The 55,615-nt window shown below is 72.9% G+C and carries 52 protein-coding genes (1 of these 52 cut by a window edge); 22 read left to right on the top strand and 30 right to left on the bottom strand.

Annotated elements, in window-relative coordinates; all coding sequences use genetic code 11:
* Window positions 1–127 precede the first annotated feature (127 nt).
* From ACZ6AA_RS30860 to ACZ6AA_RS30880, 5 genes are all read right to left on the bottom strand, one after another.
* On the bottom strand, window positions 128–1,147 hold the full coding sequence (locus tag ACZ6AA_RS30860; protein WP_468448766.1) for a TerC family protein: 1,020 nt from the start codon (window positions 1,145–1,147) through the stop codon (window positions 128–130).
* Between the two features lie 327 nt (window positions 1,148–1,474).
* Window positions 1,475–3,475, bottom strand: coding sequence for a TerD family protein (locus ACZ6AA_RS30865; RefSeq protein WP_471461428.1), 2,001 nt, complete (start codon window positions 3,473–3,475; stop codon window positions 1,475–1,477).
* A 71-nt stretch (window positions 3,476–3,546) separates the two neighbouring features.
* Window positions 3,547–4,125, bottom strand: coding sequence for a TerD family protein (locus tag ACZ6AA_RS30870; protein ID WP_030358780.1), 579 nt, complete (start codon window positions 4,123–4,125; stop codon window positions 3,547–3,549).
* Between the two features lie 125 nt (window positions 4,126–4,250).
* Window positions 4,251–6,419 carry an excinuclease ABC subunit UvrB gene (uvrB, locus tag ACZ6AA_RS30875; protein ID WP_471461430.1) on the bottom strand — a complete coding sequence of 723 codons (2,169 nt, stop codon included), beginning with the start codon at window positions 6,417–6,419 and terminating at the stop codon, window positions 4,251–4,253.
* A 41-nt stretch (window positions 6,420–6,460) separates the two neighbouring features.
* The gene (locus ACZ6AA_RS30880; RefSeq protein WP_468448772.1) at window positions 6,461–7,351 is read right to left on the bottom strand and encodes an MHYT domain-containing protein; all 891 of its coding nucleotides are present in this window, start codon (window positions 7,349–7,351) and stop codon (window positions 6,461–6,463) included.
* Window positions 7,352–7,624: 273 nt separating this feature from the next.
* Here ACZ6AA_RS30880 and ACZ6AA_RS30885 point away from each other — a divergent pair, with 273 nt between their 5' ends.
* From ACZ6AA_RS30885 to ACZ6AA_RS30895, 3 genes are all read left to right on the top strand, one after another.
* Window positions 7,625–8,524, top strand: a complete 900-nt coding sequence (locus ACZ6AA_RS30885) for a glycerophosphodiester phosphodiesterase (protein ID WP_471461883.1) — start codon at window positions 7,625–7,627, stop codon at window positions 8,522–8,524.
* 144 nt (window positions 8,525–8,668) lie between these two features.
* The gene (locus tag ACZ6AA_RS30890; protein WP_468450102.1) at window positions 8,669–9,250 is read left to right on the top strand and encodes a methylated-DNA--[protein]-cysteine S-methyltransferase; all 582 of its coding nucleotides are present in this window, start codon (window positions 8,669–8,671) and stop codon (window positions 9,248–9,250) included.
* A gap of 285 nt (window positions 9,251–9,535) precedes the next feature.
* Window positions 9,536–10,834, top strand: a complete 1,299-nt coding sequence (locus ACZ6AA_RS30895; RefSeq protein ID WP_468448776.1) for an MFS transporter — start codon at window positions 9,536–9,538, stop codon at window positions 10,832–10,834.
* 75 nt (window positions 10,835–10,909) lie between these two features.
* On the opposite strand, the gene ACZ6AA_RS30900 is transcribed toward ACZ6AA_RS30895, so the two are convergent.
* A complete protein-coding gene (locus tag ACZ6AA_RS30900) occupies window positions 10,910–11,278 on the bottom strand; it encodes a cupin domain-containing protein (RefSeq protein WP_468448778.1) in 369 nt (122 codons plus the stop codon).
* A 79-nt stretch (window positions 11,279–11,357) separates the two neighbouring features.
* Here ACZ6AA_RS30900 and ACZ6AA_RS30905 point away from each other — a divergent pair, with 79 nt between their 5' ends.
* Both ACZ6AA_RS30905 and ACZ6AA_RS30910 read left to right on the top strand, forming a co-directional pair.
* Window positions 11,358–12,269 (top strand): pseudouridine-5'-phosphate glycosidase, encoded by a 912-nt coding sequence (locus ACZ6AA_RS30905; RefSeq protein ID WP_468448780.1) that lies wholly within the window; start codon window positions 11,358–11,360, stop codon window positions 12,267–12,269.
* Between the two features lie 164 nt (window positions 12,270–12,433).
* Window positions 12,434–13,558, top strand: coding sequence for a carbohydrate kinase family protein (locus ACZ6AA_RS30910; RefSeq protein ID WP_471461886.1), 1,125 nt, complete (start codon window positions 12,434–12,436; stop codon window positions 13,556–13,558).
* Window positions 13,559–13,694: 136 nt separating this feature from the next.
* Here ACZ6AA_RS30910 and ACZ6AA_RS30915 read toward each other — a convergent pair whose 3' ends face one another.
* Entirely contained in the window at window positions 13,695–14,489 is a 795-nt protein-coding gene (locus ACZ6AA_RS30915) for a methyltransferase domain-containing protein (protein ID WP_468448782.1), read from the bottom strand.
* A 110-nt stretch (window positions 14,490–14,599) separates the two neighbouring features.
* Between ACZ6AA_RS30915 and ACZ6AA_RS30920 the strand changes: the two genes are divergently transcribed.
* On the top strand, window positions 14,600–15,754 hold the full coding sequence (locus tag ACZ6AA_RS30920; RefSeq protein ID WP_468448784.1) for a magnesium and cobalt transport protein CorA: 1,155 nt from the start codon (window positions 14,600–14,602) through the stop codon (window positions 15,752–15,754).
* 4 nt (window positions 15,755–15,758) lie between these two features.
* On the opposite strand, the gene ACZ6AA_RS30925 is transcribed toward ACZ6AA_RS30920, so the two are convergent.
* Together ACZ6AA_RS30925 and ACZ6AA_RS30930 are read right to left on the bottom strand one after the other, a co-directional pair.
* Window positions 15,759–16,178, bottom strand: coding sequence for a CBS domain-containing protein (locus ACZ6AA_RS30925; RefSeq protein ID WP_468448785.1), 420 nt, complete (start codon window positions 16,176–16,178; stop codon window positions 15,759–15,761).
* Window positions 16,179–16,305: 127 nt separating this feature from the next.
* Complete coding sequence (locus ACZ6AA_RS30930) at window positions 16,306–16,938, bottom strand: nucleoside/nucleotide kinase family protein (protein WP_471461445.1); 633 nt, start codon at window positions 16,936–16,938, stop codon at window positions 16,306–16,308.
* Window positions 16,939–16,981: 43 nt separating this feature from the next.
* On the opposite strand from ACZ6AA_RS30930, the gene ACZ6AA_RS30935 reads away from it, so the two are divergent.
* From ACZ6AA_RS30935 to ACZ6AA_RS30945, 3 genes are all read left to right on the top strand, one after another.
* Complete coding sequence (locus tag ACZ6AA_RS30935; protein ID WP_471461449.1) at window positions 16,982–17,701, top strand: DUF2293 domain-containing protein; 720 nt, start codon at window positions 16,982–16,984, stop codon at window positions 17,699–17,701.
* A gap of 338 nt (window positions 17,702–18,039) precedes the next feature.
* Complete coding sequence (locus ACZ6AA_RS30940; protein ID WP_468448791.1) at window positions 18,040–18,519, top strand: anthrone oxygenase family protein; 480 nt, start codon at window positions 18,040–18,042, stop codon at window positions 18,517–18,519.
* Between the two features lie 110 nt (window positions 18,520–18,629).
* Window positions 18,630–20,120 (top strand): glutamate synthase subunit beta, encoded by a 1,491-nt coding sequence (locus tag ACZ6AA_RS30945; protein WP_471461453.1) that lies wholly within the window; start codon window positions 18,630–18,632, stop codon window positions 20,118–20,120.
* Window positions 20,121–20,175: 55 nt separating this feature from the next.
* Here the strand turns inward: ACZ6AA_RS30945 and ACZ6AA_RS30950 are convergent, their stop codons facing one another.
* The 3 genes from ACZ6AA_RS30950 to ACZ6AA_RS30960 all read right to left on the bottom strand — a co-directional run bounded on the left by ACZ6AA_RS30950 (window position 20,176) and on the right by ACZ6AA_RS30960 (window position 22,340).
* Complete coding sequence (locus tag ACZ6AA_RS30950) at window positions 20,176–21,003, bottom strand: SAM-dependent methyltransferase (protein ID WP_471461456.1); 828 nt, start codon at window positions 21,001–21,003, stop codon at window positions 20,176–20,178.
* Between the two features lie 164 nt (window positions 21,004–21,167).
* On the bottom strand, window positions 21,168–21,383 hold the full coding sequence (locus ACZ6AA_RS30955) for a DUF397 domain-containing protein (protein ID WP_190117043.1): 216 nt from the start codon (window positions 21,381–21,383) through the stop codon (window positions 21,168–21,170).
* A 96-nt stretch (window positions 21,384–21,479) separates the two neighbouring features.
* Complete coding sequence (locus ACZ6AA_RS30960; protein ID WP_030358762.1) at window positions 21,480–22,340, bottom strand: helix-turn-helix domain-containing protein; 861 nt, start codon at window positions 22,338–22,340, stop codon at window positions 21,480–21,482.
* Window positions 22,341–22,556: 216 nt separating this feature from the next.
* On the opposite strand from ACZ6AA_RS30960, the gene ACZ6AA_RS30965 reads away from it, so the two are divergent.
* Window positions 22,557–23,126: an ATP-binding protein gene (locus tag ACZ6AA_RS30965; protein WP_471461461.1), complete on the top strand. Its 570-nt coding sequence runs from the start codon at window positions 22,557–22,559 to the stop codon at window positions 23,124–23,126.
* A gap of 48 nt (window positions 23,127–23,174) precedes the next feature.
* On the top strand, window positions 23,175–23,630 hold the full coding sequence (locus ACZ6AA_RS30970) for a hypothetical protein (RefSeq protein ID WP_468448799.1): 456 nt from the start codon (window positions 23,175–23,177) through the stop codon (window positions 23,628–23,630).
* A 75-nt stretch (window positions 23,631–23,705) separates the two neighbouring features.
* On the opposite strand, the gene ACZ6AA_RS30975 is transcribed toward ACZ6AA_RS30970, so the two are convergent.
* The 4 genes from ACZ6AA_RS30975 to ACZ6AA_RS30990 form a co-directional block, all read right to left on the bottom strand.
* Window positions 23,706–23,894 (bottom strand): hypothetical protein, encoded by a 189-nt coding sequence (locus ACZ6AA_RS30975; protein WP_468448801.1) that lies wholly within the window; start codon window positions 23,892–23,894, stop codon window positions 23,706–23,708.
* Between the two features lie 161 nt (window positions 23,895–24,055).
* Window positions 24,056–24,775: a DUF899 domain-containing protein gene (locus ACZ6AA_RS30980; protein ID WP_471461470.1), complete on the bottom strand. Its 720-nt coding sequence runs from the start codon at window positions 24,773–24,775 to the stop codon at window positions 24,056–24,058.
* A gap of 208 nt (window positions 24,776–24,983) precedes the next feature.
* On the bottom strand, window positions 24,984–26,174 hold the full coding sequence (locus ACZ6AA_RS30985; RefSeq protein ID WP_471461473.1) for a cytochrome P450 family protein: 1,191 nt from the start codon (window positions 26,172–26,174) through the stop codon (window positions 24,984–24,986).
* A 134-nt stretch (window positions 26,175–26,308) separates the two neighbouring features.
* A complete protein-coding gene (locus ACZ6AA_RS30990) occupies window positions 26,309–27,670 on the bottom strand; it encodes an amidohydrolase (RefSeq protein WP_471461474.1) in 1,362 nt (453 codons plus the stop codon).
* Between the two features lie 179 nt (window positions 27,671–27,849).
* On the opposite strand from ACZ6AA_RS30990, the gene ACZ6AA_RS30995 reads away from it, so the two are divergent.
* Complete coding sequence (locus ACZ6AA_RS30995) at window positions 27,850–28,815, top strand: endonuclease/exonuclease/phosphatase family protein (protein ID WP_468448809.1); 966 nt, start codon at window positions 27,850–27,852, stop codon at window positions 28,813–28,815.
* Between the two features lie 90 nt (window positions 28,816–28,905).
* On the opposite strand, the gene ACZ6AA_RS31000 is transcribed toward ACZ6AA_RS30995, so the two are convergent.
* Window positions 28,906–29,958, bottom strand: coding sequence for a phosphatidylinositol-specific phospholipase C domain-containing protein (locus tag ACZ6AA_RS31000; RefSeq protein ID WP_468448811.1), 1,053 nt, complete (start codon window positions 29,956–29,958; stop codon window positions 28,906–28,908).
* A gap of 328 nt (window positions 29,959–30,286) precedes the next feature.
* On the opposite strand from ACZ6AA_RS31000, the gene ACZ6AA_RS31005 reads away from it, so the two are divergent.
* Window positions 30,287–30,760, top strand: coding sequence for a DUF3574 domain-containing protein (locus tag ACZ6AA_RS31005; RefSeq protein ID WP_468448813.1), 474 nt, complete (start codon window positions 30,287–30,289; stop codon window positions 30,758–30,760).
* A 133-nt stretch (window positions 30,761–30,893) separates the two neighbouring features.
* Here the strand turns inward: ACZ6AA_RS31005 and ACZ6AA_RS31010 are convergent, their stop codons facing one another.
* From ACZ6AA_RS31010 to ACZ6AA_RS31020, 3 genes are all read right to left on the bottom strand, one after another.
* Complete coding sequence (locus ACZ6AA_RS31010) at window positions 30,894–31,328, bottom strand: hypothetical protein (protein ID WP_468448815.1); 435 nt, start codon at window positions 31,326–31,328, stop codon at window positions 30,894–30,896.
* Between the two features lie 67 nt (window positions 31,329–31,395).
* Complete coding sequence (locus ACZ6AA_RS31015) at window positions 31,396–33,759, bottom strand: SWIM zinc finger family protein (protein ID WP_471461482.1); 2,364 nt, start codon at window positions 33,757–33,759, stop codon at window positions 31,396–31,398.
* Window positions 33,756–36,917, bottom strand: a complete 3,162-nt coding sequence (locus ACZ6AA_RS31020) for a DEAD/DEAH box helicase (protein WP_471461484.1) — start codon at window positions 36,915–36,917, stop codon at window positions 33,756–33,758. The genes ACZ6AA_RS31015 and ACZ6AA_RS31020 overlap by 4 nt, the downstream gene beginning before the upstream one ends.
* Window positions 36,918–37,189: 272 nt before the next feature.
* Between ACZ6AA_RS31020 and ACZ6AA_RS31025 the strand changes: the two genes are divergently transcribed.
* The 5 genes from ACZ6AA_RS31025 (at window position 37,190) to ACZ6AA_RS31045 (ending at window position 41,592) form a co-directional block, all read left to right on the top strand.
* Window positions 37,190–38,146 carry a metallophosphoesterase family protein gene (locus tag ACZ6AA_RS31025; RefSeq protein ID WP_468448821.1) on the top strand — a complete coding sequence of 319 codons (957 nt, stop codon included), beginning with the start codon at window positions 37,190–37,192 and terminating at the stop codon, window positions 38,144–38,146.
* A gap of 21 nt (window positions 38,147–38,167) precedes the next feature.
* Entirely contained in the window at window positions 38,168–39,577 is a 1,410-nt protein-coding gene (locus ACZ6AA_RS31030; RefSeq protein WP_468448823.1) for an MFS transporter, read from the top strand.
* Window positions 39,574–40,581 (top strand): TolB family protein, encoded by a 1,008-nt coding sequence (locus ACZ6AA_RS31035; protein ID WP_468448825.1) that lies wholly within the window; start codon window positions 39,574–39,576, stop codon window positions 40,579–40,581. The genes ACZ6AA_RS31030 and ACZ6AA_RS31035 overlap by 4 nt, the downstream gene beginning before the upstream one ends.
* Before the next feature lie 82 nt (window positions 40,582–40,663).
* Window positions 40,664–41,107, top strand: coding sequence for a RidA family protein (locus ACZ6AA_RS31040; protein ID WP_468448827.1), 444 nt, complete (start codon window positions 40,664–40,666; stop codon window positions 41,105–41,107).
* Window positions 41,104–41,592 (top strand): GNAT family N-acetyltransferase, encoded by a 489-nt coding sequence (locus ACZ6AA_RS31045; RefSeq protein ID WP_468448829.1) that lies wholly within the window; start codon window positions 41,104–41,106, stop codon window positions 41,590–41,592. Before ACZ6AA_RS31040 ends, ACZ6AA_RS31045 begins: the two co-directional genes overlap by 4 nt.
* Here the strand turns inward: ACZ6AA_RS31045 and ACZ6AA_RS31050 are convergent.
* The 4 genes from ACZ6AA_RS31050 to ACZ6AA_RS31065 form a co-directional block, all read right to left on the bottom strand.
* The gene (locus tag ACZ6AA_RS31050; RefSeq protein WP_468483004.1) at window positions 41,574–42,662 is read right to left on the bottom strand and encodes a glycoside hydrolase family 6 protein; all 1,089 of its coding nucleotides are present in this window, start codon (window positions 42,660–42,662) and stop codon (window positions 41,574–41,576) included. The two genes, ACZ6AA_RS31045 and ACZ6AA_RS31050, sit on opposite strands and share 19 nt — an antisense overlap.
* A gap of 151 nt (window positions 42,663–42,813) precedes the next feature.
* Complete coding sequence (gene pip, locus ACZ6AA_RS31055) at window positions 42,814–43,770, bottom strand: prolyl aminopeptidase (protein WP_468448833.1); 957 nt, start codon at window positions 43,768–43,770, stop codon at window positions 42,814–42,816.
* A gap of 19 nt (window positions 43,771–43,789) precedes the next feature.
* Window positions 43,790–45,319: a YfcC family protein gene (locus tag ACZ6AA_RS31060; RefSeq protein WP_471461497.1), complete on the bottom strand. Its 1,530-nt coding sequence runs from the start codon at window positions 45,317–45,319 to the stop codon at window positions 43,790–43,792.
* Window positions 45,316–46,698, bottom strand: a complete 1,383-nt coding sequence (locus ACZ6AA_RS31065; protein WP_468448836.1) for a M20/M25/M40 family metallo-hydrolase — start codon at window positions 46,696–46,698, stop codon at window positions 45,316–45,318. Before ACZ6AA_RS31065 ends, ACZ6AA_RS31060 begins: the two co-directional genes overlap by 4 nt.
* A 143-nt stretch (window positions 46,699–46,841) precedes the next feature.
* On the opposite strand from ACZ6AA_RS31065, the gene ACZ6AA_RS31070 reads away from it, so the two are divergent.
* Window positions 46,842–47,309, top strand: coding sequence for an RNA-binding S4 domain-containing protein (locus ACZ6AA_RS31070; protein WP_468448838.1), 468 nt, complete (start codon window positions 46,842–46,844; stop codon window positions 47,307–47,309).
* Window positions 47,310–47,548: 239 nt separating this feature from the next.
* Here ACZ6AA_RS31070 and ACZ6AA_RS31075 read toward each other — a convergent pair whose 3' ends face one another.
* Window positions 47,549–48,577 (bottom strand): acyltransferase domain-containing protein, encoded by a 1,029-nt coding sequence (locus ACZ6AA_RS31075; RefSeq protein ID WP_471461502.1) that lies wholly within the window; start codon window positions 48,575–48,577, stop codon window positions 47,549–47,551.
* A 77-nt stretch (window positions 48,578–48,654) separates the two neighbouring features.
* Between ACZ6AA_RS31075 and ACZ6AA_RS31080 the strand changes: the two genes are divergently transcribed.
* Complete coding sequence (locus ACZ6AA_RS31080) at window positions 48,655–48,912, top strand: DUF6343 family protein (protein WP_468483000.1); 258 nt, start codon at window positions 48,655–48,657, stop codon at window positions 48,910–48,912.
* Window positions 48,913–49,036: 124 nt separating this feature from the next.
* Here the strand turns inward: ACZ6AA_RS31080 and ACZ6AA_RS31085 are convergent, their stop codons facing one another.
* The 4 genes from ACZ6AA_RS31085 to ACZ6AA_RS31100 all read right to left on the bottom strand — a co-directional run bounded on the left by ACZ6AA_RS31085 (window position 49,037) and on the right by ACZ6AA_RS31100 (window position 51,599).
* Window positions 49,037–49,432, bottom strand: coding sequence for a tetratricopeptide repeat protein (locus tag ACZ6AA_RS31085; protein ID WP_468448844.1), 396 nt, complete (start codon window positions 49,430–49,432; stop codon window positions 49,037–49,039).
* Window positions 49,433–49,529: 97 nt separating this feature from the next.
* On the bottom strand, window positions 49,530–49,910 hold the full coding sequence (locus ACZ6AA_RS31090; protein ID WP_468448846.1) for a DUF3592 domain-containing protein: 381 nt from the start codon (window positions 49,908–49,910) through the stop codon (window positions 49,530–49,532).
* A gap of 39 nt (window positions 49,911–49,949) precedes the next feature.
* Window positions 49,950–50,552, bottom strand: coding sequence for a dephospho-CoA kinase (gene coaE, locus ACZ6AA_RS31095; RefSeq protein WP_468448848.1), 603 nt, complete (start codon window positions 50,550–50,552; stop codon window positions 49,950–49,952).
* Between the two features lie 108 nt (window positions 50,553–50,660).
* On the bottom strand, window positions 50,661–51,599 hold the full coding sequence (locus ACZ6AA_RS31100) for a PAC2 family protein (RefSeq protein ID WP_190116725.1): 939 nt from the start codon (window positions 51,597–51,599) through the stop codon (window positions 50,661–50,663).
* Between the two features lie 250 nt (window positions 51,600–51,849).
* Between ACZ6AA_RS31100 and ACZ6AA_RS31105 the strand changes: the two genes are divergently transcribed.
* Entirely contained in the window at window positions 51,850–52,824 is a 975-nt protein-coding gene (locus ACZ6AA_RS31105; RefSeq protein ID WP_468482998.1) for a right-handed parallel beta-helix repeat-containing protein, read from the top strand.
* Between the two features lie 190 nt (window positions 52,825–53,014).
* Here the strand turns inward: ACZ6AA_RS31105 and rpsA are convergent, their stop codons facing one another.
* On the bottom strand, window positions 53,015–54,520 hold the full coding sequence (rpsA, locus tag ACZ6AA_RS31110; RefSeq protein ID WP_030362924.1) for a 30S ribosomal protein S1: 1,506 nt from the start codon (window positions 54,518–54,520) through the stop codon (window positions 53,015–53,017).
* 390 nt (window positions 54,521–54,910) lie between these two features.
* Here rpsA and ACZ6AA_RS31115 point away from each other — a divergent pair, with 390 nt between their 5' ends.
* Window positions 54,911–55,615 carry the 5' portion of a class I SAM-dependent methyltransferase gene (locus tag ACZ6AA_RS31115; RefSeq protein WP_468448853.1) on the top strand. Its footprint extends 138 nt past the window's final position, so 705 of the gene's 843 nt are visible here — the first part of the coding sequence; it begins with the start codon at window positions 54,911–54,913; its stop codon lies off the right edge, out of view.

A 55,615-nucleotide genomic window follows, 5' to 3' on the forward strand; every position in this document is an offset into this window, starting at 1 on the left:
CCCTCTTCTCCCCCCCCCCCCCCCCCACCCCTCCCCCCCCCCCCCCCCCCCCCCCCCCCCCCCCCCCCCCCCCCCCCCCCCCCCCCCCCCCCCCGCTCCGGGGTGGTTCTTCACACAGCCGGCACCGTCACGCTTCGATGCTGTCCTTCTGGGCGTCGTCCTTGCCGGACTCGTCGCCGCTGCCGGCCTCGGCCGCCTCGCGCTCCGCCTGCTTCTTGGAGGCCATGAGGCTGGTGATCGTCGTGATGATCAGGACGCCGCAGATGACGCCGAGCGAGACCGGGATGGAGATCTCGGGGACGTGTACGCCGTTCTCGTGCAGGGCGTGCAGGACCAGCTTCACGCCGATGAAGCCGAGGATCACCGACAGGCCGTAGCTGAGGTGGACCAGCTTCCTGAGCAGTCCGCCGATGAGGAAGTACAGCTGCCGCAGGCCCATGAGGGCGAAGGCGTTGGCGGTGAAGACGATGTACGGGTCCTGGGTCAGGCCGAAGATCGCCGGGATGGAGTCCATGGCGAACAGGACGTCGGTGGTACCGATGGCGAGCATGACGACCATGAGAGGCGTCATGATCTTCTTGCCGTTCTTCCGGATGAAGAGCTTCGTGCCCTCGTACCGGTCGGAGACGCCGAACTTCTTCTCGATGGACTTCAGGAGGCGGTTCTCCTCCCAGTCCTCTTCCTCCTCGTCGGCACGCGCCTCCTGGATGAGCTTCCAGGCGGTGTAGATCAGGAACGCGCCGAAGATGTAGAAGACCCACGAGAAGTTGGCGATGACCGCGGCGCCGGCGGCGATGAAGATCGCTCGCAGGACCAGGGCGATCAGCACACCGAACAGCAGCACGCGCTGCTGGAGGTGGGAGGGCACCGAGAACTTCGCCATGATCAGGATGAAGACGAAGAGGTTGTCGACGGAGAGCGACTTCTCGGTGATGAAGCCCGCGAAGAACTCGCCGGACGCCTGGCTCTCGCCCGCGAGCAGCAGGCCGACGCCGAAGAGCGCCGCCAGGACGATCCAGACGATGGTCCAGATTCCGGCTTCCTTGATCGACACGTCATGGGGCTTGCGCCCGATGAAGAAGTCGACTGCGATCAGGGCACACAGACCGAGAACGGTCGTCACCCACACGGTCATAGAAACGTCCACTGCGCCTCCGGCGTCGTACGGCTACTGATCAGCGTCGTCGCTGCCGGAGGTCTCTTCCACCCGGGCGCTGTGCGTGCGCCCCGGTCCGACGCCCCGGGACCGATGGCGGTCCGTATTGACGGGCACGTCGCGTCTGGGAGTACTCCCCTCCGCACTGAGAAGAGTACGCGAAAGACCAAGGTTAGGTAAAGGGACCGGCAAACGAGCACCAAATGCCCAGCTCACAAGGGTGCGTGGGCGCTTGACAGTCTCTAGGTCGACTTGGCGGCGCCGGTACGCGAGGGGCGGGTGGGGCACATGTCGACTTGCCGATGCGGAGTCGGCGGCTCAGCGGCTTCCGGTGCGGCGGGCCGCGCCCACACGGTCCAGGACGTGGCTGAGGACCTGGCTGCCGGGCGGGGCGAGCGAGGGCTCGTACGTCCACGCGTGGCCCACCCACGGGTCCGCGAGGTGGTCCTCCGGCACCGGCGTGAGACGCAGCAGGGCCCGCCACAGCGGGTCGAGGAGCGGGCCGTACTCCGCGGCGTCCTCGCGGTCGGCGACCATCATCAGGTGCACGCCGACGGCGGGGCCCTCGTCCGCGAGATAGCGCAGCCGGGTCACCGCGCGGTCGTCGAAGCCGTGCGGGAAGTCGTTGACGATCAGCAGGTGCTCGCCGGTGTCCAGGTCCTGCGGCAGCGCGTCGGCCATGCCGCCGCGGACCGCCATCTGCACGAGGTCCACGCGCTGGGTGAGCCGGGTGAGCACGGCGGCGGCGCCCGCGGCACCGGTCGCGGGCGGCTCGTCCAGGACCCCGGCGCCCACCAGCGGGGCGAACGCGCTCGCACCGCTGCCGGCGGCGTCGATGACGTGCACGGTGAACGCGCCGGGCGGATACGAGGCGAGCAGCCGCGCGGCGTGCGCGACGGCGCTGTCCAGGGCGAGGCGGCGCAGCTGGTCGGCGTCCACGAGGGAGTCCGTGCCGGAGCGGCCGCTGTCGATCCACAGGCCGCGCTCCAGGGGCAGCCGGACGAGCATGGGGATGCGCAGGTCGGGGCGCTCGGGGAGGCTGAGGCCGCCCAGGCGCAGGGCCATGGGGATCTCCATGGGCGCGCGATAGCCCTGCCAGACCGGGCTCGACCAGTCGGCGAACGCCGGGGGCAGGGCGGGCTCGACGACCTCCGCCTCGGCGGCGAGCTGGGCCAGGTCCCGGTCGAGGGCGGCCCTGGCCTGGTCGACGAGGTCGCCGTGGCGGGCGCGGGCGGCCTCGCGCGCGGCGTCACCGGTGCCGCCGATGCGGCTGCGCGGGTCGGAGAGGACCTTGTCCAGCTCCTGCTCCATACGGGAGTCGGCGAAGTCCACCGCGCTGCGGTACGCCGACGCGGAGCGGGCCAGGTCCTCGAACATGCCCCACACCTGGTTGTACAGCCGCTCCTCCATGGACCAGCCGGTGGCGTCGCCCGCGACGGGGCGGGCGGGCTGCCCGGGTGCGGCGGGCGGAGCGGTGGGCGGGGGCGGCGGGGGCGCGCTGGTCTGGCGGCGCGGGTGGGTGTAGTTCACGGGGCCGCCGTCGCCGGGCTGCGCGGGCGGGGTGGCGTCCCCGGACGCGGGCGGGACGGGCTGCGGGGGCTGGCCGCCCTCGCCGGGTGCGGGCGAGGGGGTGACGGGCTGCGGAGCGGTGTCGGGGCCCGGCTCGGGCGCCGACGGCTGTCGGCCGGGGCTCGTGTGGCCCTGGGCGGCGGCGCGCACGCGGGTCTCGTCCGCGGGGCGGGGCGGGGGTGCGGCCACCGAGCGGGCGAGGCCGCGGGCCACGGCGTCGTTGATGGCGGTCGCCAGCTCCTGGGCCTCGGGCAGGCCCTGGTCGGCGAGCATGGCGGCGAGGCCGCCCGCGTAGCCCTGGCCGACGGCGCGGACCTTCCAGACATCCTGCTTGCGATACAGCTCCAGGGCGACGACGGCGGACTCGGCGGACAGGTCCGTGATCGTGTAGCTGGCGATCTCGGTGCCGTCGAGTGCGGTGACGGCCACGAAGGGCGCGGCGACGGCGCCGAAGGAGACCGGGCCCGCGACGCCGACGGGCAGCGCGAGCAGCACGTTGACCTGGTGCGCGCCGTCCGGCAGCGCGCCCAGGTCGACGGCGAGGCGGTGGTCGGCGGCCGCCTGCCGGGACACTTCGAGTCCGGGCAGGGTGGGGGCGCCGGGGTGGGCGACCCAGGAGGTGTCGCGCACCTTGCGGTGGTCGTCGCACAGGGTGGCGCCGGCGACGATCGGCTTGCCGGCCGACACCCGGATCTCGAGGCGGGTGCCGGGAACCGGATGGTTCTGCCCCCTGACCAGCTCGGCGGTCATCGCTTTCGTTCCCCCTTGGTGTCGGCCCCCTCACCGGGCCTGCGTGCGGACTGCCGTCTGGACGGTGGTGCTCAGAGGTGCGGCAGGATCGACGGCATCAGGTCCTGGAAGGTGCGGCCGTTGGCGGGGTTGCCGAGGGCCGTCATCTGCCAGCCGGAGCCCGCGCGGTTGACCTTGGCCATGATCTGGGCGGTGTACTGGCCGCCGCCGTCGAGGGTGTAACGGGCCAGCTCCTGGCCGTTGGTCTCGTCGACCAGGCGGCAGAACGCGTTCTGCACCTCCTGGAAGGTCTGACCGGTGAAGGAGTTGACCGTGAAGACGATCTGGTCGATGTGGACCGGGACGCGCTGCAGGTCGACGAGGATGGCCTCGTCGTCGCCGCCCTGGCCGACGCCGCCCACCAGGTTGTCGCCGGTGTGCCGCACGGAGCCGTCGTCGCTGACGAGGTGCCGGAAGAACACCACGTCGACGGGCTGCTTGTCAGCGAACAGGACGGCCGACGCGTCGAGGTCGATCTCCCGCGTGCGCGTGCCGAACAGGCCGCGCCGCGGGGCCGCCTGCCAGCCAAGTCCCATGCGCACCGACGTCAGAGCGCCCCCGTCGTCCTTCTGCAGGCTGATGGCCTGGCCCTTGGTCATGTTGACCGTCACGCGCTGTCCCCTTCTCGAACTGCCCTGGGCAACCGCCCGTTGCGGCGGTTGCCCATCACCCTATGCAGCCCTGTCCACCGCGCCGCACCCTGCCGGGCACTTTGTGTCGGTGTTGCAACACTGCGCTACGCCTGGCCTGCCTCCTTCATCTGCCGCAGTTCCTTCTTCATCTCCGACACCTCGTCGCGCAGTCGTGCGGCGATCTCGAACTGCAGGTCCGCGGCGGCGGCGCGCATCCGCGCGGTCATCTCCTCGATCTGCTCGGTGAGTTCGGCGGCGGGCCGGTCCGTGGGCACCGTCTGCCCGGTCTTGCCCTTGGCGGCCTTCCCCGTCGTCCCCGCCTTGGCGCCCTTGGCGGCTGCCGCGCCGCCCGCCGTGCCGAGCGACGGCACCGGGGCCTTGGCGTTCTTGCCGTCCTTCGCCTTGCGGTAGTCGGTGCCGAGGAGTTGCTCCGTGTCGACCTCTTCGCGCGCGATGGACGAGACGATGTCGTTGATCTTCTTGCGGAGGGGCTGCGGGTCGATGCCCTTCTCCTTGTTGTACGCGATCTGCTTCTCCCGGCGGCGGTTGGTCTCCTCGATGGCCTTCTCCATCGCCGGGGTGATCTTGTCGGCGTACATATGGACCTGCCCCGAGACGTTGCGCGCCGCGCGGCCGATCGTCTGGATCAGGGACGTGCCGGAGCGCAGGAAGCCCTCCTTGTCGGCGTCGAGGATCGCCACCAGGGAGACCTCGGGCAGGTCGAGGCCCTCCCGGAGGAGGTTGATGCCGACCAGGACGTCGTACTCACCGGCGCGCAGCTCGCGCAGGAGCTCGACGCGGCGCAGGGTGTCGACGTCGCTGTGCAGATAGCGGACCTGGATGCCCAGTTCGAGGAAGTAGTCCGTGAGGTCCTCGGCCATCTTCTTGGTGAGCGTGGTGACCAGGACGCGCTCGTCCTTCTCGGTGCGCTTGCGGATCTCGTGCACCAGGTCGTCGATCTGGCCCTCGGTGGGCTTGACGACGACTTCGGGGTCGACGAGGCCGGTGGGGCGGATGATCTGCTCCACGGCGCCGTCGGAGCGGGAGAGTTCGTACGCCCCCGGGGTCGCCGACAGGTAGACGGTCTGGCCGATGCGCTGCTGGAACTCCTCCCACTTCAGCGGGCGGTTGTCGAGCGCGGACGGCAGTCGGAAGCCGTGGTCCACGAGGGTGCGCTTGCGGGAGGCGTCGCCCTCGTACATCGCGCCGATCTGCGGGACCGTGACGTGCGACTCGTCGAGGACGAGCAGGAAGTCGTCGGGGAAGTAGTCGAGGAGGGTGTGCGGCGGGGTGCCGGGGCCGCGGTCGTCGAAGTGCATCGAGTAGTTCTCGACGCCGGAGCAGGAGCCGATCTGGCGGAGCATCTCCAGGTCGTACGTCGTGCGCATGCGCAGCCGCTGGGCCTCCAGCATCTTGCCCTGCTTCTCCAGCTCCGCGAGGCGCTCGGCGAGCTCCTTCTCGATGCCGTTGATCGCCTTCTCCATGCGCTCGGGGCCCGCTACGTAGTGGGACGCCGGGAAGACGTACAGGTGGTCGTCGTCGCTGATGACCTCGCCGGTCAGCGGGTGCAGCGTGGAGAGCGCCTCGATCTCGTCGCCGAACATCTCGATGCGCACGGCCAGTTCCTCGTACACCGGGAAGATCTCGATGGTGTCGCCGCGGACCCGGAAGGTGCCGCGGGTGAAGGCGAGGTCGTTGCGGGTGTACTGGATGTCGACGAAGCGGCGCAGGAGCTGGTCGCGGTCGATCTCGTCGCCGACCTTGAGCGGGACCATCCGGTCCACGTACTCCTGCGGGGTGCCGAGGCCGTAGATGCAGGAGACGGAGGCGACCACGATAACGTCGCGGCGGGTGAGCAGCGAGTTCGTCGCGGAGTGGCGCAGGCGCTCGACCTCCTCGTTGATCGAGGAGTCCTTCTCGATGTACGTGTCCGACTGGGGGACGTACGCCTCGGGCTGGTAGTAGTCGTAGTACGAGACGAAGTACTCGACGGCGTTGTTCGGCAGCAGCTCGCGGAACTCGTTGGCCAGCTGGGCGGCCAGGGTCTTGTTCGGCGCCATCACGAGGGTGGGGCGCTGGAGCTTCTCGATCATCCACGCGGTGGTGGCCGACTTGCCGGTGCCGGTGGCGCCGAGCAGGACGACGTCCTTCTCGCCCGCGCGGATGCGCTTCTCCAGGTCGGCGATGGCCGTCGGCTGGTCGCCACTGGGCTGGTACGGGCTGACGACCTCGAAAGGTGCCACCGTGCGTTCGATCTTCGATACGGGCCGCATGGAACCCACCGTACGACCCCCCACTGACAACGCCCCCGCGCTCACCACTTCTGCGGTGTCCGCGCCCCCGTTCTGCGGCGGGTCCTGCGGCCGGGCCGGGCCGCGGGCCGGCGGCTGACGTGCCCGGCCTGGCGGTCGCCGGAGCGGGGCACGGGGTAGGAGGCGGAGCGCGGGCGGGCCGCCGCGGCCTTCAGGTCGGCCTTGCCCAGCATCATCAGCGGGTCGAACATCACGATGACGCCCGCGAGCAGCAGGAAGGCGAGCGGGCCGACCATGAGGGGGGCGAGGATCTCGGGGGACGAGTCGCCGGGCGGGGCGGTGGAGTGGCCGTGCAGATGGACGGTGACGGCGGCCATCCCGGTGTAGTGCATGCCGCTGACGGCGAGGCCCATGACGAGGCTGGCGCCGAGGCTCCACAGGAAGCCCCTGATCTGGCCCGCGGCCCACAGGGCGGCGATGGCGGCGACGACGGCGATCACCACGGAGGCGGCGACGGTCAGGGTGTTGTACTGGAGCCTGCCGCCGAGCCGCATTCCGGCCATCCCCAGGTAGTGCATCGAGGCGATGCCGAGCCCCGTGATGGTGCCGCCGGTGAAGAGCGCCGCTCCGCTGGCGCCGCGGTAGCCCACGATGAAGATCCCGACGCCGACCATGACGATGGCGACGGCCAGGCTCGCGAAGGTCGTCGCCCGGTCGTAGTGGATCGGGGTCCCTTCGACGCTGAAGCCCATCATCGCGATGAAGTGCATGGTCCAGATGCCGGACCCGATGGCGGCCGAGCCGAGCGCGAGCCAGCCGGGCCGCCAGGAGTGCGCGACCAGGAGTGACCGCGTGGTGCAGCGCAGGCCGAGCGCGCCGCCCAGGCAGGCCATCAGATAGGCGACCACCGGCGTGACGAATCCGTAGCTGAAGCCGTCGACCGTGCCCTCCATGAGCGGTAGCCCTTCCGCCTGTCGTACCTGGATGTCCCGGAACGCCCCGTCTGCTCTCGGCCGACAGCCAGGTGACGGGCCGTCGGCTGAGGTGAGAGTAGGGCTCAGCCGTGAACGCACGACCGATTTTCCGGCAAAGACACACGGGTTCCGCGCCTGGGGTCCCCACTTGGGAGACCGGTGTTCAACGTGTGGTCATCCTGTACCTGTCTGTAGTTGGCCGTGGACTGTCATTCTCAATCGAACCGTGAGCTCATGACGCGAGGAGAACCCGTGCACGCACGCGCCGCAGCCGCCACGACCGCCGCTCTCCTGGGAACAGGAGCACTCGTCCTCCCCTCCACCGCCGGCGCCGAGGCCCCCGCCGACACCACCGTCGCCGCCTCCGCCGCACACAGGACCCCCACAGTCGTGGCCCATCGCGGAGCCTCCGCGTACGTCCCCGAGAACACGCTCGCCGCGATCGACAAGGCCGCCCGGATGGGCTTCCGCTGGGTCGAGAACGACGTCCAGCGCACCAAGGACGGCGTCCTCGTGATCGTCCACGACGACACCCTGAAGCGGACGACCAACGTCGAGCAGGTCTTCCCCCACCGCTCCCCCTGGAAGGTGAAGGACTTCACCGCGGCGGAGATCGCCAAGCTGGACGCGGGCAGCTGGTTCGGGGCGCAGTACAAGGGCGCGCGCGTGCCGACGCTCACGCAGTACATGAACCGCGTCTCGCGCAACCACCAGAGCCTCGTCCTGGAGATCAAGAAGCCCGAGCTGTACCCCGGCATCGAGCGGGACACCCTGCGGGTGCTGCGCAAGACCGGCTGGCTGGACCGCGACCACGTCAAGAACAAGCTGGTCGTCCAGAGCTTCAGCGCGGACAGCGTCAAGAAGGTGCACGCCCGGCGGCCCGACATCAAGACCGGCTTCCTGGGCACGCCCGCGACCGCCGACCTCCCTGCGTACGCGAAGTTCGCGGACCAGATCAACTCGACGCACACGTCCATCTCCGCCGGGTACGTCTCCGCGATCCACCGGCTCAAGGGCGCGCACGGCAAGCGCCTGGAGATCTTCACCTGGACCGTGGACGAGAGCGCCGCGGCGCGGCGGGCGGCGGCCTTCGGTGTGAACGGCATCATCACCAACAAGCCGGACGTGGTGCGCAGAGCGATCAACGACTGACCGGACAGCCGGACGGCCGGACGCGCAGCCGACGGCACGGCCATGGCTCGACCGACGGCAGGTCTCCCGCCTGCCGAGCGCCGCGGGACGACTCGTCCCGCGGCGTTGTCAGTGCCCGGACGTACCGTGGTTTCCATGAACGCCATGGGGCACAACGAGCAGGACCGGGACGAGCGTCGGGAGCCGGACGCGCGGTCCGGCGCCGTGTGGGCCGTCGTCGCCAGCGACATCGGCCCGCTGCTGCTGGCCGCGACCGACGCGGGCCTGGTCACGGTCGTCTTCCACGCCACGGACGACGTGCGCGACAAGGCCCTGGAGCGTCTCGGCTCCCGCCTGGGCGCCGAGCCGGTCGAGGATCCCGCCTCACCGCTGCTCGCCGAGCCCATACGCCAGCTGCGGGCGTACTTCGCCGGGCAGCGGCGCGACTTCGAGCTGCCGCTGGACTGGTCGCTGATCTCCGGCTTCAACCGCCAGGTGCTGCGCGAGCTCGCGGCGGGCGTGCCGTTCGGAACGGTCGTGGGCTACGGAGACCTGGCCCGCCGCGTCGGCCAGCCCGGCGCGGCCCAGGCCGTGGGCATGGCGATGGGCGCCAATCCCCTGCCGGTCGTGGTGCCCTGCCACCGGGTGGTGGAGAGGGACGGCGGCATCGGCGGGTTCGGCGGCGGCCTGGAGACGAAGCGGCGGTTGCTCGCGCTGGAGGGGGTGCTTCCCGAGCCGCTGTTCTGAGCGGGCGGCGTGGATCTGTGGCGGCGTGCGCGGGCGGGGGCGTCCGTGGGCGGCGGCCTCGTGCGCCGCGCCCTCGTCACCGGCTTCGTTCCGCACGGCATGCAACCGGCTTCGTTCCGTACTGCATGTACATGAACAGCACCTGTCCTGACACACTTCCGACGTGGTCATATCCCCCTCGCCCTCGTCGTCCCCCGCGTCTTCGCCTTCGTCGTCCCGGGCAGCCGCCGCGGACCTCGTAGCCGCTGCGCCCGCCCGGTGTCCCCGTAGCCCGCGATGTCCCCGATGAGCACGACCGGGGACGCGACCCTCGCACCCGTCGCCGTCGAGGAACTGCCCGCGCTGCGACGGCGGATCACGGCGGTCCTGGTCGCGAGCCAGATCCTGGGCGGGCTCGGTGTGGCCACCGGGATCGCGCTGGCCGCCGTGCTCGCGAAGGAGGTCAGCGGCACGGAGTCGCTGTCCGGGCTCGCGCCCACCGCGACCGTCGCCGGGACCGCGCTGCTGTCGGTGCCGCTGGCGGCGCTGATGACCGCGCGGGGCCGCCGCCCCGGTCTCGTCCTCGCGTATCTCATCGGCGCGTTGGGCGCGGGAGTGGTGGTCGTGGCCGCGGCCCTCGGCAACTTCCCGCTGCTCCTGGTGGGCATGGCCGGGTTCGGCGCGGCGTCGTCGGCCAACCTGCAGGCGCGATTCGCGGCGGCCGACCTGGCCGAGCCGGGGGCCAGGGCGCGCGCCATCTCCAACGTCGTATGGGCCACGACGATCGGCGCGGTCCTCGGACCCAACATCGCGGCACCCGCGGGCCGCAGCGTCTCCGGGCTCGGCATTCCGAAGGAGGCGGGGCCCTTCGTCTGGGCGGCCGGGATCTTCCTGATCTCGGCGGTCGTGGTGGCGCTGCTGCTGCGCCCCGACCCACTGCTCACCGCCCGCGCCCTGGAACCCGGCGGTGACCAGACCGCGGCGGGCCGATCGCTGCGGGCCGGGTTCGCCGCCGTGGCCGCGTCCCAGCAGGCGCGGCTCGCGCTGGTGACGGTCGCCATCGCGCACACCGCCATGGTGTCGATCATGTCGATGACGCCGGTCGACCTCGGCCACCACGGGGCGAGCATCGATCTGATCGGCCTGGTCATCAGCGGGCACATCGCGGGCATGTACGCGTTCTCGCCGGTGATGGGGCGGCTCGCGGACCGGATCGGGCGGCTCGCCGTCATCGCCCTGTCGGTGAGCCTGCTCGCCTGCGCGGCGCTGCTCGCGGGGACGGCCGGGAGCAACCACGGGCAGACGGCGGCGGGCCTGTTCGTGCTCGGCCTCGGCTGGTCGGCGGGGCTCGTGGCGGGGTCCGCGCTGCTCACCGACTCCGTGCCGCAGGCCGCCCGCGCCGCCGCCCAGGGCCTCTCGGACCTGACCATGAACACGGCGGCGGGCGTCGGCGGCGCGGTGGCGGGCCTGGTGGTCGCGCGGGCGAGCTACGGCTGGCTCAACCTGATCGCGGCGCTCCTGCTGCTGCCGCTCGCGGCGTTCGCCCTGTTCACGCGCGGGCCCGGCCGTACGGACACCGGGGCTGACGCCGTACCGGAGGACTGACGCCGGGTCGCCGCCGTACCACAGGGCTGACCCGGCGCACCGGACGAACCGGACGTCCGGCGTCGCGGCGGGCGTTCAGCCGCCGAGGGTGATGTGGTACGCCTTGCGCAGCGTCTCGTGCACGGTCCACGTCGTACGGTCGCCCTCGCGCAGCACGGCCGCGTCGCCGGGGCCGACCTCCAGGACGTCGCCGCCCTCCACCTCGATGGTGGCGCGGCCGCTGACGACCACGAAGAGCTCGTTGGCCTCGGTGTCGGTCACCACGCCCGGGGTGATCTGCCAGATGCCGCGCAGCTGCTTGCCGTCGGCGGACTCCCAAAGGACCTTGCCGGTGACGACGGGCTCTCCGGAGACGATCTGCTGCGGGTCGAGCGGCTCCTCCTCCAGCTCGGCGTCCGGAATGTGCACGGCAAAAGAGGGCGCGTTCTGATCATTCGTGGTCATGGCCGGTCACCTTAATGGGTTTGCCGTGGGGCACCGCCCGCCAGGGATGAAGGAAGACCCGACTGGCAGGAGGCTGACCGTGTTGGTGGTGTCCGACGAGGTACAGGCGGCTCTCGCACGACGGCGCCCGATCGTGGCCCTGGAGTCAACGATCATCGCGCACGGGCTGCCACGCCCCCGCAATCTGCGTGTCGCCCTCGAACTGGAGCAGGCCGTACGCGACGAGGGCGCCGTGCCCGCCACGATCGCCGTCCTCGACGGGCGCCCCCATGTCGGCCTGGACAAGGACCAGTTGGAGCGGGTCGCCGGGGAGGACGGGATCCGCAAACTGGGCCACCGGGACCTGCCGATCGCCGTCGCGGCGGGCGCGAGCGGGGCGACGACGGTGTCCGCGACGGCCCTGCTCGCCGCCCGCGCCGGGCTGCGGGTGTTCGCCACGGGCGGGCTCGGCGGGGTGCACCGGGAGTGGGCCCTCACCCAGGACGAGTCGGCCGACCTGGGGCTGCTCGCGCGGACCCGGATCACGGTCGTGTGCGCGGGCGTGAAGTCGATCCTGGACGTGGCCGCGACGCTCCAGCGGCTGGAGACCCTGGGCGTGGCGGTGGCGGGCTACGACACGTCCCGCTTCCCCGGCTTCTACCTCTCCGACTCCGGGCACGACGTGGACTGGACGCTGCGGACACCGGACGAGGTGGCCGCGGTCATGCGCGCCCAGGACGCGCTGGCCGGACCGGAGTCGGCGCTCGTCGTGGCCAACCCGGTGCCGGAGGCCGAACAGCTCGAACCCGCCCTCCACGCGCGCGTGCTCGACGAGGCGCTGCGGGAGTGCGCCGCGCGCGGTGTGCAGGGCCAGGCGGTGACCCCGTTCCTCCTCGACCACCTGATGCGGCACACCGAAGGGGCCTCCCTGGAGGCCAACCTCGCGGCGGTGCGCGGGAACGTGCGGCTCGCGGCACGGATCGCGGCGGCGTGGACGCGGACGACGACGTGACGGCTTCGGGCGAGCGGCCGGACTCGGTCCCCGTAGCACCCGGCGAACCACTGGAATCCGTCCCCGTGACACCCGGCGAGCCACCGGAGTCCGACCCCACGACACCCGGCGAACCATTGGCCTCGGGCCCCATGGCCCCCGGCGAGCCGCCGGCCCCCTGCGCCATGGCTCCCGGCGGGCCGGAGCACCCCTCGGCGCTCTCCCCGAACGGAACCGGCGCCCTCCTGGTCGTGGGTGACGTCGTCACGGACATCGTCGCCCGGCACCGAGCACCCCTCGCACCCGGCACCGACACGGCCGCGGCGATCCGTACCGTGCCGGGCGGCGCGGGCGCCAACGTCGCCTGCTGGGCGGCCCACTGGGGCTGCCAGGACGTGCGTTTCCTCGGGCGGGCCGGTGCCGACGCGGCCGCGTGGCACGAGGAGACGCTGCTCCGCGCCTCGGTACGCCCCCATATCGCCGTCGACCCCGAGGCGCCCACGGGCACGGTGATCTGCCTGGTCGACGCGGCGGGTGCGGCGGCCGAGCGGACGTTCCTCACGGACAGCGGCGCGTCCCTGCGCCTGTCCCCCGCCGACTGGACGCCGTCCCTGCTCGACGGCGTGACCTGGCTCCACCTGTCCGGGTACCTGTTCTTCGCCGAGTCCAGCCGCGCGGCGGCGCGGGCGGCGCTCGCGTCGGCACGCGCGCGTGGGGTGACGGTGAGCGTGGACCCGGCGTCCACGGGGTTCCTCCTCCGGCACGGGGTGGACCGCTTCCTGGCCGACGCGGCCGGGGTGGACGTACTGCTGCCGAGCCGCGACGAGGCGCTGCTGCTGACGGGTCGACCTCGGGCCACGGGCGCTGCCGACGCGACGGAGCCGACCAGAGCGGCTGAGTCGACCGGTCCCGCCGACGCGGCCGCCGAGCTGAGCCGCCGGTTCCCCGAAGTGGTGGTCAAGCTGGGCGGGGACGGCGCGCTGGCCGCGCGGGACGGACGGGTGCGGGTGCGCGTCCCGGCGGTGCGGGCGGACGCACGGGACTCCACGGGCGCGGGCGACGCGTTCACGGGGGCGTACATCGCGTCGCGGATGGCGGGGGCGGGGCTGCGGGAGGCCGTGGGTGAGGGGTGCGGGGCGGGGGCGCGGGCGGTGTCACGGGTGGGGGCCCGGCCGGAGCTGCGGGCCCCGCTTCCCGGGGGACGAGCGGAGGCTCACCCTCTCGGGGGGCCTGCGGAGGCTCACCCTCTCGGGGGACGTACGGGGGCACCCCTTCCCGGGGGACGAGCGGGGTCTCACCCAAGGTCATGAGGCGCCCCGGTCCGGGCCCGCGCCCCTGCCAGGACTCGCGCTCCGATCAGGACTCACGCTCCGATCAGGGCCCGCGCCCCTCTCAGGGCCCGCCCTCCGAACAGGGCCCGCCCTCCGACCAGAGCCCACGCCCCTCTCAGGCCTTGCGCGCCCAGGCCGACACCAGCGGTGCCGTGGCCGGGACGACGACGCGTTCGGCGACATGGGCGAGGTGCCGCTCGATGTCGTCGTGCGAGGCGAGGCCCGCGGCGACCAGGTCCGCGCGGATCTGTTCGACGGTGGCGGACTCCAGGGCCGCGCACGCCGGGGAGACGAGCGGGAAGTACGCGTCGGCCTCCACCTGCCGCAGTCCCGCCGCACGCAGCAGCCGCGGCAGCACCCGCCCGAACGCGAGGTCGGCGCCGCGGTCGGCGAGCAGGGCGCGCACACCGGCGCGCAGCCGGTTCGCCGCCTCCTCCTCGGGGCTGTGCTCGTCGGGGCAGGCCAAGGGCTGCAGGGCGGGGTCGGCCTCCTCGATCAGGAGCCGGCCGCCGGGGCGCAGCGCCTTGATCATGGAGTGCAGGGCCCGCTCGCGGTCCGGCACATGGGTGAGGACGAGGCGGGCGTGCACGAGGTCGAACGCCTCGGCGGGCGGCGCGTCGGCGGCCACGTCGTGGATCCGCACCTGCACGGGCGGGCGCGCGGCCGACAGCAGCGGCGCCGTGTCCGTGGCGGTGGCGAGCACACGGCCGGTCGGGCCGACCCGCTTGGCGAGCCAGGACACGACGGACGTGCCGCCGGCGCCGACCTCCCAGCAGCGCCAGCCGGGGCCGATGCCGAGCCGTTCGATGTGCCGGAAGGTGGTGGGGTCGAAGAGGGCGGCGAAGGCGCTGGAGCGGGTCGCCGACTCGTCGGGCCTGCCGTCGAGGAGATAACCGTCGGTTCGCGTCATGCGGCGATCATGGCAGTTCCGGAGCGGAGTATTCCGTTCCCACAGGCCCCGTCGTGGTGTCGGACCGGGCTGGCAGACTTGCTCATCAAGTCCAGCACGAGGAGCTGCACATGTCGATGTCGGGCAACCTGCGGAAGGTCGGAAGCCTCCGCAAGGTCGGGAATCTGCGGAGCGTCCGCGGCCTGCGCAAGGTCGCGGGACTGACCCGGCGCGGCCCTCGCGTCGACCTGAGCCACCCCGCCCGCTCCCCGCTGGGCTCATCGGTGGTGAAATGCGTGACCTATCGCAAGGGGGTGCGCCAGACACCGGCCCGCGACGGCGATCTCGTCGAGGCCGTGGGACACGTCCGCAAGCACGAGGACGGCTTCGTGTGGCTGGGTCTGCACGAGCCGACGGAGCGGGAGTTCGCGGGCATCGCCGAGCTCTTCGACCTGCACCCGCTGGCGGTCGAGGACGCGGTCCACGCCCACCAGCGGCCGAAGGTCGAGCGCTATGGCCAGACGCTGTTCGCCGTGTTCAAGACGGTCTGTTACGTGGAGCACGCCGAGCTGACCGCGACCAGCGAGGTGGTGGACACCGGCGAGATCATGGTCTTCGTCGGCAAGGAGTTCGTGATCACCGTCCGGCACGGCAGGCACGGCTCGCTCGGCCCGCTGCGCGAGGAGCTCGAGGGGACACCCGACCAGCTGGCGCAGGGCCCGGCGGCGGTGCTGCACGCCATCGCGGACCAGGTCGTGGACGACTATCTGGAGGTGGCGGACTCGGTGCAGTCCGACATCGACCAGGTCGAGGCGGAGGTGTTCGCGCCCGAGGGCGCCCGCGGCGCCGACCCGGGCCGGATCTATCAGCTCAAGCGCGAGCTCCTGGAGCTGAAGCGGGCGGTGGTGCCGCTCGGCCGCCCGCTGCAGATCCTCGCCGCCAAGCCGATGCGGCTCGTCGCCCCGGAGATACAGGCGTACTTCCGCGACGTGGACGACCACCTCAAGCGGGTCACCGAACAGATAGCGGCCTTCGACGAACTGCTGAACTCGATCCTCCAGGCGCATCTCGCCCAGGTGACGGTCGCGCAGAACGAGGACATGCGGAAGATCACGGCCTGGGCCGCGATCGTCGCCGTGCCCACGATGGTCTGCGGGGTCTACGGCATGAACTTCGACCACATGCCCGAGCTGCGCTGGCAGTACGGATACGGCCTGGTGATGGGGGTGATAGCGACAGCGTGTGTCCTGCTGTACCGAGGCTTCCGGCGCAACGGCTGGCTGTGACGGATCAGGACTTGGCGTAGACGCTCTCGACCCAGCCGGAGAGCTGTTCGTCGGTCAGGTGCTTGGCGAGGTCGGCCTCGCTGATCATCCCGACGAGGCGCTTGTTCTCGATCACGGGCAGCCTGCGGATCTGGTGGCCCTGCATCTCCTGCAACACCTCGTCGACGTCGGCGTCCGAGGCGATCCAGCGCGGTGTGCCCCTGGCCATGTCGCCCGCGGTGACCTTGGCCGGGTCGTGCCCCATCGCTACGCAGCCGACGACGATGTCGCGGTCGGTGAGGATGCCGCACAGCCGGTCGTTCTGGTCGCTGATGGGCAGGGCGCCCACGTCGAGTTGGCGCATGAGCTGGGCCGCGCGGTCCAGGGTCTCGTGCGCGGGGATCCACTGGGCACCCCGGTGCATGATGTCTCCGGCGGTGGTCATGGGTACCTCCCGGTGCCGGACGGCCGGCGCGGCGCGGGGGCGCCGCTAGTCCCGGCGTCCTCATTCTCGCCGCGGCGCCCACAGGCCGCACCCGCAGCCGCCGCGGGGCCGATCGGCGCTGGTCGGGTCAGCCCGTCCAGGCCGGGTGGCGCGGGTCGTCGGCGCGGACGACGACATCGGCCGCGGCGGTGGGGTCGTTCTCCGCCTCGTACCGGTCGAAAGCGGGCAGGGCCCACTGTTCGTCCGGCGGGGTGCGCCGCCGCAGGGCGCCGGAGGAGAGGTGTACGTGCACCGTCAGGTCGAAGGGGAACCAATGGCCGAGCAGCAGGGGGCCGTGCAGCAACAGCAGGGCGCCGGGAGGGAGTGCGACGTAGGGGGTGCGGGTGGCGCGGTCGGCGTGCGGGTCCCACAGGTCGGGCAGGACCTGGCCGGTGCCGCCCGGGTCCAGCGGCCCGAAGACCTCACGCCAGAGGGCGCCGGTGTCGAACCAGCCGCTGTAGTACGCCTCGACGTCCTCGTGTCCGTACTCGAGGCGCAGCGAGGCGGGCCGCAGGAACCCCGCTGTGCCGACGACGAGCGAGGGTCGCCCGCGCACGCGCAGCGCCTCGCCCACCGCGGCGGCGAGTTCGCCGGGGCGGGCGGCGGGGGCGCCGTCGAAGGCGACGCGCGGCCAGGCACCGCCGTCCCCCGGTTCCAGGTCGAGCAGCCGGTCGGCGAGGGTGTCCGTGAGGCGTTCCCAGGTGATCGCTTCGAGTCGCACAAGGCCATGATGCGGGGTGCCGACGGGCGGGCATGAACCGGGCATGGCAGTTCCTCGCGGGCGCACCGGGCCCGTCGTCATCCAGCCGCTGAAGCGCAGGCGTTGTGCGGAGTGCCGGGGCGGGCCGCTGGCCCTGCTCGTCCACGAGGGCGGGGAGCCCCGCTGTCTGGACTGCGCCGACCTCGGGCATCTGGTGTATCTGCCGCGCGGGGACACGGCGTTGACGCGGCGGGCGCGGGAGGGCAGTGGGCTGTCCGCGGTGGTCGTGCGGTTCAACCGGCGCAAGAGCCGGTACGAGCGGCAGGGCGTCCTGGTCGAGGAGGCGGCGCTCGTCCGGGCCGAGGAGCGGTGCCTGGCCGACGCGGACGCGCGGGCGCGGCGGCGGGCGCGGGACGGCGCCCGGCGGGCCGGGGAGGACGTGCGGTTCGTCGGGGAGTTCGCGGCGGAAATCCGTCGGCTGTTCCCGTACTGCCCGTGGGACCGGGCCCGGGCGATCGCCGCGCACGCGGGTGCCCGGGGCAGCGGCCGGGTGGGCCGCAGCGCGGCCGGCCGTGCCCTGACGCCCAGGGCGGTGACGGCGGCGGTGATCGCCGCGGTGCGGCACACGGACACGGACTACGACGAGTTGCTGATGCGCGGGGTGCCACGGGGCGAGGCGCGGCGTGCCATCGCGGGGGCGGTCGAGGAGCGGTTGCGGGGGTGGCGGGCGGAGGACGGGCCGGGGGCCGGGGAGGACGAGCCCGGGCGGGGCGCCGGGGCGTGAACAGCCGGTCCCGGCCCGGGGACGGAAGGCCGGGCTGGGGTGCCACTCCGCGCCGAGGCCGCGGCCCGCACCACCGCACCACCGCACCACCGCACCACCGCACCACCGCACCACCGCACCACCGCACCACCGCACCACCGCACCGACCAGCGGACGTGCCCCGCCCGAGCGCCCCGGGCCAGGCCCCCGGCCAGTGAGACGTCGGCGTATGGGTGTGCGGGGTCCGCGTATGGCGTCCGGTGCTTCGTGGTCATTGACTGGTCACAGACATACCGCGCCGTGCAGGATCAGGCGCGTCGCACCGGCCGTCGGCGGCCGGACCCACTCAGGGAGTTGCCATGATCGACGGACCGTACTTCGTGCTCACCGTTCTCGGTGCGGTGACCTGCGCCCTCGTCGCCGGGGTGTTCATCGGCTTCTCCACCTTCGTGATGCGGGGCCTCGCCGCGCTGCCGTCGTCCCAGGGCATCGCCGCGATGAACGCGATCAACGTCACGGCGGTCAGGCCGCCGTTCATGGCCGTGTTCATGGGAGCGACCGGCGTCAGCGTGGTGCTCGCCGTGGTCACCTTCGTGGTCTGGCCGGACGAGGGCGCGGTGGAGCTGCTGCTGGGCTGCGCGCTGTATCTCTTCGGCTGTTTCGGGGTGACGGTCGTGGCGAACGTGCCGCGCAACAACGAGCTGGCGAAGGTCGACGCGGCATCCGAGTCCGGCGCGGCGTACTGGCGTACGTACGTGGCCGAATGGACGATGTGGAACCACATCCGCACCGGGGCCGCCACCGCCGCGACGGTCTCCTTCATCCTCGGTCTGACCTGAGCGTTCCCGACCGGCCTGCCCGCCGCCCCGCCCCCGGACCACATGCCGACCCCGTCTCCCCGGCATACCGTGGTGGCTGAAAGACGCGCCCTACGCGTAGGGAGACGGCCATGGCCGACCCCAAGGGGTTCCTGCGGCACCCGCGCCGGGAGTGGCCGCGGCGGCCGGTGGGCGAGCGGGTGAAGGACTGGGACGAGGCGTACGTCCCCGGGGCGCTGCTGCCCCTGATCGAGGAGCAGGCCGACCGGTGCATGGACTGCGGGGTCCCGTTCTGCCACCAGGCCTGTCCGCTGGGGAACCTGATCCCCGACTGGAACGACCTGGTCTCGCGGGCCGACTGGCGCGCCGCCGCCGAGCGGCTGCACGCGACGAACAACTTCCCCGAGTTCACCGGGCGGTTGTGCCCGGCGCCGTGCGAGGCGGGCTGCGTCCTCGCCATCAACCAGCCCGCGGTGACCATCAAGAACGTCGAGGCGGCCATCGCCGACCGCGTCTGGGCGGACGGCCTCGCCCCGCCGATGCCGCCCGAGCGGCTGACGGGCAGGTCGGTGGGGATCGTCGGGTCGGGGCCCGCGGGCCTCGCGGCGGCGCAGCAGCTGACGCGGGCGGGGCACACGGTCGTGGTGTACGAGCGGGACGACCGGGCGGGCGGGCTGCTGCGCTACGGGATCCCCGCGTTCAAGATGGCGAAGCACCACCTGGAGCGGCGGCTCGCGCAGCTGCGGGCCGAGGGCACGAGGTTCCGTACGTCGACGGAGGTCGGCCGGGACATCGGCGCGGCGGCGCTGCGGAGCCGCCATGACGCGGTCGTGCTCGCCGTCGGGGCCACGGCGTGGCGGGAACTCCCGGTTCCGGGGCGGGAGTTGGCGGGGGTCACGCAGGCCATGGAGTATCTACCGGAGGCCAACCGCGTGGGCGAGGGCGACCTCGACGTCTCGCCGCTGTCCGCCGCCGGCAAGCACGTGGTGATCGTGGGCGGCGGCGACACCGGGGCGGACTGCCTGGGCACGGCGGTACGGGAGGGCGCCGCGTCCGTGACCCAGGTGGACATCCGCGCGCTCCCCCCGGCGGAGCGGGACGAGACGGCCGACCCGTGGCCCACGTACCCCACGGTGCACCGGATCTCCCCCGCCCACGAGGAGGCCGGTGCGTTGGGTTTCGGCCAGAATCCGGACGCGGACGCGCGCCTTTTCGCGGCCTCGACGCTGCGGTTCTCCGGGGACGCTGCGGGGCGGGTGCGGGCCGTCCACCTGGGCACTGTGGACACGCGGCGGCGCCCGGTGCCCGGCGCCGAGCGGGTGCTCAGGGCCGACCTGGTGCTGCTCGCGCTGGGGTTCCGGGGGCCGGAGGTGACCGTCGGGGGCGCGGTGTCGGCACTGGGTGTGACGGTGGCACCGGACGGGACGGTCGCCCGGGACGGCGGCTACGCGACGAACGTGCCCGGGGTGTACGTCGCCGGGGACGCCGGGCGCGGCCAGTCCCTGGTGGTGTGGGCGATCGCGGAGGGCCGCGCGGCCGCGGCGGCCGTGGACCGCCACCTCATGGGCACGACGTCACTGCCGTCACCGGTGTCGGCACACGACGGCCCGCTCAGACCGTGACCGGGCGCCACGGAACCGACCGACGCCGACCCCGCAGGAGAGCAGCCCCCGCCCCTCACCCCTTGCGAGCCACCCCGCCATAAATCGGCAGCGGCCCGTCCCCGACGGGCTCCACCCGCTCGCCCAGCTCCGGATGCCACGCGTCCGCCACCGTCACACCGGGCTCCACCAGGTCGAGGCCGTCGAAGAAGCGGACGACCTCGGCGCGGTCGCGCAGGGCGAGGGTGAGGGCACGGGACTTGTAGAGGTCACCGGCCGTCCTGGCCCGGTCGGGGGTGAACTCGCCGGTGCCGTGGGACAGCATCAGAAAGCTCCCCGCCGGCAGCGCGGACACCAGCTCGTCCACCACCTCGTACGCGCCGTCCTCGTCCGGGACGAAGTGCAGCAGCGCGACCAGGGACAGGGCGACGGGGCGCGTGAAGTCGAGGGTCTTGCGGGCCTCGGCGAGGATGGCGGCGGGTTCGCGGGCGTCGGCCTGGATGTACTCGGTGGCGCCCTGGGGCGTGGACCGGAGCAGCGCCTCGGCGTGGGCGAGGACGATGGGGTCGTTGTCGCAGTAGACGACGCGGGTGTCGGGCGCGATGCCCTGGGCTATCTGGTGCAGGTTGGGCTCGGTCGGGATGCCGGTGCCGATGTCGAGGAACTGCCGGATCCCGGCCCCGGCGAGCCAGCGCGTGGCGCGCTGCATGAAGGCCCGGTTGGCGCGCGCGACGGCGGGGATGCGCGGGTCCATGGCGACGAGCTGACGGCTCATCTCCTCGTCGACGGGGTAGTTGTCCTTGCCGCCGAGCCACCAGTCGTACATCCGCGCGGGATGCGGCTTGCTCGTGTCGATGTACGACGAGCCGCCCTCGTCCCCCTGGGCCTGCCCCGTCCCGGTCATCTGTGGCTCCCTTGCCCCTTCACCGAGGTCCGCGCGCACCGTGGTCAAGGTGTGCGCGCACGACGTACGAGTTCACCGGCGGATGCGGCACCCGCCCCACCGGCCGGTGGCGTATCCGTCACCCGCCGGTGGCGTATCCACTCACCCGCCGGTGACGTACCCGGTCACGACAGCAGAAAGTCCGCCTCCCCCGACTTCGCTCCCTGTATGAACGCCCGGATCTCACCGTCCGTGTAGATGAGCGCGGGGCCGTCCGGGTCGGAGGACTGGCGGACGGCGACGCGGCCGTCGTCCAGCTTCATGGCTTCGAGACAGTTGCCGCCGTTGCCGCCGCTCCACGGCTTGTGCCAGCCCTCGGCGCCGAGTTCGCGCGCGGGCATGCCGTTGTAGATCCGGGACCCGGGGGGCCGGGAGTCGGCGCGGGTGTCGGGCCGGGACGCAGGTCCCGTGCCCGCACGGTGTCGATCTCGGTCCATTCACAGCTCCTTGCGGACATCCCGGAGGATCTCCTTCGTGCGTTGTGCGGTAGCGGCCTGGGCCGCCATGCGGTCCATGACCTCGAGATGCGTCGCCACCTCGGTGCGCGCGTCCAGATAGACGGCACCGGTCAGGTACTCGCTGTAGACCATGTCCGGCAGCTCCGCCATCGCGAAGCGGAAGAGCACGAACGGCCCGAAGGTGCCCGGGTGCGGCCCGGAGGAGAACGGCGCGACCTGGAGCGTCACATGCGGCATCTCCACGGCTTCGAGCAGCCGGTCGATCTGCGCCCGCATCACGTCGGGGCCGCCGACGGGCCTGCGCAGCGCGGTCTCGTCCATCACGGCCCACAGGCGCGGCGCGTCCTCGCGGGTGAGCAGCGCCTGGCGCTCCATGCGCAGGGCCACGTACCGCTCGATGTCCTCGGGCCGGGTCTGGCCGATGGCCCCGGAACGCAGCACGCCACGCGCGTAGCTCTCCGTCTGGAGCAGTCCGGGCACGAAGTGCGGTTCGTAGGACCTGATGAGGCTGGCGGCGCCCTCCAGGCTGACGTACATGCTGAACCAGCCGGGCAGGATGTCGTGGAAGCGCTGCCACCAGCCGGGCTTGTTCGCCTCCTCGGCGAGCAGCACGAAGGCGTCGGCCTCTTCGTCCGTGACGCCGTACGCCTTCAGCAGCAGCTGGAGGTACGGGATCTTCAGCGCGACCTCGGCCGTCTCCATGCGGCGGACCGTGGCGGGGGCCACGCGGAGTACCCGCGCGGCTTCGTCGCGTTTCAGACCGGCTCGTTCGCGCAGGTCCTGCAGGCGACGACCGAGAACGACCTGTCCGACGGTCGGCGCCGACCGCGGTTCGCTCACGTCCTACCTCCACCCACTTCGCGTCGCTCTCTGCATCGCCGTTGTGCGACTGGCGTTACCGTGCGTCACCGCACTTCACCACGTGTCGCGCACGTCACGCCGCTCGGTGAGGCGTTGCGAGAAGTGTGCCATGGGACGTCTCAAAGGGACATGTCACTGTGCACTTTTCAGAGTGGCCCTTGCCAAGGTGTTCGCGGCGGGGCGATAGTGGAGAGCGTGACTCCGCCCGCATCGTTAGGAACTGAAGCCACCCATGCCCGACTTGGCCTGCGTGCCGAGGGTCGGGCGGAGGCTGGCGAGCCTTGCGTCACCTTCACCCTGGCCGCGACGCCGAGTTCGGTGGCGCGGGCGAGGCGGCTGACGCGCGATCGGCTCTGTTCCCTCGCGGTCGGCGACGACGCCTGCGACCTGGCGGCGCTCGTCGTATCGGAGCTGGTCACCAATGCGATCGTGCACACCGCGAGCCGCACCGTCGTCTGCGAGATCTGCACGGGAGCCGACACCGTGCGGATAGCCATACGCGACGAGGGTCGGAACGCGGGCGTGCCACGGCCGACAGGGCTGCGGGGACCTGACGAGGAGCATGGGAGGGGACTGCTTCTCGTGAGCGCCGTGAGCAGCGCATGGGGTGTCCAGGACTCCGGATCCGGCCTTTCGGTGTGGGCGGAGCTGCCCAGATCACCCGATCCGGCGGCGTGCTCCGGCACGCGGGAGACCGGTGTCCACGGTTTCGATACGGAGGCCTTCGACGTCGAAGGCGTCGAGGCCTTGACCGACGGCCTGTGAGCCGACTGACGGGGATGCGAGTGCGACAGTGATGCGGTCGGGGGACATGTGAGCACGAGGACAGCGCGACTGCTCGACCTTGGCACCTTGGTACGGCTCTCGCGAGAGCGGGAGCGGGCGGTCGGACGGCGAGTCGTGAGTGTGCAGCCAGTGGCACGACTCGCCGTCCCCGCCGGAATGCGGCAACCCCTCGGCTGCGACGCGGTCGCCATGCCGGCGGAGTTCGGTCCGCGCCTCCTGGAGCGACTGCCCCGGGTGGGATGTGTGTACGAGGACGGGCCGCGCTGGTGGTGGATCGTGCCGGCGGACTCGGACGTGGCCCTGCAGTGGCCGCCGTCGACGTTCTACTCGCCGGGCGCCGTGGTGCCGGACGCGACCCGGGAGCCGGTGCTCGTGCACCGGCCCGAAGGCTCTGTCCCCTATACCCCGCCGATCCCCCTGTATCTGGGCCTGTGCCGCCTGGCCGGGGCCGTGCCGGGGTGGGCGGGGGCCGTCCGGGCCTGAGGCCCGGGCACGAAGAGGGGCCGAGGGCGGTTCGCCCCCGGCCCGCCGCGGCCCATCGGGCCGCGCGACGCGATGTCAGGCCGCGGAGCGCCCGCTCGCCTCCTGACCGCGCACGACCACCAGGAAAGCGTCGCTCGACAGGTCCATCACGACCTCCGCGCACTGTCCCTCTCGGCGCCGGTCCCGTGCGAACTCCTCCGCGGGCCACGACCCGCGCGGTCCGCCCGCCGGGAAGCGCTCAAGCACCACTCGTCCGTTCATCATGTTCACGTTCCCCCGTGTACGACTCAGTGTTCGGTACGGCGTTCTCAGAGCCACGTTCTCAAAGACACAGACCCTGCACTGAGGAGAACGCGCGCCGCACCCCGATCGACTCACAACGTGACCTAACCGAGACGGAGTTGGGGCCGTACGGCAGCACGGTGTCAGTATCCGTGCCCGTCGTACGCCCCGTACTCGTCGTATTCGTCGTGGTACCGCACCCGGTCGCTCCCCGCCGGGGCCCCGAGCGCCGACGCCCGCCCCTGCGGCCGCTCCCACTCCTCCTGGCGGCCGAGCGCGGTGAGGTCGAGCAGGCTGGTGGTGGAGCCGATGCCGTCCAGGCCCCGGTCGAACGTGGAGTACGTGTGGAAGACGCGGTCGCCGTCGCGCAGGAAGCAGCTGAGGCCGGGGCGGTCCTGGACGCGGCCGTCGGAGCCCGCGAAGGACGCGGCGAAGTCGCGGTTGAACTCGCCGCCGCACGCGGAGAACCAGGGCACGACCCAGCCCATGCGGGCCTTGAAGGGCAGGATGCGGGTGAAGGGGGCGCGCGAGACGGCGACGAAGGTCGTGCCCCGCGCCCGCAGGTGCGCGAGGTGCCCGATCTGGTCGAGGAACGCCGAGCAGCTGCGGCAGCCCGCGTCCCACTCGGGGGCGAACATGAAGTGGTAGACGATCAGCTGGACGCGGCCGTCGAACAGGTCGAGCAGGGTCGCCTTCCCGTCCGCGCCGTCGAACAGATAGTCCTTGTCCACCTCGACCATGGGGAGCCCGCGCCGGTCGGCGTTCAGCTCGTCGCGGGCGCGGGTGGCGGCCTTCTCCTTGGCGAGCAGCTTCTCGCGGGCGGCCAGCCACTCCGCGCGCGTGACGATGTGCGGCAGTCCCATGGCGCATTCCTCCGGATCCGGTCCGCGGTTCGCGGGTTCTCGGGAGGGCTGACTGGATGTCTCACAAGAACTCATCGGTCCCGTACGGGATTTCCCGGATTTTTTCTCAGCCGGTCCGTCAGGGGTGGCCCCTGGCCCGGCCGAAGGGCCCGCTTCGGAGCACCGGCCCGGGTCAGAACACCGAACCGGCCCGGAACACCGGCCCGGTTCAGAACACGACCGGCAGCGCGAGCAGCCCCCGTGCCCGCATCGAGGGCCGCCACCGCAGTTCGCTCTCGGGCACGCCGAGCGCGAGGTCCGGGAAGCGTTCGACGAGCGCGCCGATCGCGGTCGTCAGCTCCAGGCGGGCCAGCGGCGCGCCCACGCAGTGGTGGATGCCGTGGCCGAGGGCGAGGTGGCCGCTCGCGTCGCGGTCGAGGTCGAGGCGGTCCGGGTCGGGGAAGCGGCCGGGGTCGCGGCCCGCGGAGCCGAGGCCGAGGAACACGGTCTCCCCGGCAGGGACGGTCACGCCGCCGATCGTGACGTCCTCGCGCGCGAAGCGCCGGATGGAGAACACGGCCGACGTGTCGTACCGCATGAACTCCTCGACGGCGCCCGGCAGTCGCGCCGGGTCGGCCCGCAGGGCGGCGAGCTGCTCGGGGTGGCGCAGGAGGGCGAGGGCGGCGTTGCCGATGAGCTGTACGGCGTTCTCGTACCCGGCGAAGTGGAGCAGGAAGGCGAGTGAGGTCAGCTCGTCCTCGCTGAGCCGGTCGCCGTCGTCGCGCGCCACGATCAGGTCGGAGAGCAGGTCGTCGCCCGGCCGCTCGCGCTTGTCGGCGATGAGCGCGGTGTAGAACCCGAGCATCGCGACGACGGTCTCCTTGGCGCGGTCGGGCTTCGCCGGGTCCGGCGCGATGAGCGCGTCGGTCCAGTCCGTGAAGTCGCGCCGGTGGTCGGCGGGCACGCCGAGGAGGTCGCAGATGGTGATGACGGGCAGCGGCGCGGCGTACGCGGCCACGAGGTCGGCGCGGCCCGCGCCCTCGACGGCGTCGAGGAGTGCGTCGGCGGTGCGCCGGACGGGCGCGCGCAGGCTCTCGACCCGGTGCTTCGTGAACGCCTTGACGACCAGGCGGCGGATGCGGGTGTGGTCGGGCGGGTCCATGTTCAGCATGTTCGCGTCCAGCGCGGGCGGCAGCGAGAAACCGCGGTAACTCCCGGGCAGCGCGCGCCTCTTGTCCACCGAAAGGCGCTGGTCGGCGAGTGCCGCGCGGACGTCCGCGTAGCGCGTCACGAGCCAGGCGGGGGTGCCGTCGGGCCCGGCGATCCGCCGCACGGGGGCGCTCTCGCGCAGGTGCGCGTAGGTGCCGTAGGGGTCGGTCATGAGCCCGTCGAGGTGATCGGGTTTCGCGGGAGTCGCCATGGGTTCCACCCTAAGGAGCGCGGCGGGCCGGAGATCGGCGGGCCCGGCGGCAGGGTGCGGCGCCCCTGGCCGCGGGCATGCGGCGCCCCGGCCGCGAGGGGCCCCCGTGCCCCTGGGACGACGGCCCCGCCCCCTCACCCGTCGTACTCCTGGATCCGCTTCCCGTGCCCCCGCTCCACCAGCGCGGGCATCCGCTCCCCCAACTCCCCCACGACGGCCGCCACATCGACCGTCAGGAGCTCCCGGTCCCGCATCAGGACGCGGCCGTCGACGATCGTCGTGCGTACGTCCCCGCTGCGCGCGCTGTGCACGAGGGTGGCGGCCATGTCGTGCACGGGCTGGGTGTGCGGTCCGGAGAGGTCGACGAGGATCAGGTCGGCGCGGCGGCCCACGGCGATGCTGCCGATCGAGTCGCCGAGGCCGACCGCGCGGGCGCTCTGGAGCGTGGCGTGGTGCAGGGCCTGCCGGGAGGTCAGCCAGCGCGGGTCGCCGGTCGTGGACTTCTGGACGAGGGCGGTGAGCGCCATGGCCTCCCAGACGTCGAGGGAGTTGTTGGAGGCGGCGCCGTCCGTGGCGAGGCCGACGGGGATGCCGATGTCCGCGAGCTCCCGCACCGGTGTGGTGTCCCAGGCGAACTTCAGATAGCCGCGGGGCGCGCTCGCCACGCCGACGCGGCCCGTGGCCCCGGCCAGGACGGGCAGGTCGCGCTCCACGATGCCGGTGCCGTGGGCGATGAGGAGGTCGACGTCGAGGAGCCCGGCGCGGTGCAGGATCTCGATGGGCGTGGCGCCGTGCCGGGCGAGGCTGTGCTCGGTCTGGGCGCGGCTCTCGGCGGCGTGCAGATGCACCAGCAGGCCGTGTTCGCGGGCGAGTTCGGCGGTGGCGGCGAGGTCGGCGTCGTCGACGGTGTACGGGGCGTGCGGGGCCAGGCAGGTGGTGATGCGGCCGTCGGCGGATCCGGCGCGGCGCAGCGCGAAGTCCAGGGACGCCTCCCGTCCCTCGGGGCCCTGGGAGGAGAAGTACGCCTGCCCGAGGCCGGCCCGCAGGCCGGTCGCGGCGACGACGTCCGCGACGGTGTCCATGGCGAAGTAGTGGTCGGCGAAGGTGGTGACGCCGCCGCGGATCATCTCGGCGCAGGCGAGGCCCGCGCCGAGTTCCACGTCGCGCTCTTCGAGGTTGGACTCGATGGGCCAGACGTAGTCGTTGAACCACTCCTCCACGGGCAGGTCCTCGGCGATGCCGCGCAGGGCCACCATCGGGGAGTGGGTGTGGCAGTTGACGAGGCCGGGCAGCACCGCCTGGCCGCGGGCGTCGATGCGCTCGGCGGTGGCGAGCGGGGCCGCGGCGGCGGTCGTGGTGACGTCGGCGATGACTCCGTCGCGTACGACGATCGCGGTGTCCTCCGCGAAGCCGACGCGCTCGGCCGAGTCGTGGAGGAGGGCCGTGCAGCCCATGACGATGAGGTCGGCGGGGCCGGATGCGGCAGGCTCGGTCATCCGTTCACGGTACGGGGAGTGGGTCGCCGTGGGCCTGTCGCGGCAGGCGTTTCGGGGGCACTCTGGCGTCAGCCGCCCGCCCTGCCCCGGGCCCGCGGGAAGACCTCACGACGGCGCCCGCGCGAGCGCCCGCCCCGGCCGGGGAACGCTCCCGCCACGACGCCGGGAAGGAGCCCGGCATGCTCCTCGGGACCTGGAACCTGGAGAACCTGTACCGGCCCGGCGGCCCGTTCGGGCCGAGCGACAAGGCGGCGTACGAGGCGAAGCTGAGCGCGCTCGCGGAGACGGTCCGCGCGCTGCGCCCGAGCCTGCTCGGCGTGCAGGAGGTCGGCGATCCGGCGGCGCTCACCGACTTGGCGGGGATGCTCGACGGCGACTGGCGCACGGCGGTGTCGGAGCACGCGGACAGCCGGGGCATCCGGGTGGGGTTCCTGAGCCGGCTCGACCTGGAGGTGCTCGCCGACGTGGCGGCGTTCCCGGCGAAGCTGCGGCCCGTGCAGGGGGATGACGCGGGCACACCGGTCGCCACGACGGGGCGGGGCCTGTTCGCCGTGCGGATCGTCACCCGGGCCCTGACCGTGGACGCGGCGGTCTGTCATCTGAAGTCGAAGCTCCTGACGTACCCCGGCGGCCGCTTCCAGCCGCGCGACGAGGGCGAACGGGCCCGCGTCGGGGCATACGCGCTGTACCGCCGCACCGCCGAGGCCGCGACCCTGCGCGCGCTCGCCGACCGGCTGCTCGGCGGGGCCGGGCTCGACCGCGACGTGGTGGTGCTCGGCGACCTCAACGACGAGGTGGCGGCGGCCACCACCCAGATCCTGCTCGGCCCGCCGGGCTCCGAGCTCGGCACCCCCGGCCACGACAGGCCGGACAAGGGCGACGCGACCCGGCTGTGGAACGTGGCACCGCTGATACCGGCCGACCGCCGCTACTCCCGCGTCAACTTCGGCCGCCGCGAACTCATCGACCACGTCCTGATGAGCCACCGCCTGACCGGCAGGGTGACGGCCGACGGCGAGGCGGGCACGGGGCTGCCGGACGAGGCGGCGGGGCCCGAGCTGCCGTCGGTGGGGGCGGATCCGCAGGCGCGCAGGGACGCTCCGGGGTCGGATCACGCGCCGGTGTGGATACGTTTCCAGCCCTAGCGCGCGACCGCGCCCCCTCGTCCGCATCGACGCCCCGCCTGCGTCACCGCCTGCGTCACCGTCTCCGTACCCGTCTCCGTCTCTGTCGCCCTAGCCGCGCGGAAGGACCGTGGACAGCACCCCCGGCAGCGGATACCAGTCGGACGACACGATGCTGGCGTGCCGTCCCGCGAGGAGGGCGACGCGGTCGCGGGCCTGTGGCTCGGTCGGGTTGGTGGCGCTGATGGCGGGCGGGACGTTGTGGGCGTCGGACATGACGACGAGATAGCGCCGGTCGGCGTACCACTTGGTGTCGACGGACCCGCCCGCGTACACCGACGCGTCCCCGTCGAACAGCACGAACCACGGCCGGATCGAGGTGTCCTGGTAGCGCGTGCGCGGGTCGCCGGACGCGGCGCCGAGCACGGCGGGGAAGGCACCGGCGTCCGCGAGGCGGCCGGCGGCGGCGAGGTCGCGCAGATGGGTGGCGTACTCGCGGTCGGTCCACAGCTTGTCGGCGGGGTTGCCCTGTTCGACGGTGCCGGGGATCAGCTCGACGATGAACTTGCCCGCGAGGTCGGCCCGGTCGGGCCAGCCCTTGCTCCGCACGGCCTCGTCGAGGTTCGCGCTGCCTTCGGCGAGCTGGCCCGGGCGGTAGAGGGCGTCGCCGAGCTTGCCGCGCAGCAGGGCGTCGAGTTCGGCGGGGCCGCGGCCGTTCTTCGCCTGGAAGCCGTCCTTCAGCTCGACCTTCACGAGGACGGGCCGGTGGCCCGGGTGGGCGTCGTGCCAGGCCTTCATGTCGGCGAGGCAGCCGTCGAGCCGCTGGTTGCGGGCCTTGGTGCGCAGCTCGTCGGGCTTCTGCGCGTTCTCGCAGTTGTTGTCGTTGCCGACGGGGTTGCTGTGCGAGACGCGCCAGCCGCCGCCGAAGACGTTGGTCCACACGTCGAGTTCGAGCATGGCCGCGCCGGAGTCCAGGGCGTCCGCGAAGTAGGGGTACTTCGCCTTCTCGTACGCGTTGTGGACACCGACGCCGGTGGTGGCGGCGTACGGGGAGGCGGCGGGCCCTGACGCCGGGCCGCTGTCGGCGAGGGCGGGCGGGGCGGCGGTGAGGGCGCCGAGGACGGCGCAGGCGAGGAGGAGGGCCCTGCCACGCCCGCGCGGCACCCCCGCCCCCTCACTTCCCGCACGCCCCGCACGCCCCGCACGCCCCGCACGCCCCGCACCTGTTGAACACTCCGCCACTCCGCGCACTGCCGTCCCCTCCGCCACACCCGTCAAGTCCTGGGAAAGGTAAGGGATGAGAGTGACGGGACGGAAGACGGCGACTTACGGACAGCCCCGTGTGCCACCACGTCCAGGAGGCCGGGGTCCTCTACTGTGTACGCCCGTCGACGCCGCTCCGCACCCGGCCGCCGACACCCCGTACCTCCGTACCCCCCTGCACCCGTCGCCCGGCCCGCGCGGCCGCGCGCCCGCACGAAAGGCGGCCTCCATGGCCCTCACCCTCACGCTCACCGGCCCGCGCCTCGCCCTGGCCGCCACGGCGGCGGTCCTCGCGATCGGCGCGCCGACGGCGTACGCGGCCCTGGACTCCGAGGACACGGCACCCCGCACGCGGGCCACGGCCTCGCGCGGCGAGCCCTTCGTCGAGACCCGCCTGTTCTTCGGCACCGAACGCCCCGACGGCGGCCCGGCCGTGACGGACAAGCAGTTCATGAAGTTCATCGACACCGAGGTCACGCCCGGCTTCTCCGACGGCCTCACCATCCAGCAGGGCCGGGGCCAGTGGAAGGACAGCAACGGCAGGATCGAACGGGAGCGCTCGTACGAACTGATCCTGCTCTACCCCACCGCCGAGGCGAAGAAGCGCGACGTCCTCATCGAGGAGATCCGCTCCGACTACGAGAAGAAGTTCAAGCAGGACTCGGTGGGGCGGTTGGACGACCGGGCCCGGGTGGACTTCTGACACGCGTCGACCGGGACAATCGCGGGGTGCCGGGAACTGGCTGTACGTCATTGCCCCCGGCACCGTGCGGACACGGACAGCGGCGGCCCGGACCGGGGCGAGGACGTCCGCGCCCTTCCGGGCGCGCGCTGACCTAGCCGAGCGTGACGTCGCCCACGGTGTGGGCCTGGATGACGTCCCCGTGCTGCACGCCGCCGCTGATGGTGTTGCGCACGGTGCCGCCCCGCCCTTCCGCACCCCTCTCGGGCGCCAACTCGTCCAGCAGCACCCGCAGTTCGGCGGCGGCCTCGGGGTCGTCGCGCAGAGCCCGCCGCATCCGGTTCCTCCACTCGGCCTGTACGTCGGCGGCGGTGTCCGCGTCCTCCGCGTCCCGCGCGGCGACCAACTCCTCGCGCGCCTCGTCGAGTTCACCACCGACGGCGACGGCGGCATCGTCCGCGCCCTCCGCACGCCGCCGCGTGAAGAACCCGACGACCCGCTCCCGCGCGTGCGTCCACCCGTCCCCCACCATCGACTGCACGAGCGCCGTGGCTCCGGCCGCCGCGAGGGCGGTCAACTCTGCGTCCATGGGGTCTCCTTCGTCGCCGCTTCCGCTGCTGCTGCCGCTGGAGGCTCCACGGTAGCGGCCGCGTGCGTCAGGCGCCGAGCAGACTCGTGAGGGCGCCGACCGGGTCCTCGTCGGCGGGGCTGTCCGGCCACCAGTCGGCCCGGTCGGCGTGGGGTTCGGCACGGTAGGGGTACCAGCGGCCGTCGCGGCCGTAGCGGATCTGGTAAGTGCCGGTGGGGTCCGTGAGGTGGTTGCGCTTGATCGTCATGCGGGGCAGGTCCGCGGCGGCGAGGGCGCCCCTGGCCCGGTCGAAGGGGCCCGCCGGTGGGTCCCAGGGGGACTCCAGGACCGCGAGGCCCTCCTCTCCGCCCTGCCGCCAGGCCGCCGCCGCGCGGGACAGGTCGGCGGGGGCGCGGCCCACCGACGCGGCCAGCGCGGCGAATTGACGGCTGAACGTCCGGCGGCCCGTCAGCCCCGGGTGCGACGCGGCAAGCCGCACCGCGTCGAGCCAGGCGTCGGCCGCGAACGGGGACTCGTCCCACCGCAGGTACGCGTGCGCCCGCGCCGCCGCGTCCGTCGCCAGGAACTCAAGCGCCGTGGCGTCGGGCGCGCCCGGCACAGCGGGCAGCAGGGGCGGTTCGCCAGGGTGCGGTGGGACGGGGAACGAGGGTGGGAGCGGGGGGCGGTAGTCGGTGGCGAGGATTTCCCGGGCAGGGGTGCCGGGGAGGGTCAGGGGTGTGAGGGGTGGTGTCGCGGGCCCCTCGGGGTGAGGTGTGGGGGTGTCCTGCGGTGGGGAGGACGGGTCGGCTGGCGGCTCGGCGGGGAGGGCAGTCGTCGACATGGAGGGCAGCGGGGGCGTCGACGTGGAGGGCAGGGGGTTCGTCGACGTGGAGGGCAGGAGCTTCGTCGGCAGGGAGTGCTGTGGGCCCCTCGTCGTGGAGGGGCTTGCGTTCTCCGGGTGTTGGAGGGGGCGTGGGGTGTCCTGCTGCGGGTGCGCCGGGGGGCTGCTGCCTGGGTTGGGAGCGGGGGGTCGGCGGATGGCATTGCGGGCCGCTTCGGAGGGGCGGGGGGTGGTGCGGGATGCGTCCGACGGACGGGCAGCGTCCCCCACCCGACCGGCAGGACGGGCAGCGTCCCCCACCCGACCAGCAGGACGGGCAGCGTCCCCCTCCGCAGCCGTCGGGCGGACGGTGTCGCCCGCCTCCGGGCTCTTGCGGGCCGCCTTCCCCGCCCTGGAAGCCGAGCGGATGGCCTTGCGTGCCGCGTCCGACGGGCGGGCGGCTTTCCGTACCTCAGGCAGGTCGTCCGGCTTGGCCGCCGGGCGGGCAGCGTCACCCTGTCCGGACGTCGGCGCACGGAAGGTGCCGTCCGCATCGGCCGCCGGACCGGAGCCGTTGTCCGCACCGGCCGCCGGGCCGAAAGCCTCGTCCGCCCCCGCAGTCGGACCGAAAGCCTCGTCCACCCCCGCTGCCGGGCCGAAGGCGTTGTCCACCCCCGCCGCCGGGCCCAAGGCCTCGGCTGCCCCGGCCGCCGGACCGAAGCCGTCGTCCCTCCCCGGCGCCCGACGCACCGCCTCGCCGACCCCGACCCCGGCCTCCGTCTCCTCCCCCGCCTCCCGGCTGGCGTCACCGTCATCGGCCCCCGCCCTGCCGACGTCGTCCGACGAAGCCGCCGCCGACGTGGCCCCGGACGTCGGTGCCTCCCCGTGCGGGAGCACCGCCGTCTCGCCGTGTGCGGTCTCCCTGGCCGCGAGGTGCGCGTTGCGGCGGGCGAGTTCGTCCAGTACGCGCGTCTCCTCCGCGCCCCGTACGAGGAGGAGGACGAAGGGGTCGGCGTCCAGGATGCGGGCTGTTTGGTAGGTGAGGGCCGCGGCGTGTTTGCAGGGGTGGCCGCGGTCGGGGCAGGTGCAGGTGGGGACGAGGTCGCCGTGGCCGGGGAGGAGGGGGACGCCGGTGTGGTCGGCGGTGGCCGCGAGGGCCTGGGGCATGTCGCGGGTGAGGAGGGCCGTGAGGTGGGCGGGGTCGGCGACGGCCGCGTCGAGGAGGCGGTCCCAGTCGACGGGGGTGAGGGTGCGCATGCGGAGTTCGGCGCGGTAGGGGCGGGGGCGGCTGCCGTGGACGTACGCGGTGATGCGGCCCGGCGCGACGGTGATGGTGTCGACGTGGCCCTCGCGGGCGTACGCGCGGCCGCGGGCCAGGCGGGCCGGGTCGAGGGCCGAGCCCTCCAGGGCGGCGATCCACGCGTTGCCCCACCAGGTCGAGGCGAAGGGGGCGTCGGGGTCGGTGCGGGGCGGGAGGGCGGGGAAGACGCGGGAGCGGGCGCCGCCGCCCACACCGGGGAAGATCCGGGAGGGGGCGCTGTCGCCCAGACCGGACGACGTCCGGGAGGGGGCGCCGTCGCCCTGGGGACGGGACGTCCGGGAGAGGGCGCCGTCGCCCATGGCAGAGCTCATCGTGCCCTCCGCAACGTCACCAAGTCGGACAGCTCCGCGTCCGACAGCTCCGTGAGGGCCGCCTCCCCGCCGTCTCCGAGGACCGCGTCCGCCAGCGCCTGCTTGGCGGCGAGGAGTTCGGCGATGCGGTCCTCGACCGTGCCCTCGGTGATGAGGCGGTGGACCTGGACGGGCTGGGTCTGGCCGATGCGGTACGCGCGGTCGGTGGCCTGGTCCTCGACGGCGGGGTTCCACCAACGGTCGTAGTGCACGACGTGGCTCGCGCGGGTCAGGTTCAGGCCGGTGCCTGCCGCCTTGAGGGAGAGGAGGAAGACGGGGACCTCGCCCGCCTGGAAGCGGTCCACCATCGTCTCGCGCGCGGCCACCGGCGTACCGCCGTGCAGGAGTTGGGTGGGTACGCCGCGCGCGGACAGGTGGGACTCAAGGAGGCGCGCCATCTCCACGTACTGGGTGAAGACGAGCACCGAGGCACCCTCGGAGAGGATCGTGTCGAGGAGCTCGTCGAGGAGTTCGAGCTTGCCGGAGCGGGAGCGGCCCGCGCCGGTGCGGGCCGCGCCGTCCTTCAGGTACTGCGCGGGGTGGTTGCAGATCTGCTTGAGGGCCATGAGCAGCTTCATGACCAGGCCGCGGCGGGCGATGCCGTCGGCGGCCTCGATGCGGGCGAGCGTCTCGCGCACCACCGCCTGGTAGAGCGCGGTCTGTTCGCGCGTGAGGGGCGCCGGGTGGTCGGTCTCCGTCTTCGGGGGCAGTTCGGGGGCGATGCCCGGGTCGGACTTCTTGCGGCGGAGGAGGAAGGGGCGTACGAGGCGGGCCAGGCGCGCCACCGCCTCGTCGCTCTCGGCGGACCCGCCGGTCTCGGCGAGGCGGGCGTGCCGGGCGCGGAACGCCTTGAGCGGGCCGAGCAGCCCGGGGGTGGTCCAGTCGAGGAGGGCCCACAGCTCGGAGAGGTTGTTCTCGACGGGCGTGCCGGTGAGGGCGACCCGCGCCGCCGCGGGGATCGTGCGCAGCGCCCGGGCCGTGGCCGCGTGCGGGTTCTTCACGTGCTGTGCCTCGTCGGCGACGACCAGGTCCCAGTCGCGGGCGGCGAGTTCGGGGGCGCTGGTGCGCATCGTGCCGTACGTGGTGAGGACGATGGCACCTTCGGGTACGGCGTCGAGGCTGCGGCCCGCGCCGTGGAACCGGCGTACGGGGACGTGCGGGGCGAAGCGTTCGATCTCGCGCTGCCAGTTGCCGAGGAGGGAGGTGGGGCAGACGACGAGGGTCGGTTCGGGGCGCGCCCGGTGCAGGTGCAGGGCGATGAGGGTGACGGTCTTGCCGAGGCCCATGTCGTCGGCGAGGCAGCCGCCGAGGCCGAGCGCGGTCATGCGGTCGAGCCAGGCGAGGCCGCGGAGCTGGTAGTCGCGCAGGGTGGCCGTGAGGGCGGGCGGCCGCGGGACGGGGTGCGGTTCGCCGGTGAGGCGTTCGCGCAGGTGGGCGAGGGCGCCGGTGGGGACGGCGGGGACGCGTTCGCCGTCCACGTCGGCGCCGCCGGTGAGCGCGACCGTGAGGGCGTCGACGGGGTCGAGCAGGCCCAGGTCGCGCTTGCGGGCCTTGCGGACCAGCTCGGGGTCGACGAGGACCCACTGGTCGCGCAGCCGCACGATGGGGCGGTGGGCCTCGGCGAGGGCGTCCATCTCGGCCTCGGTGAGCGGGGAGCCGCCCGCCGCGCCGTCGGGGCCCGCACCCCCGCCCCCGTCCGGGCCGAGCGCCAACTGCCAGCGGAATTCGAGGAGTTGCTCGGTCTTGAAGAAGTCGAAGTTGTCGGCGGCCGTGCCCGGCGCGGGCCGCACCACGGCGGTCGCGGTCAGCTCGCGCGACAGCTCCCGCGGCCAGTGCACATCGACCCCGGCCGCACCGAGCCGGGTCGCGGTGGCGCCCAGGAGGTCGTACAGCTCGGCCTCGGTGAGCGGGAGCACGTCGGGGCGCGGCCGGTCGACGAGACGGCCGAGCGGCGGCCAGACGCGGGCGGCCCGGCGCACGGCGAGCAGCGTCTGGGCCTTGGCGCGCGGCCCGAAGTGCTCGACGCCCTCCCAGAGCCGCGCGGCGTCGACGACGAGGGTGGGGTCGGCGAGGCTGTGCACCTGGAGGACGGCGGCAGCGGCCCCGGCGGCGACTCCGGCACGCCCACCAGCCTGGGCGGCGACTCCGGCACACCCACCGGCCCCAACAGCCGCTCCGGCACCCCCGCCGGGCCCGGCCACACCGACCTCGGCCCCCACACCCGCGCCCTCCTCCTCCCCGTCGAACAAGTCATGCGCCCGCAGATCCACCCGCAGCGACACCCGCACCCCCGCGTCCTGCCCGGCCGCCACCTCCGCCGCCCACTCGCGCGCCGCGGGCAGCGACTGGGGGGCACGGGCGGCGAAGGGCGCGCCCATGGCGTACGCGGCGGCCGGGGTGCGCGGCAGGACGTCGACGACGGCGTCGACGAACGCCCTGACCAGCGCGTACGGCTCGGGCAACAGGAGCGGCGCGCGGGCGCCGGGCAGGGGCACGGCGTGCGCTTCCGGGGGCATGGCGGCGGCGATGGCCCGTAGGTGCGCGACGTCCTCGGCGCCGAGGGGCCCGGCCCGCCACGCGTCGACGTCGGCGTCGGTCAGGCCGGGCAGGAGCTTGCCCCGGGCGGCGAGGTGCAGGGCGTGCCGGGCGGCGGCCGCCCAGCAGGCGGCGGTGGGGTGCGCGGCGGCGAAGGGGCGCGCGCGGGAGGCCCCGCCAACGGAGGCGCGGGCGCGGTCCGACCCACCCGGCACGGACACACCAGGGACCGCCACACCCCCGACCCCAAGGGCACGTCCACCCCCGAACAACACCTCGACCCCCACCCCCACCGGCGCGAACAGCGCAGGCACAACCCGCCTCCGCACCCCCGCACCATGACGGCGCACGACGGTCACCTCGCCCCGCCCCCACACCCCCGAGCCCGCCGCACCGATCACATCGGGCAGCTCCCCGCCGTCCGGCCGCCACCACGCGAGCACGCCCTCCCGGGGCACCTCCGCGGGCAGGAAGACGACAGCACAACCACGTACGAGCTCGGCGAGCGCGGCACCGTCGACAGCGGGTCCGGCGACGACGCGGCGGGTGCCGTCAGAGGCAGCCCCGGCACCCTCCGCCGTCATCGCCACCACCTCGCACGCCCCTCACTCATCGCTCACACACCCTGCCCGCACACGCGCCCCTCGGCTCCCACCGCCACCCTAAAGCGGCCCCGCACCCCGCCCCGCCCCCGAGCCCGCCCGCGCGCCCTCGGCGAGCCCTCGCACCCACGGTAGGAAAGTTTCCTAACAATTATGGTCCACGATATTGACGCGCTCATGCCGCCTCGCCACCATTCCTGAAACGGAATCTCCCGCACCCCACGCGACACCCCCCACGCGATCAGGAGACGGACATGCCGAGCACCCCCCGTGTCACCGAGGTAACCCCCAACTCCCGTATGAAGAAGGCCCGTTGGGCCATCCCGGCCGCCACGGCCACCGCGCTCGCCGTCGTCGGCGGCGTGCTCCTGTGGTCTCCGGCCGACGAGGCCGACGCCGCGGCGCCGCGGGCCGCGTTCTCCGCCGTAGCCGTCGGCGACATCGCCGAGCAGTGCACCAAGAGCGACAGCGACTGCGCGCACCCGAAGACGGCCGCGCTCGTCAAGCAGCTCAACCCGCGGTTCGTGCTGACGATGGGCGACAACCAGTACGACGACGCGCGCCTGAAGGACTTCCAGAAGTACTACGCGACCACCTGGGGCGCCTTCAAGGACAAGACCAAGCCCGTGCCGGGCAACCACGAGACGTACGACCCGGCGGGCCCGCTCAAGGGCTACAAGTCCTACTTCGGCTCGGTCGCCTACCCGAACGGCAAGAGCTACTACAGCTTCGACCAGGACAACTGGCACTTCATCGCGCTCGACTCCAACAGCTTCGACAGCAGCGCCCAGATCGAGTGGCTGAAGAAGGACCTGGCCGCGAACTCCAAGAAGTGCGTGGCCGCGTACTTCCACCACCCGCTGTTCTCCTCCGGCGAGCACGGCAACAACCCGGTCGGCAAGCCGGTCTGGAAGCTGCTCGACGACGCGAAGGCGGAGCTGGTCCTCGGCGGCCACGACCACCACTACGAGCGGTTCGCGCCGCAGAAGCCGAACGGTTCCGCCGACTCGAACGGCATCGTCGAGATCCTCGCCGGTACGGGCGGAGCGAACCCGTACAAGATCGAGGAGATCCAGCCCAACAGCCAGAAGCGGATCACCAACACCTACGGCGTCGTGAAACTCGACTTCACCGACACGGGCTTCTCCTGGAAGCTGATCGGCACGGACGGGTCGACGAAGGACACCAGCCCGTCGTACAGCTGCCGCTGATCCGGCCCGGGTGTCGCGCAGATGTATCTGGCCACCACGGACGCGGTCGCCACGGCCAAGGACAAGAAGAACGGCAAGGGCGAGCGCACCGGCAAGGACGACGGCGGCGGGCGCGCGGGCAAGGGGCGCGGGCGCGTCACCGGCCCCGTCCTCGCGCTCGGCGCCGTCAGCCTCGTCACCGACATCTCCTCGGAGATGGTCGCGGCGGTGCTCCCGCTGTACTTCGTCCTCGGCCTCGGCCTGTCGCCGCTGGCGTTCGGTTTCCTCGACGGTCTCTACAACGGCGCCACGGCGTTCGTACGGCTCCTCGGCGGATACGCGGCCGACCGCGGCGGGCGGCACAAGCTCGTCGCGGGCTCCGGGTATCTGCTGTCCGCCCTGTCCCGGCTCGGGCTGCTCCTCGCGGGCGGTGCCACGGCCGGGATCGGGGCGGCGATCGCCGCGGACCGCCTCGGCAAGGGCGTGCGGACGGCGCCGCGGGACGCGCTGATCTCGCTGAGCAGCCCGCCGGACGGGCTCGGCCGGGCGTTCGGCGTGCACCGGGCCATGGACACGACGGGGGCGCTGCTCGGCCCGCTCGCGGCGTTCGCGCTGCTGTGGGTGACGGCGGACGCGTACGACGCGGTGTTCGTCGTCAGCTTCTGCTTCGGCCTCTTCGGGGTGCTGCTCCTGGTGGCGTTCGTGCCGGGCCGGGGGGCGCTGCCCGCCGCGCCCGCCACGGCTCCGGCGTCCCGCCCCCGAAAGGCGCTCACGCTCCTGCGGGTCCCCGCCTTCCGCCGCATCTGCGCGGCCGCCGCGCTGCTCGGCGCGGCGACCGTCGGGGACGCCTTCCTCTATCTGCTGCTCCAGCGGCGCCTGGACTTCGCGGAGAGCTGGTTCCCGCTGCTTCCGCTCGGTACGGCGGCGGTGTATCTGCTGCTCGCCGTGCCGGTGGGGCGGATCGCCGACCGCGTCGGCCGCCGCGGCCCGTTCCTCGCGGGGCACGGCGCGCTGCTCGTCGCGTACATCCTGCTGCTCCTGCCCACCGGCGGCCGGACGCTGCTCGTCGGGGTGCTGCTCGCGCTCGGTGTGTTCTACGCGGCGACCGACGGCGTCCTGATGGCCCTGGCCACGCCGTGCCTGCCACAGGGGCGGCGGGCGAGCGGCATGGCGGTGCTCCAGACGGGTCAGGCGCTGAGCCGGCTGCTCGCCGCGGCGGGGTTCGGCGCGGCCTGGACCCTGTGGGGCATCGGCGCGGCCCTGACGTGCGCGGCGCTCGCGCTGACGGTGGCGCTCGCGGGCGGGGCGGCGCTGCTGCGGTCCACGGAGGCCGCGCCGGACCCCGCGCCGCCCCCGGAAGAGCCCCACGCGCCGACCTCCGACGCACCGACCGCCGAAGAGCCCCACGCGCCCCCGGAGAAACCCCACGCACCCCCGGAAGGCACCCCATGACCCTCACGCCGCCCGAGGCGTCCACCCGTCTGCGCGTCGTCTCCGTCGTGGCGGCCGCCGCCCTCCTTGCCGCCGTGGCCGTCACGTACACCGTCCGCGCCGTCCACCGGGCCGAACCGATCGCCTCCAGCTCGGAGTTCGCCCTCGACCCCGGCCATCTCTACTTCCGCTCGACGCAACAGGGAGCGGGCCGTGTCGCCCGCCTCCCCGCGTCCGGCACCGGCCCCCGCACCCCGGGCGGCCCTTCCTGCGAACGCTTCTACGCCGCCGGGGGCACCGCCCTGTGCCTGCTGCGCCGCCCCGGCATCCCGCCGAAGTCGTACGCCGTGGTCCTCGACGAGCGGCTGCGCGAGAAGCGGCGCGTGGCGCTCACCGGCATCCCGAACCGGGCGCGGGTCTCGGCGTCCGGCCGGATGCTGTCGTGGACGATGTTCACCACCGGCGACTCGTACGCGGGCGGCGACTCGTCGTTCTCCACCCGCACCTCGATCCTGGACACCCGCACCGGCTACCTGGTCAAGAACATGGAGGAGATCCCCCTCACCCTCGACGGCCGCCGCCACCACTCCCCCGACGTCAACTACTGGGGCGTCACCTTCGCCCGCGACGACAACCGCTTCTACGCCACCGTCTCGACGAAGGGCAAGACGTACCTGGTCCGGGGCGACATGCGGAAGTGGACGGCCCGCGCCCTGCGCGAGAACGCCGAGTGCCCGTCCCTCTCCCCCGACAACACCCGCCTCGCCTTCAAGAAGCGGGTACGCGGCGGCACGAAGAACCCCTGGCGCCTGTACGTCCTCGACCTGCGCACCATGCGCGAGCACCCCCTCGCCGAGAGCCGCAGCGTCGACGACCAGGCGGCCTGGCTGGACGACGACACGCTGGCGTACGCCCTGCCGGGCCGCGAGGGCCGCAAGCAGGACATCTGGACGGCGCGGGCGGACGGCACGGGCACCCCCGAGCTGCGGGTGCCGGGCGCCAGTTCACCGGCGCAGGTGCGCTGAGCCCGCCACGGGCGACGGCCGCCGGGTGGGCGCCCCCGAAATCCGGATGCGCCCACCCCGCCCGGCACCGCACCATGCCCCCATGACCACCGACGCCACCCCCACCGCCCCCGTCGTCCGCACCATCGTCCCCAGCCTCTTCCCGCCCCCCGGATACGCCCACGCGGCCGTCGTGGAAGCCGGTACGCGCCTCGCGTTCATGGCCGGTTCCGTCCCCCTGGACGCCGACGGGAACCTCGTCGGCAAGGACGACCCGGTCCTCCAGGCGCAGCAGGTCATCGCCAATCTCGACGAGGCCCTGCGCGCCGTCGGCAGCGAGCTGTCGCAGGTGGTCGCGAGCACGGTGTACGTCGTCGGGGACGAGCCCGGAGTGCTGGCGCGGGTGTGGGACGTGGTCCGCGCGTCCGAGCTCCTCACCGAACGCCCGCACACCTCGACGCTGCTCGGCGTGACCGTCCTCGGCTACCCCGGCCAGCTGGTGGAGATCACCGCCACGGCCGTCGTGCCCGCCGGGACGGACGCGTGAGCCCCTCCGCCACCACCGTCACGCTGCGCCCCGCCACCGAGGCGGACGCCCGCGCGGTGGCCGACGTGTACCTGCGCTCGTACGACGCCGCCCTGCCGACCGTGCGCCGCGCCCACTCCGACGACGAGGTCCGGGACTTCTTCCGGTACGTGGTGGTGGGGCGGGGCGGCACATGGGTGGCGGAGGCGGCGGGGGAGGTCGTGGGCATGATGGTCCTGGAGGGCCCCGAACCCGGCCGGGCCCTGGCACCGAGGGACCTGAGCCAGCTGTACCTGGCGCCCGAGTGGCGCGGCCGGGGCATCGGCGACCGCTTCGTCGCCCTGGCCAAGGAACAGGCGCCCAACGGCCTCTCCCTCCACACCTTCCAGGTCAACGAGCCCGCGCACCGCTTCTACGAACGCCACGGCTTCACGGCGGACTTGTGGACGGACGGCGCCGACAACGAGGAACGCGAGCCGGACGTCCGCTACGTCTGGCGCCCCTGAACAGCGGGAACTTCACGCACACCGGGAACACCCGGGGGCGCCAGGCTCACCAGGTGCGCGCCGCGCGCCCGGACGGCGAGCCCGAGGGCGTACTCCGGCCACCAGGTCCCGGCGGCGGGCCCGCCCCGGCACGTGCCGTCCGACTCGCCCGGCCGCTTGATCCACAGGAAGGCGTCGATGGCGGGGTCGCCGGTGCCGGTGGTGGGCGGGATGCCGAGGGCGCGTCCGGGCGGGTTGCACCAGGCCTTGTCGTCGCCCGTGTAGGGCCCGTTGCCGTTGCGGCTGGTGTCGATGACGAAGTGCTTGCCGCCACCGAGGGCGCGGGCGAGGCGGTGGCCGTACGCGGCGCTCTCCTCGGTGGTGCGGTAGTTGGAGACGTTCAGCGCGAAGCCGTCGGCCTGGTCGACGCCGGCCTGGCGCAGCGGTGCGACGAGGCGGCTCTCCTGGGGGATCCAGCTCGCGTTGCCCGCGTCGAGGTAGACCTTGGCGCCGGGCTGCTGCTTGAGCCGGACGACGGCGTGGGCGAGCAGCGCGTACCGCTCGGTGGCGTCGGCGCCCTCGCATCCGGCGACTTCCTGGGCGACGGCGTCCGGTTCGACGACGACGTACGCGGGGTGCGTGCCGATGCCGTCGGCGAAGGCGTCGATCCACGCGCGGTAGTGCGCGGCGTCGCGCGCGCCCCCCGCCGAGTAGTCCCCGCAGTCGCGGTGCGGCACGAAGTAGGCGACGAGCACGGCGGTACGCCCGGCTGCGGCGGCCTTCTCGACGTACCCCCGCACCACGTCCCGGGTCCCGCCCGCGCCGCCCGCCCCCGCCACCGCGTCCTCGTGGAGCCACTCGGCCTGGGCCCGCCCGGCGATGCGCCCCATGAACCAGGCGTCGGCGATCCGCCCCTGCTTCCGCCACTCGGCCACCTGCCGAGCGGCCGAGGTGTCCGGATTCACCCAGAACTCCACGGCCCCGGGCACCCCTCCGGCTTCCGCGTCGGCCGCCGCCCCCGCACCACAGGGGACGGCGAGCCCCACAAGAGCGGCGACACAGACAAGCCCCCGCGACAGACTTCCGCGCACCACAGGCCGCTCCACTCACCAGGCACCGGCGGTCCCCGGCGCGTTGCGCAGAACGTGCCCATCCGGACGCCCGAACTTCCCCGCGCCCCCGGAAGATCACCCCGACGGCGGCGCACGCCGGGGTTCCCGTGACCGACCGCCCCGCGGGCCCCTACCCCCCGGCCCGAAACCCGTCGGTGGCCCGCACCAGCGCCGCAGCGATCCCCGCCGCCCCCGCGTCATGCCCCACATCCCCCACGACGACCAACTCCCCGTCCCCCCAGCCCCGCTGCAGGCGCCACGGCACCCCCAAGAGGTTCCCGAAGTCGAGGCTCCCCTGCACCACCACCCCCGGGATCCCCCGCAGCGCTCCCGCGTCCCGCAGCACCACCCCGTCCTCCCCCAACCAGTGCCCGTTGGCGAAGTAGTGGGTGACGGTCCGGGCGAACCCGGCCCGGAACACCGGGTCCTCGTACCGGGCGACGGACCGGGGCGCGGCCATGGCGATGGCGGTCTCCCAGTCGGTCCAGGCCCGCGCGGCCCGCGCCCGCACGTCGGGGTCCCCGGAGGACAGCAACGTCAGGTAGGCCCCGGCGAGATCCCCGTCCCGCGCCGCCTCGGGCACCCCCTCCCGGAAGTCCGCCCACGCCTCGGGGAACACCCGCCCGAGCCCCCGGGTGAGCAGGTCGACCTCGGCCTGGCTCCCGGTGGCGAGCCCGGTGAGGACGAGCTCGGACACCCGGTCCGGGTAGGTCTGGGCGTAGCGGAGGCCGAGCACCGACCCCCAGGAGACGCCCCAGACGAGCCACCGCTCGACGCGCAGGTGGCGCCGCAGCAGCTCGAGGTCGGCGAGCAGATGCTTGGTGGTGTTGACGGACATGTCGGTGGCGGGGTCACTGGCGTGCGGTGTGGAGCGGCCGCTGCCGCGCTGGTCGAGCAGCACGATCCGGTAGGCGTCGGGGTCGAAGTAGCGCCGGAATCCGGGGGTGCAGCCGGACCCGGGCCCGCCGTGCAGCAGCACGGCGGGCTTGCCGAGCGGGTTGCCGCAGACCTCCCAGTACACGCGGTTGCCGTCGCCGACGTCGAGCATGCCGTGGTCGTACGGCTCGATCTCCGGGTAAAGACTCATCCCGGCACGGTAACCGCCCTCAGGTGAGCGCCGCGCCCACGGCAACGAAGGCGCAGATGAGCACGAACAGGATGGCGAGCAGCGGCCATACGAACCGCAGGTACTTGTCGTAGCCGACCTTGGCGAGCGCGACCCCGCCGATGGTGACGGCGGTCGTCGGCACCCACAGGTTCATCCAGCCGCTGGCCGCGGCCCACGCGGTGACGACGACGGACCGGGAGACCCCGGCGAAGTCGGCGAGGGGCGCGAGGATCGGCATGGCGAGGGTGGCGTGCCCGGAGGTGGAGGGGATGAGGAAGGCCAGCGGCAGGTTGACGAGGAACACGATGATGGCGAAGAGCCCCGACGAGGTGCCCTTCACGACCCCCTCGATCGAGTGCAGCACGGTGTCCGTGATGCGCGAGTTGTTCATGATGACGGTGACCCCGCGGGCCAGCACGATGACCAGCGCGGGCGAGATGAAGTCCGCCGCGCCCTGGATGACCGTCGAGCTGAGCTTCTGCTCGCCCATCCGCGCGACCAGGCCCACGAGGACCGCCGCACACAGGAACAGGGCGGCCAACTGCGGGAAGGACCAGCCGAGTTCGAAGCCGTACGGCTCGGCGTCCGCGTCGCCCGTCAGCGCGCTGGACCACGGCACCACCGAGAAGATCATGAACGCGAAGACCAGGGCGACCACGGCCAGGATGGCCTTGTGCAGCCCGGTCAGCTCGGGCACCTCCCCCGACTGCTCGGCGGCGGCGCCGTCCCGGTCGCCCGACAGGAACCCGCTCAGGGACCGCTCGGGGTCCTTCTGTACGCGGCGGGCGTAGCGGATGACGTACGCGACCGTGACGCCCGTGAGCACCAGCCACATCGCGAACCGCAGGACGATGCCGTCGCCGAGCGAGATGTCCGCCGCCGACGAGGCGACGCCGGTGGCGAAGGGGTTGACGGTCGAGCAGAGGACGCCGACGCCCGCGCCCAGAATGATCGCGCCGACAGCGGTCATGCGGTCGTAGCCGAGGGCGAGCATCAGCGGCACGATCAGGCCGTAGAAGCCCAGCGTCTCCTCGGCGAAGCCCTCCACGGTGCCGAGGACGGAGAAGACCACCATGACGCCCGCGATGAGCATCGCGCCGCGTTCGCGCAGCCGGTGGGCGAGCCGTCCGATGCCCCGGTCGAGGGCGCCGGTGGCGAACACGACGGTGATGAACGCGCCGATGGCGAGGACGAAGAGGAAGACGCCCGCGCTGCCGTACAGCTCGCCGACCAGGTCGGGGCCGACCTGCCCCGACTCGGTGTCCTGCACGCCGTAGAGGCCGTTGACGGGGGCGAGGAAGAGGTCGTTGAGGCGGTCGACGAAGGACTGGTCGTCGGGGACGCGGTGGTAACTGCCCTGGACGGGCGCGCCCTTGTCGTTGCGGTCGTAGGCGCCCGGCGGCACGAGGAACGCGAGCAGCCACACGGCGACGGTGACGATCGCGAGCACGGTGAGGGCGCTGGGGAAGGTGAACTTGCCCTTGGGCGCGGGCTCTTCGGTGCCCGGCTCGGTCGTGGTGGTGCTCACGCGTCGCTCCCGTCCCCGCCGCGAGCGGTGTACGAGGCGGCGTACTCCCGTACGAACGCGCCCATCGCGACCACCGTGTCGCGCAGCTCCGAGAGCAGCACGCGCTCGTTGGGCGCGTGCAGGTTGCACATGCTGTCCTGGGCGCCGAACAGCAGGACCTCGGCGCCGGGTGCCGCCTGCGCGAGCCCGTTGACGAGCGGGATGGACCCGCCGGTCGCCACGTACGCGGCCTCCTTGCCCCAGGCCTCCTTGAGGGCGGTGAGCGCGGCGCGGTAGGCGGGCCCGCCGGTCTCGGCCTCGTAGCCGGGGCCGGTGTCGCCGGGCGTGACGGTCAGCGGGACGCCGAAGGGGCGCAGCGAGCGCAGGTGCTCGACGAGCCGCGACCGTGCCTCCACCGGGTCCTGCCGGGGATGGAACCGCAGGTTCAGCTTGGCGCGGGCGTAGGGCACGACCGCCGACGCCGCGTGTTCGACGCTCGGCGCGTCCAGGCCGATCACGGTGATCGCGGGCCCGCTCCACAGCCGCTCGCCGAGCCCGCCGCTGCCGATGAGCGGCATCCCCTCGCGCACCCCGGCGAGCGCCCGGAACTCCTCCTCGGTGTACGAGGTCCCGGCCCACTCCTCCCGCCGCAGCCCCTCCACGGCGACGTCCCCGTGCACGTCGTGCAGCGTGGCGAGCGCCTTGAGCAGCACGAGGAGCGCGTCGGGGGCGGCGCCGCCGAACTCGCCGCTGTGCCGGGGCTCGTCCAGGGTGCGCACCTCGACGACGACCTCGGCGGCGCCGCGCAGCCCGGTGGTGAGGGTAGGGGTGCCGGGGCGGAGGTTGCCGAGGTCGGCGATGACCATGGCGTCGCAGGCGAAGCGGTCGGGGTCGGTGGGCGGATAGCCGTCGAAGGCGCTGCCGTACTCCTCCTGCCCCTCGATGACGATCCTGACGCCGACGGGTGGCCGCCCGCCGTAGGCCCGCAGCATCCCGATGTGCGCGATGACGTTGGACTTGTCGTCGGCGATGCCGCGCGCCCGCAGCCCGCCGCCGTCCCCGTCGATCGGCGTCGGCTCGAAGGGCGGCGACCGCCACAGCTTCTCGTCGCCGGGCGGCTGGACGTCGTAGTGGCCGTAGAGCAGCACGGTCGGGGCGCCGGGATCCGGTGGCGGGATCTCGCCGTAGACCACCGGCGCGGTGTCCGGCAGGTCGAGGCGCTCGACGTGCGGCACACCGGCGTCGCGCAGCAGCTCCGCGACCAGGTCGTGCGCCTCCTGGACGGGCCCGGCCGGGAACCCGGGGAAGGCGATGGAGGGGATCTCGGCGAGCCGGACGAGGTCGGCGCGCAGGCCGTCCATCAGTCCGTCGACCGTGGTGGCGAGCTCTTCGGGCGTCATGGGAGCACCTCTGTCATCTGAGGGCGGACGTATGAGTGATTTGCCATGAATGGCCCGAATTATCGAGTGCGGCGGCTCGCGGATTCCGGACGGCTCGCCGGGCAGCCGGGCTCCCCGCACCGATGCCGCACTAAGGTCGACGCATGGCTTCGGAGACTTCACCGGGTACGGGCGGCGGCACCGTGCGCGTCGACAGCTGGATCTGGTCCGTACGACTGGTCAAGACCCGCTCGGCGGGCGGCGCGGCCTGCAAGGGCGGCCACGTCCGCGTCAACGGCGAACGCGTGAAGCCCGCGTACGGCGTGAAGGAGGGCGACGAGGTCCGGCTGCGCCAGCCTGGCGGCCGCGAGCGCGTCGTGATCGTCAAGCGCCTCATCCGCAAGCGGGTCGGCGCACCCGTGGCCGTCGAGTGCTACGTGGACAACAGCCCGCCCCCACCCCCGCGCGAGGCCGTGGCCCCCGCGGGCATCCGCGACCGCGGCACGGGCCGCCCCACCAAGCGCGACCGCCGCGACATGGACCGCCTACGCGCCCTCAACTCCCGCACGGGCCCCACACTTTCGGCCACGCCGAAACACCCGGCCACGGCCCACGACCCTGAACCCGGCTGACGCGGGCAGCACACCCCCAGCCCGCGCGGCACCGTTCCGGCCCGCCCACACATCTCCAGCCCATCCGACGTGCGAGGACGAGCCAGCACTTTCAGCCCGCCCGACGTGCGAGGACGAGCCGGGATTTTCAGCCCGTCCGGCGTTTGAGGACGAGGCGCGAAGCGCCGATTCGGCGGCGGCCCGTCCCACCCGCACGGGACGTCCCCCCGGAGCGGGGGCCCGGGGGCGCAGCGCCCCGGTTACGGGAAGGGGCGGGGTCGGGGACGCTCCAGCGGAAACCACCCATGCCCCTCATACCAGTGCCCCCCACCCCGCAAGTGATCCCCCACGGCCCGCTCCACCCGAGTCCGCCGAGGCAACCCCGCCACACCAAGCCCCCGATCCCCGAAGACGAACCCCACCGGCAACCCGTCATCCGGCTCCTGCCCCGCATACGTCCCAGCGAGCCGAAACCGCTCCTGAAACCGCACAATGTTGGCCGCCCCCGGCAGATACCGCTTCAACTGCGGATCAAGCAGCCAGGAGTGACAGACGACCACGTCGTACCGCTCCCCGGGAAAGTGCCGGGGAAAGAACTCCCGGGCCAGCTCCACGGACCGCTGACACGCGGCATCGGACATCGGCCCGAGGAAGTCGGGGATGTGCACGCTCAGACACAGATCCCCGGAGTCGGCCCCACGCCCCGCCGCGGCGACATCGGCCGCCATCCGCTCCCCGAGCACCGCCCGCTGGAACTGCAGCCGCCCCAACTGGTAGAGCTCACCGCGGAAGTGCAGCGCGTGCCAGCCGGGCACGGGCACACCCCGCGTACCGTGGCGCCTGCGGTGGACGGCCATGTGCCGCCCCAGATCGGCGAGTGTGCGCCGGGACACGTCGTCGGGGATGCCGCGGCGCCGATGGTAGTCCCGCACATGGGGCAGCGCGGCGACGAAGACGAAGACGTGGAAGCAACTGCCCAGCTCGCCGAGGCCCGCGGGCAGGACGGGCAGCCGCACGTCGGACCCGGGCTCACCGAGGTCCCGCAGCAGCACGCCGACGCACAGGTCGAGGAGCCGGCGCGCACCCGGGTCGCCGAGGATCCGGGCCCGCAGGCCGATCAGCGCGTTGATGTCCTCGTGGGGCACGGCGAGGTCGAGGAGGACGTCGGGCAGCTCGTCGGCGCCCGGCAGGACGGCGTCGGCGACGGGCGCACCCGCGTCGTCAAGGCCCTTCAGCCAAGCGGCGAGCGCCTCGTCGGACTCGGCCGCGGCCCGCAGTGCGTCCAGCACGGCTCCACCTGCCCCTCGGTCGGCCCTTCCGTTCGCCCCGTACCGGGTGGACCCTGGAAGGAGGAGATGACGTTTCCATGCGCACAGGCAGTGAACCGGTGACCGCGCGCAGTCCGCTGCGTATGCGCTTCTGGTTCAGCGTATGGGGGCTGGTGTGGGCGGCCGCGGGGACGGTCGCGTTCGCGCTCGCCGGGCGCACCGCGTGGGCGGTGGCGTGCGGGGTGCTGTGGCTGGTGGTGGTCGTCGACATGACGCTGGTCGTACGGCACATTCGCCAGGGCCCGCACTTCCAGCCGGGCCGGGACGTACCGCCGTACGACCCGCCTCGGACCTGACCCGCTACGCGCGCGACCCGACCGCCCGGCAGCCCCGACGGCTAGGCGACCTGGCACCCCGGGCAGCCCCGACGGCTAGGCGGCCTCACGTCCCGACCGGCCCCGACGCCCCACCGGACAGGCCCTAGCCGCCACCCGCTCCCCCGGCCCCACCCGCGTCCTCGTCGAACCGCGCCGCCGCCAGATACTCCGGCTGCGGGTCGAGCGCGGCGGCGAGCCGGAAGTGGCGGCGGGCCTGGTCGGGCCGGGCGGCGCGCTCATAGGTGCGGGCGAGGGCGAAGTGCGCGAACGCGTTGTCCGGCTCGCGCTCCAGGACGATGCTGAACTCCAGCTCGGCGGCGCGCAGTTGCGCGGAGGCGAAGAAGGCGCGGGCGCGCAGGAGCCGCGCCGCGGTGTTCTCCGGATGGGCGGCGATGACGGAGTCGAGCAGCTTCACCGCACCCCGCGGGTCCCGTGCGGCGAGCAGTTGCTCGGCCGCGCGGAAATCGATGACATGGCTCTCCGGGCTGCTTTCGGGCACGCCGGACTCCTTCCCTCACTCCTCTGCGTCAACACACCACCCGATCCGGCATATTCCGGGGCAGGACGGGCCACGTACGCGCGGGCGCGGTCCGGGGTCAGCCCGCCATCCCCAGCGCGAGCCCCACGATCACCAGGCTCGCGCCCGCCGCCACGAACGCCCGGTCCAGGCCGCGCCGTTCCCGGCCGATGAGCACGACCTCGCGCGGGTCGTCGGCGTCGTAGGCGATGCGCACGCGCTCCCCGGCGCGCAGGGGCCGCCGCCGGTTCGCGGGCACAGGTGAGACGACCTCAAGGACCCGCCCGTCGGCGGTCTCGAACTGCAGGGTCGGCCGGTCGGCCCCTTGCAGCACCGCCTTGACCAGGGCCTCCGCGATCTCTCCGGCCTCGGTGAGGTGCCGGGTGCGCTGCAGGCCGTACGCGCCCGCGAGCAGCGCGACGAGCCCGCCCAGGGTGGTGAACGCCGCCAGTACGACCACAAAGCCCGCCCTTCTCGCCGCTCTCCGGGCCCGCGCGCGCTACGCCGCCCCGGCCCGCTGCCGCAGGTCCTGCCACACCTCGTCGACGCGCGGCACGAGCCGCTCCAGGGGCCCGTCGTTGTCGATGACGAGGTCGGCGATCTCCAGGCGCTTCTCGCGGGTCGCCTGGGCGGCCATCCGCGCGCGGGCGTCGTCCTCGGTCATGCCGCGCAGCCGCACCAGGCGGTCGAGTTGGGTCTCGGGGCGGGCGTCGACGACGACCACGACGTCGTACAGCGGCGCGAGGCCGTTCTCGGCGAGCAACGGCACGTCGTGCACGACCACCGCGTCGTCGGCGGCGGCGCGCTCCAGTTCGGCGGAGCGGGTGCCCACCAGGGGGTGCACGATCGCGTTGAGCGCGGCCAGCTTCTCCGGGTCGGCGAAGACGATCGCGCCGAGCTTCGGGCGGTCGAGGGAGCCGTCGGCGGCGAGGATCTCAGGGCCGAAGGCCCGGACGACCGCGGCCAGGCCCTCGGTGCCGGGCGCCACCACCTCGCGGGCGATGCGGTCGGCGTCGACGAGGACGGCGCCCCGCTCGACGAGCAGCCGTGACACTTCACTCTTGCCGGCACCGATCCCGCCGGTCAGCCCCACTTTCAGCATGACCGGCAGCTTATGCGCCCGCCTTCCCCGTGTCTGCCGGAACCCCGGCACTCCCCCGTCCCCCGGTCCCCACCTGCCCCCCGGCCTTCGGCCTGCTGCCGCCGACCGTCAGCCGTCGCCCTCGCGCTCCGCGAGGAAGCGCTCGAACTCGCGGCCGATCTCGTCCGCGGACGGGATGTCCACGGGCTCGGCGAGCATGTTGCCGCGCGCGTCGGCGCCCGCCGCCGCGTCGTACTGGTGCTCAAGTCCCTGTACGAGCGCGACCAGTTCCTCGTCGCCCTCCTGGACCTGCCGGTCGATCTCGGTCTGGGTGCGGTGCGCCTCGGTGCGCAGCGCGTGCGCGACGCCGGGCAGGACCAGGCCGGTGGCGGCGGTGATGGCCTCCAGGACGGTCAGGGCGGCGTCGGGGTAGGTCGAGCGGGCGATGTAGTGCGGGACGTGCGCGGCGACGCCGAGCACGTCGTGGCCCGCTTCCGCGAGGCGGTACTCGACCAGCGCCTCCGCGCTGCCCGGCACCTGCGCCTCGTCGAAGGGGCTGCTGTGGCCCGGCACCAGGTCCGTGCGGTTGCCGTGCGGGGTGAGGCCCACGGGGCGCGTGTGCGGTACGCCCATGGGGATGCCGTGGAAGTTCACCGAGAGCCGCACGCCGAGCCGTTCGACGATCTCCCTGACGGCCGCGGCGAAGCGCTCCCACTCTATGTCCGGCTCGGGGCCGGAGAGCAGCAGGAAGGGCGCACCGGTGGCGTCCTGGAGGAGGCGGACGTCGAGCGTCGGCACCTCGTAGTCGCTCCAGCGGTCGCGCCGGAACGTGAGCAGCGGGCGCCGGGCGCGGTAGTCCACGAGCCGGTCGTGGTCGAAGCGCGCGACGACCTGCCCGGGAAGGCTGTCCACGAGCCGCTCGACGACCTGATCGCCGGTCTCGCCCGCGTCGATGTATCCGTCGAAGTGGTAGAGCATGACCAGACCGGCCGACTCCTGGGCGAGCGCCATGTCGACAACAGCGAGGCCCTTCGGCTCCCATGCGTACAAACCCTGCGGATCTAGCACTGTGACCGCTCCTCCTCGTGTTCATTGAGCAGAACGCGCCTCGCGGGGCGGGCATTCCCCTGTCCGCGCATTCACAGCCACGACTGATCCGTTCCCTACCGGTACGTCGACACGGTTCGCGTCCTTGACGCGAACATGCCCCACCCTTACCGTCACGAGGCAGCGAAGCGTTCAGATTGACATCCACAGTTCACGTACAAGAACCCACTTCTCTTGCCGGAGCAGCACCCCACGGGAAGGCAACCCCACGATGCGCACCCGCTTCCTCATCGCCACGCTCGCCGCCACCACCGCCGTAGGCGGCCTCACGGCAGCCGCATATGCGACTCCGGCGCCCTCGGCCCCCCGCCCGGCCGCCACCATCGAGGTCTCCACGGCCGCCCAGCTGAAGTCGGCGCTGGGCTCGGCGGGCCCGGGCGACACCATCCACCTCGCCGACGGCACGTACTCGGGGAACTTCAAGACCTCGACCGCCGCGAGCTCCGGCTCCCGGATCACGCTCACCGGCTCGCCGAAGGCCGTCCTCACCGCGGGCGGCGGCTACGGGCTGCACCTGAACGGGGCCTCGTACTGGACCGTCAAGGGCATCACCGTCACCGGTGGCCAGAAGGGCATCATGATCGACTCCGCGAAGGGGGTCGTGGTGGACGGCGTGACGGTCCACGGCCTCGACATGGAGGGCGTCCACTTCCGCAAGTCGAGCACCGACGGCGTGATCAAGAATTCGAAGATCTACGACACGGGCAACGACAACCGCGGCATGGGCGAGGGCGTGTACGTCGGCAGCGCGGGCGGCCTCTCCGACAAGAGCGACAACGTACAGATCCTGAACAACGTCATAGGCCCGGACGTGGGCGGCGAGGCCATCGACCTCAAGGAAGGCACGAGGAACGGCAAGGTCTCCGGCAACACCTTCGACGGCAAGGGCCTGACCGGCAACAACTACGACGACTCATGGGTCGACGTGAAGGGCAACGACTACGTCATCGAGGGCAACACCGGCAAGAACACCACGAACAACGGCTTCGAGACCCACACCCAGCAGTCGGGCTGGGGCTGCGGCACGGTCTTCCGCGCCAACAAGTCCGACCTGACGGGCGCTTCCGGCGACAAGCAACTGGCGATCAACGTGACGAACAACAGCTCAAGCTGCAGGACAACGGTCCACGCCAGCAACACGGTCAAGGGCGGCAAGGGCCTGACGAACGTCCCGGTAACCCCGTAGCACCTCAGGAACACAGACCACCCGCACCGGGGCGCCCTGTAAGGGGCGCGGGGAACTGCGCGCCAAGCCCCCACGCACCCGCAGATACAGCGCGCCCCGGGCGCGAAGCACAAAAAACAAACACTGTGGGCCCGCACCAAAAGGTGCGGGCCCACAGTGCTCAGCTACCGCCTAAGAGAGCGGCGCGCGGTCAGGACTGACCGCCGGCCAGCTTCTCGCGCAGAGCGGCAAGCGCCTCGTCCGAGGCAAGCGCACCGGAGTTGTCCGGGCCCTCGGAGGAGTACGAGCCACCACCGGAGGCGGCGGGAGCCGCACCGGCCGGAGCCTCGTTGCCACCCTCGGCCGCCGCCTGGGCGTCGGCCTCGCGGGACTTGATGACCTGAGCCTGGTGCTGCTCGAAGCGCTGCTGCGCCTCGGCGTACTGGGTCTCCCAGGCCTCGCGCTGGGTCTCGTAGCCCTCGAGCCAGTCGTTGGTCTCGGGGTCGAAGCCCTCGGGGTAGATGTAGTTGCCCTGGTCGTCGTAGGACGCGGCCATGCCGTACAGGGTCGGGTCGAACTCGACGGCCGACGGGTCGGCGCCGAAGGACTCGTTGGCCTGCTTCAGCGACAGCGAGATCCGGCGACGCTCGAGGTCGATGTCGATGACCTTGACGAAGATCTCGTCGTTGACCTGGACGACCTGCTCCGGGATCTCCACGTGGCGCTCGGCCAGCTCGGAGATGTGGACCAGGCCCTCGATGCCCTCGTCGACGCGCACGAACGCACCGAACGGAACGAGCTTGGTGACCTTACCGGGAACGACCTGCCCGATCTGGTGCGTGCGGGCGAACTGCTGCCACGGGTCTTCCTGCGTCGCCTTGAGCGACAGGGAGACGCGCTCGCGGTCCATGTCCACGTCGAGAACCTCGACGGTGACTTCCTGGCCGACCTCGACAACCTCGGAGGGGTGGTCGATGTGCTTCCAGGAAAGCTCGGAGACGTGGACGAGACCGTCGACGCCGCCGAGGTCCACGAACGCACCGAAGTTGACGATCGAGGAAACGACGCCGGAGCGGACCTGGCCCTTCTGCAGGGTCGTGAGGAAGGTCTGGCGGACCTCGCTCTGGGTCTGCTCGAGCCAGGCACGGCGGGACAGGACCACGTTGTTGCGGTTCTTGTCCAGCTCGATGATCTTGGCCTCGAGCTCCTTGCCCACGTAGGGCTGAAGGTCGCGGACACGGCGCATCTCGACCAGGGAGGCCGGGAGGAAGCCGCGGAGGCCGATGTCGAGGATGAGACCACCCTTGACGACCTCGATGACGGTACCGGTGACGATCCCGTCTTCTTCCTTGATCTTCTCGATGGTGCCCCAGGCACGCTCGTACTGGGCGCGCTTCTTCGAGAGGATCAGGCGGCCTTCCTTGTCCTCCTTCTGGAGAACAAGGGCCTCGATCTCGTCACCGACGGCGACGACCTCGTTCGGGTCGACGTCGTGCTTGATGGAGAGCTCGCGGCTCGGGATGACGCCTTCGGTCTTGTAACCGATGTCGAGCAGGACCTCGTCCCGGTCGACCTTCACGATGACGCCGTCGACGATGTCGCCGTCGTTGAAGTACTTGATCGTCTCGTCGATCGCGGCGAGGAAGGCTTCCTCGTTACCGATGTCGTTGACCGCTACCTGCGGAGTGGTGGCGGTGGTCTCGGTGCTGCTCGTCATGTGGGAAAGGGCTCCGGTACGGACATTGAAGTCGTAGGTACTGCTTACGCCGGAGCCCGTTTCGCTCTGAAGAAGCCGGACAGCCTAGGAGGCGCGACTCCCTGGATTCCCGAAGGAAACGGAAAGCGCCTCGACAACCGAGGGGACATACAACAGACGCGAGCGCAACCTGCTATGTCTGAGGAACGCAGGCCCGCAGCGCAACTTGTAGCATACGGGGGCTGTCGTACAGGGTCAATGCGCGAAGGCGCACACCCGGGGCGGATCGCCGCATACCCGGCACAAAACGTGTTGCATGAGGCCACACCGGCCGCATCGCGCCCTGCCGCGACGCACCCGCCGACGCCGGACGCCACCGTACCGGCGACGCCAGACGGCACAGTAACGACGATGGAGCGGATCATCCAAGAGCCCGACGCACCCGCGGCACCGGAACCCGAGGCGACCCGGCGTGACGCCGATGTCACGGAGAGCAGCCGCGCCAATCGCGGCTGGTGGGACCGGAACGCGGACGACTACCAGATCGAGCACGGCACGTTCCTCGGGGACGACCGTTTCGTGTGGGGCCCGGAAGGGCTCGACGAGGTGGAGGCGGAGCTGCTCGGCCCGCCCGAGGAGCTGAAGGGCAAGGACGTCCTGGAGATCGGCGCGGGCGCGGCCCAGTGTTCGCGCTGGCTCGCCGCGCAGGGCGCCCGGCCGGTGGCCCTCGACCTCTCCCACCGCCAGCTCCAGCACGCGCTGCGCATCCAGGAGGGCTTCGGGGCCCGGGTGCCGCTGGTGGAGGCCGACGCGGGCGCGCTGCCGTTCGCGGACGGCTCCTTCGACCTCGCCTGCTCCGCGTACGGGGCGCTGCCGTTCGTCGCCGACCCGGTGCGGGTGCTGCGGGACGTGCACCGGGTGCTGCGGCCCGGCGGCCGGTTCGTCTTCTCCGTCACGCACCCGATCCGCTGGGCGTTCCCGGACGAGCCGGGGCCCGAGGGCCTCTCGGTGGCGGCCTCCTACTTCGACCGCACTCCGTACGTCGAGCAGGACGACCAGGGCCGCGCGGTGTACGTGGAGCACCACCGGACGGTCGGGGACCGGGTGCGGGACGTG

The organism is Streptomyces sp. NPDC040610, from assembly GCF_055594065.1.

What these genes read in the sequence shown, in the direction of transcription:
- ACZ6AA_RS30865 (WP_471461428.1), bottom strand. Translation starts at nt 3,475, where the DNA reads ATGACCGCCGAGCTGGTCAGGGGGCAGAACCATCCGGTTCCCGGCACC.
- uvrB (WP_471461430.1), bottom strand. Translation starts at nt 6,419, where the DNA reads ATGCGGCCCGTATCGAAGATCGAACGCACGGTGGCACCTTTCGAGGTC.
- ACZ6AA_RS30880 (WP_468448772.1), bottom strand. Translation starts at nt 7,351, where the DNA reads ATGGAGGGCACGGTCGACGGCTTCAGCTACGGATTCGTCACGCCGGTG.
- ACZ6AA_RS30890 (WP_468450102.1), top strand. Translation starts at nt 8,669, where the DNA reads ATGGGGCACAACGAGCAGGACCGGGACGAGCGTCGGGAGCCGGACGCG.
- ACZ6AA_RS30895 (WP_468448776.1), top strand. Translation starts at nt 9,536, where the DNA reads ATGAGCACGACCGGGGACGCGACCCTCGCACCCGTCGCCGTCGAGGAA.
- ACZ6AA_RS30900 (WP_468448778.1), bottom strand. Translation starts at nt 11,278, where the DNA reads ATGACCACGAATGATCAGAACGCGCCCTCTTTTGCCGTGCACATTCCG.
- ACZ6AA_RS30910 (WP_471461886.1), top strand. Translation starts at nt 12,434, where the DNA reads ATGGCTCCCGGCGGGCCGGAGCACCCCTCGGCGCTCTCCCCGAACGGA.
- ACZ6AA_RS30915 (WP_468448782.1), bottom strand. Translation starts at nt 14,489, where the DNA reads ATGACGCGAACCGACGGTTATCTCCTCGACGGCAGGCCCGACGAGTCG.
- ACZ6AA_RS30920 (WP_468448784.1), top strand. Translation starts at nt 14,600, where the DNA reads ATGTCGATGTCGGGCAACCTGCGGAAGGTCGGAAGCCTCCGCAAGGTC.
- ACZ6AA_RS30925 (WP_468448785.1), bottom strand. Translation starts at nt 16,178, where the DNA reads ATGACCACCGCCGGAGACATCATGCACCGGGGTGCCCAGTGGATCCCC.
- ACZ6AA_RS30935 (WP_471461449.1), top strand. Translation starts at nt 16,982, where the DNA reads ATGGCAGTTCCTCGCGGGCGCACCGGGCCCGTCGTCATCCAGCCGCTG.
- ACZ6AA_RS30940 (WP_468448791.1), top strand. Translation starts at nt 18,040, where the DNA reads ATGATCGACGGACCGTACTTCGTGCTCACCGTTCTCGGTGCGGTGACC.
- ACZ6AA_RS30945 (WP_471461453.1), top strand. Translation starts at nt 18,630, where the DNA reads ATGGCCGACCCCAAGGGGTTCCTGCGGCACCCGCGCCGGGAGTGGCCG.
- ACZ6AA_RS30950 (WP_471461456.1), bottom strand. Translation starts at nt 21,003, where the DNA reads ATGACCGGGACGGGGCAGGCCCAGGGGGACGAGGGCGGCTCGTCGTAC.
- ACZ6AA_RS30955 (WP_190117043.1), bottom strand. Translation starts at nt 21,383, where the DNA reads ATGCCCGCGCGCGAACTCGGCGCCGAGGGCTGGCACAAGCCGTGGAGC.
- ACZ6AA_RS30975 (WP_468448801.1), bottom strand. Translation starts at nt 23,894, where the DNA reads ATGATGAACGGACGAGTGGTGCTTGAGCGCTTCCCGGCGGGCGGACCG.
- ACZ6AA_RS30980 (WP_471461470.1), bottom strand. Translation starts at nt 24,775, where the DNA reads ATGGGACTGCCGCACATCGTCACGCGCGCGGAGTGGCTGGCCGCCCGC.
- ACZ6AA_RS30985 (WP_471461473.1), bottom strand. Translation starts at nt 26,174, where the DNA reads ATGGCGACTCCCGCGAAACCCGATCACCTCGACGGGCTCATGACCGAC.
- ACZ6AA_RS30990 (WP_471461474.1), bottom strand. Translation starts at nt 27,670, where the DNA reads ATGACCGAGCCTGCCGCATCCGGCCCCGCCGACCTCATCGTCATGGGC.
- ACZ6AA_RS30995 (WP_468448809.1), top strand. Translation starts at nt 27,850, where the DNA reads ATGCTCCTCGGGACCTGGAACCTGGAGAACCTGTACCGGCCCGGCGGC.
- ACZ6AA_RS31005 (WP_468448813.1), top strand. Translation starts at nt 30,287, where the DNA reads ATGGCCCTCACCCTCACGCTCACCGGCCCGCGCCTCGCCCTGGCCGCC.
- ACZ6AA_RS31010 (WP_468448815.1), bottom strand. Translation starts at nt 31,328, where the DNA reads ATGGACGCAGAGTTGACCGCCCTCGCGGCGGCCGGAGCCACGGCGCTC.
- ACZ6AA_RS31015 (WP_471461482.1), bottom strand. Translation starts at nt 33,759, where the DNA reads ATGAGCTCTGCCATGGGCGACGGCGCCCTCTCCCGGACGTCCCGTCCC.
- ACZ6AA_RS31020 (WP_471461484.1), bottom strand. Translation starts at nt 36,917, where the DNA reads ATGACGGCGGAGGGTGCCGGGGCTGCCTCTGACGGCACCCGCCGCGTC.
- ACZ6AA_RS31025 (WP_468448821.1), top strand. Translation starts at nt 37,190, where the DNA reads ATGCCGAGCACCCCCCGTGTCACCGAGGTAACCCCCAACTCCCGTATG.
- ACZ6AA_RS31030 (WP_468448823.1), top strand. Translation starts at nt 38,168, where the DNA reads ATGTATCTGGCCACCACGGACGCGGTCGCCACGGCCAAGGACAAGAAG.
- ACZ6AA_RS31035 (WP_468448825.1), top strand. Translation starts at nt 39,574, where the DNA reads ATGACCCTCACGCCGCCCGAGGCGTCCACCCGTCTGCGCGTCGTCTCC.
- ACZ6AA_RS31040 (WP_468448827.1), top strand. Translation starts at nt 40,664, where the DNA reads ATGACCACCGACGCCACCCCCACCGCCCCCGTCGTCCGCACCATCGTC.
- pip (WP_468448833.1), bottom strand. Translation starts at nt 43,770, where the DNA reads ATGAGTCTTTACCCGGAGATCGAGCCGTACGACCACGGCATGCTCGAC.
- ACZ6AA_RS31065 (WP_468448836.1), bottom strand. Translation starts at nt 46,698, where the DNA reads ATGACGCCCGAAGAGCTCGCCACCACGGTCGACGGACTGATGGACGGC.
- ACZ6AA_RS31070 (WP_468448838.1), top strand. Translation starts at nt 46,842, where the DNA reads ATGGCTTCGGAGACTTCACCGGGTACGGGCGGCGGCACCGTGCGCGTC.
- ACZ6AA_RS31080 (WP_468483000.1), top strand. Translation starts at nt 48,655, where the DNA reads ATGCGCACAGGCAGTGAACCGGTGACCGCGCGCAGTCCGCTGCGTATG.
- coaE (WP_468448848.1), bottom strand. Translation starts at nt 50,552, where the DNA reads ATGCTGAAAGTGGGGCTGACCGGCGGGATCGGTGCCGGCAAGAGTGAA.
- ACZ6AA_RS31105 (WP_468482998.1), top strand. Translation starts at nt 51,850, where the DNA reads ATGCGCACCCGCTTCCTCATCGCCACGCTCGCCGCCACCACCGCCGTA.
- rpsA (WP_030362924.1), bottom strand. Translation starts at nt 54,520, where the DNA reads ATGACGAGCAGCACCGAGACCACCGCCACCACTCCGCAGGTAGCGGTC.